Source organism: Halobacillus alkaliphilus (assembly GCF_900113125.1).
Lineage (GTDB): Bacteria > Bacillota > Bacilli > Bacillales > Halobacillaceae > Halobacillus > Halobacillus alkaliphilus.
In genome coordinates, this window is record NZ_FOOG01000016.1 from 18,521 (window position 1) to 70,133 (window position 51,613).

The following is a 51,613-nucleotide window of genomic DNA, read 5'->3' on the forward strand; positions in this document are numbered from 1 at the left end:
TACATCAATTGGGCCGTCTTCCTCTACTTTTTATAAGAGAACTATTAACTATGCGGATCTGGCAAAGATATAGTTTATTCCTTATTCTAATAGTTGCCATAGCGTCTGCCCATGGAAATCTATGTCGAAAACTTTTCATATTCGTCGGTGGAATAAACGAAAAATATCAACAATACTATAATTATTGTTTGGCGAATTTAACTTCAGGAGGTCAAAAGGATGAATGTTGCTGTTAGGAAGTCAAGGTGTTGGGTGTATGCTGCGGTTATTTTTTCATTAGTGGCTGCTTTTGTCTTCACCCCTTTTTCAAAAGCAGAAGCTACGATTAACTATGGAGAGGAAGTGTCTGCCGTAGCGGAGAGGTACGCTGGGTCTCCGTTCAAATGGGGAGGCACGACGCCTAAAGGATTTGATGCAAGCGGATTTACTCAATACATCTATTCCTATTCTGCTGCTAAAAAGAAAATTGCCCGCACAAGTGCTGATCAATACAAGCAAGGAAAAGTGGTTAAGAAGCAATCTGATTTAAAGTTTGGAGATCTCGTATTCTTTGATACAGCTGGAAAAGGCAAAGTTTCATTTGTTGGAATATACACGGGGTCCGGTGAGTTTATTGCTGCTACCTCTCACGGAGTCAGAACACAAAAGCTTTCCAGCTCTTATTGGAAAACCAAATATGTGGGTGCAAAGAGTCACTTTTAGTTAATAAAACCGGGGACTTCCCAAATAGGAAGTCCCTGGTTACATAATGATTCAGTCCAATGTAAAATTTCCAGAACTCGTTTCCACTACGATTTGATACTTCTGATCTCCTTTATAGCCTTTCACCTCATGATCTGATCTTCTCTCATAATCAATTCCATCCAGTTGAATGCGCTCTTCTCCTGAACTTGATTGATAGCTCAGCATAAACGATGGAGGTTCTTCTTCAAATGAAAAAGTAACATCCCCGCTCGACGTAGTAGCCGTTAGATTTCCAGCGAGACGCTTATGCGATATATCCACTTTGCCCGAGGAAGAATCAGCCTTCATTTCATTAACAAGTAATCCGTATCCTTCTATATCTCCGCTGCTCGTTGCCAATTCGACTACAGCGTCTGGCCCTTTAATGTCTGTCATCATGACATCACCACTGGAAGAATGGATGTTCAGCTTTTCCTCCATTTGCAGATTGGATACTTCTATATCTCCGGAACTTGAGGAAGCAATCAGGTGACTGACTTGTAGATCCCTAAGGCTGACTTCAGATGAAGAGGTATTAATTTTTACAGATTCCAGTTTCTGCTCGGGTACTTCCACGAGCAATTTCAAGTCGTCGCCCCGGATAAAACCAAAAGAAAGGCCGAGCCCATGATTTTTTTCAAGCTTTATTTTTAACTCGCCGTTGGTCTCTTTCGCTTCATAGGAATACTGCTTCCACTTTCGGGCATATCCGCTGAGTGTCACTTGAATTTCATCGCTTTCCCCTTTTATAAATTGAACATCAGCCGATGAAGTATTTACATGGACTTCTCGAATGTCACTTGCCGTAAAGGCTTCTTCCTTATGTACCTGCCGCTTTTCAACTTTTAACGATTTTGTAGCTTGAACTGAAATCAACGTTCCTCCTCCCAGAATTAAAGCAAACACGACGATCCATACTGCTTTTTTCATAATCTTTCTCCTCTCCCGATAAAAATTAAGAAATGGCAGCGGATGAGAAAAAGATTTGATTCCTTATACTCTGTGCAAGATCAATTTTTTAATAATCAAAATTTTTTATTATAGTAAAAATATACCTTATTCTTCTATACAAAGATACATAGACCAAATTAAAATTCAACGCCTACATAAAAAACAGCCTCCTTCCATTTAAGAAGGCTGACTGTTTATTAGAAGTTTACTTTAATTTTCACGAGGTCTTGAATACTGCCATCTTTAGCACTTCGACTGTAGACCCATAACTCTCCAGAAGATGATGTAGGCTGTCGGTCAAAAGGAACGGTACTACTGAAAAATCCATACGCTGGAGCGCCTTTATCAGTCATAGCGAAGCGTTCGTTAGACACCACTACGCCATTACGATCCCTCAATTGAAAAGTAACAACCGCCTCAAATACTCTTGCATATCCTTCTACCTTATCCCCGCTGTTAAAGCTGGAGTCAGGCAGGGGACGGGTCACAAAGATATTCCTTGAAGTCGGGATCGGGATGATTAGGTGATAATCCGGCCAGATGACATCTCTTTGGAAACCAGGTCGATCGGCATTGGCTTCTTCGATTTCCGCAACACTTACCCCGAACCGTCTTGCAATGGAATACAATGTATCACCGCTGACAATTCTATAAGTGAACGCTGGAACAACCAGGCTCTGTCCTACACTAATCAAGTTGGGATTCGAAATATTGTTCACTCCCGCAAGAAGATCAACATAAGTGTTAAACGTTTGAGCAATAGCCATCAGGGTGTCCCCGTTCGTCACGATATGTGAGATGATCGGATTAGATGTTGAGGTGGGGATGGCTAAAACATCGTCAGGGAAAATTAATCCTCGATCTGTCACAGGCGGATAAAGATGGTTAGCCCTTTCAATTGCGTCTACCGCACTGCCAAAACGACTGGCAATTGCATAGAGTGTATCGCCAGATTTGACCGTATAGATCAGCCCTTTTTTTGAAATAACAGGCATTTTACACCTCCTCTCTTTATAACCTATGGAAAAATATAGAATTGAGAACGGCATATTTCATACAAGTCTTCAAATTGAATGAGGTGCAAATGACGTACAGGATTTGGGGAAGCTATCATATAAGAAATAGTTGTTTTTCTGCCTTACATGAAGCGTTTTTAATCCATCAACATGCAGAAAATTTTGGTACACTATAGAAAATAGCAGTGGAGGGATGACCGATGAAGAAATGGGCATTTGTTTCAGATTTTGATGGTACGATTTCAAATAAAGACTTTTACTGGGTAATCATTGAGAAATACTATCCGGAAGGCAGAGACCTTTTTAAGAAGTGGAAAGCAGGTCAGATAAAGGACATCGAATTTTTACGTTCGATTTTTACATCTATCAATCAGCATGAGGAGCAGATCATCGAGGATATTATCAATATCCCTATTGATGAGTATGTGCCGGACTTTATTAAGCACGTGCAGAAGAATGGCGGAGACTTCTACATTTTAAGTGCCGGGACCGATTATTACATTCATCACATTTTAAAAGAATACAACATTCAGAATGTGACTGTTTATTCTAATGAGGGGTATTATGAGGACCAAAATGTTCATTTAAACATTGATCCTTCCCACCGGCATCATTCGGAACGCTACGGCATCGACAAATCCAAAGTGATTCAGGAGCTGAAACAGGAATACGAAACCGTTCATTTTGCCGGCGACAGCGAGCCCGATTCCCATCCGGCGGTCTATGCCGATGCCACCTTTGCTAAAGATGCTCTGCAGGAGATTCTAAGCGAAAAAAATATTGCTTTCACTCCTGTGACAACATTTAAAGACATCCAGGCTGATTTAGAGAAAAAAGGGTTTTTGTCTTATGACTAATCCTATTACAAATATCCCGATTCCAGCTATTCTGGAAATTAAGAGCGGCATTATTTACAATCTTCAGGAGATTTTTGACCGCCATGGATTTGAAAATATCCTGATGCTGTTTGATTCATTCACGATGGATCAATGGGAGGCAAACATCAAAGATTCTCTTTCAACTATCAAGCTGGATACAGTCCTTATACAGCCTCATGCCGAGGTTCATGATCTGATTAAGCAGGCTTTTTCTTTACAAATGTATGATGCGATCGTCGCGGTGGGTGGAGGGGCCGTGATTGATTGCGGGAAATATATGGCCTTTTCCCGCCAAACTCCTTTTATTAGTATTCCAACGTCAGCCTCAAACGATGGATTCGCAAGCAGTAACTGTTCGCTGCTGATTGAAGGGAAGAAAACAACAGTTCCAGCCAAAGTTCCCTATGGCATCATTGCGGATCTTAATATCATTCAAAACGCACCTACCCCGTTTATCTTAGCTGGTGTTGGTGACTTAATGTCCAATATTACTGCCCTTTACGACTGGGAATTCGAAGATCGTAAAGGTGTAAGCCGGGTAAATGCTTTTGCATCAATGCTCAGTAAAAAAGCGGTGAACAGCTTCGTTCGCACTCCTATGCACGACATCCAGGATCCTACTTTTTTAAAAGAGCTGGTCAGTTCGTTAACGATGGGCGGAGTGGCCACCATTATCAGTGGAAACAGCGCCCCCATCAGCGGATCGGAACATCTGATTTCCCATGCGCTCGATCAGTACGCTGAACGTCCTCACATGCACGGCATCCAGGTGGGGATAGCGACTTATATTATGGCCAACGTACAGGAACATCGTGCCGAACGGATGCAAAAAGTGTTTACACGGACAGGCTTTTTTGAATATATAAAAACGCTGGAGATAAAGAAAGCGGATTTTAAAATGGCCATTGAAAAAAGTCCAGAAATCAAGCCGCACCGCTATACTTATTTACATGAAAAGAAATTTCAGCGTAAAGCATTGGATTTTCTGGATCAGGACCCGATTCTTCAAGAAATATTACGATAGTTACGCAGGAAAACACCTTTTTAGAGAATAGCTCTGACGTTTGATGCAAACATTAGAGATATGAAAAAGGAGGATACTGCTCATGAATAAAGAACGCGCGAAAGAAATTTTCCACTCCCCCGAAATGATTGCGGTTACCCATGAGGACAGACCGATTTACATTGAGGAAGTCATTGAAAGAAGTGAAACCGCAAGAATCCACCCCGTGGATCAGCCCAATATTTTCCAGGAAGTTCCTTTATACGAACTGAAGGAAACGGAAGCACAGCATTAAAAAAGAAGCCGCATCCAGGATTTCGTCTTAGATGCGGCTTCTTTTGTATGTATTCCATCTGTTCCTATAGATAATGATACTTTTCTTCTTTTAATCCGGACCTCTTTTTCCAATTTCGTACGAGGGTTATCAAACGATACAACCCATACATTCCTAAAAATATTCCAAAACAGAAGATCTCTAAATTGACGTAGTACCACACCCCTTCCCCAAGCGCATCAAGCGGGGTACTTACATCGGGCGTCCCTGCCAGAAACAAGTAGTTCGTTCCGATTCTCCGGTTAAGAAAAAAGATAAAAGCAGCATAAAGATTCAAATAACCGAACATCACCAGAAGCGACCGGAACGTGATACGTGCAGAACTGACCAGAATTAAAAATATGCCGGTCCAGGCTAAAGCCATATGGTGCAGGAAAAATTTCATAAATCGAAAATGCGGAAACGAGTAAAATACCTCCGGCGTTAATAATGTTACAACCGGCGGAATAATCCCAATAAAATATACGAGCTGTATGACTCTGTGCCGATAAAAAAGCAGAGCGCCCATTCCAAGGAAAGATGCAATTCCGCACAAGTGAAGCGGTGCATGATCTTCCATATTCCAGTTGTTGTTTACAAGTCCCCATATCGTCTGCCCAATTTCGCACCCCAGCAGTAGAACAAACAAACTCCACCTTACGGATTGCTGAAGCTTATTATTTTTTTGTAAAGTACGGTGAAAAATCAGCAGTAAAGCAATTCCCGAAAAAAGAATAGTAAGCATAATCAGATGACTCGGTGACAAAAATTCGAATCTGTCTTGTATTTGAATATTAAACCATTCAGGCATCCCATCCTCCTTCCAATTTTCTGGTTAGGAAATACGTTCCTCAACTTTAGTACGGTTGTCCGGTTAAATGGTTTCAGATAAATAGTAAAGGGTATCTTAAGTAATAAGTAAAACGACCCAAGGAGAAAATCCTATGAATCAAGATTTACTATTACTTTCTAAGATTACATCCAGAGATAAGAAAGCCCTAAGCGATCTATACGACAGATATGTCCACTACCTTTATAATTTGATTCATAGATACATAACAGAAGCCCATCGAATCGAAAAAGTCCTAAGCCAGGTATTTGATTCATAGATACATAACAGAAGCCCATCGAATCGAAAAAGTCCTAAGCCAGGTATTTGATTCCATATGGAAATGCCCTCAATCGTTTGCAAACAGTAAACCATTTTCAAAAACACTAACCATCTTCTGCCTGAAGATCATTCATACGGAAGATGCTCGTGGTTCTTTAACTAACTAAGCTCGAAAGTTACTATTGCCAAGTTTTTTTGACGCTTCTGCCCCACTCTATTAAAATAGTAGAGAACACAAGGAAAGGGGCGTCCCTATGCCGGAGTTAACCTATAAGGATCAAAAGATTCATTATGATTTACATACCAAACCTACGATTTATTACGTAAAAATTTATATGGATGAATTGAATGGAGCTCAAGTTACCGCTCCCGAGAAAAGAAAACCTGAATTAATCGAAGCCTTTCTTAAGAAAAAAGCCGCCTGGATGAAAGAAACGTGGGAAACGCATCACACCGAGCTTTACCATGTGGATCGCCTTTCAGTGGAAACAGGCCAGAAGATTAATTATTTAGGGCGCTCTTATCAATTAATCCTAAATGAAGGCCATGACTATGCTTTCTCCTTCAATAAAGGGAAATTCCTTTTTACTTACCCTGGGGATGAAAAAGATGAGCAAATCAATAAGCAGCTGATTGCTTTAGCGAAAGAGTGGTTAAGGGAGAAGTCTGAGAAAAAATTCTCCGACCTTCATTCGAGATCAATCTCCGCTGAGGAAGATGCCGCGCGCTTAGGTAAGAAAGACCAGGATGAGATCATATTGAATTGGCGTTTGATTCAACAGACCAAAGAATTCATTCAAGAAAAGATCGAGAAGCTCATCGAGGAAGAAACGTGTTAACTACAAATATACTTGACTTTTTTCGCAGCTTGCAGAGTAACCATTTATTCTGCAGGCTTTTTTTATGGTTAGATTATGTCTTATTTTTTTCATAGCGTCTTCCAAAATCTTCACGTAAAAAAATAGAGAGGCGCACCTCTCTATTTTTGTCTTACTAACCTCATACTGTTTAAAATAACGAGCAAAGCCGCTCCTGTATCACTTAAAACTGCCATCCATAAGGTCAGGAAACCCGGGAAGATTAAAAGCAGTGCTGCGAATTTTGTGATTAAGGAGAACCAGACATTCTGTTTAATAATCTTTAAGGAACGCCGGCTTAACTTGATGGTATAGGGGAGTTTTTCTAAATTATCGGCCATTAGTACAATATCGGCCGTTTCCATGGCTGTATCTGTCCCTGCGCCTCCCATGGCAATACCGAGATCCGCCGTCGCAAGGGCCGGTGCATCGTTAATACCATCTCCGACCATCGCCACACTTTTTCCTTCAGCCTGAAGCTTTTTAACAGCCGTTACTTTTTCTTCAGGCATCAAATCTGAAATGTAGCGGTCCACTCCTGCTGACTCGGCAACCTTTTTAGCCGTACCCTCATTATCTCCTGTCAGCATTACCATTTCCTTTAGCCCCGTGCTTTTCAGTTTCTGAATAGAGTCAAGAGTAATCTCTCGAATGGTGTCCGATACACCTATCACACCTAATATTTCCGTGCGCGTGCCGACGATGACGATTGATCCCCCGTCTCCCTGGATGGAATGAATTTGGTCACGAATTATATCCACTGAGATGGCCAGATCTTCAAATAGTTTAGGGTTACCAGCGAAGTAATCGACACCATCCATTGTGGCTTTTGCGCCTTTTCCTGCAATGGCGTTGTAATTCAAGCCGTCTTTAACACCAATTTCTCTTTCACCTGCATAATCCGTAATCGCTTTTGCAATGGGATGTGTCGAATGAGCTTCAATTGTATGAGCGATACGGATCAGTTCATCAGACTGGTCGTTCAGCGCAAATACTTGAGATACTCTCGGTTTACCTTCTGTTAATGTCCCGGTTTTATCAAAAGCAATTGCTTGAACAGCTCCCGCTTTTTCAAGGAAGGTGCCTCCCTTAATTAACACCCCGTTCTTGGCTGCATTTCCGATAGCGGAAACAATGGCAACGGGTGTAGAAATAACGAGCGCACATGGACACGCAACTACCAGCAAGGCAAGACCTTTATATACCCACTCCCCAAAACTGCCGAAGCCGGCAAGAGGCGGGAGCACCATCACAAGCAGCGCGAGACTGAATACAATCGGTGTGTACACTCTGGCGAAACGATCTACGAAGGCTTGAGTTGGAGCTTTTTTCTCCTGGGCTTCTTCGACGAGATGAATAATCCCGGCAATCGTTGTATCTTCCACCAGCTTTGTTACGCGGATTTTAAGAGAACCGTGCTCATTAATCGTGCCCGCATATACCGAATCTCCCTCCTGCTTGTCGACAGGTAGAGACTCTCCTGTAATCGGAGCCTGATTAATGCTGGAAGCACCTGCAACGACTTCCCCATCAAGGGGCAGCTTCTCTCCTGGTTTAACGAGAATTCTGTCCTGAATGGAGATACTCTCAACAGGTTTCCTTACCCACTCGTTTCCTACTTTCACAGTAGCTTCAGACGGGGCAAGATTAATCAGACTTCGGATCGAATCCCTTGTTCGCTCAATGGATCTATTTTGCAGAGTGTTACCAAGAGCAAACAGCCAGACAACCATCGCTCCTTCAAACCACTCCCCGATAAGGGCAGCACCTATAGCGGCAGATGCCATGAGAACGTTCATATCCAATGAGCGGCTTCTGATGGAATAAAAAGCACTTCTAGCCGGCTTATATCCTCCAATTCCGATGGAAGCTGCATAGAGCAGTGTGATCAGTAAAGCTGGAAGATTCGTAAAGGAACCTATAAAACCTAAGGCCAGTAGTAGCCCTGAAACAGTAGTTCTTGTATCAGTCGGCTTCTTCCCTGCCTCATGATCTTCTGTTCTTTTTGAGGTTTCCAGAGAAGCTGTAAACCCTGACTTATCCACTTCCTGAATGATTTCTTCTGATGAAGTATTATGATCAATCTGCATCTTGCCCGTAGAAAAATTCACCGTGACTTTGTTTACCTTCGGCTGACTGCCAAGATGTTTTTCAATCGTTTTGGCACAGGAACCACAATCCATTCCTTCAATAAGATAGGTTTGAGTGTTCTTCTTATCCTGAACCCTTTCCGCTTCAAAACCTAGTTTCCGTACAAGACTGGGTACTTCGTGTAAGGCTTTCTCATCTTTTGCTTCAACCTTCAGCTTCCCTGTTCCATAGTGAACTTCTACGGTTTGAAAACCCCCCTGCTGCCCCAGACTTTTTTCGATAGTGGCGGCACAGGAAGGACAGTCCATTCCAGAAACGTTAAAAACGGTGACCCCGGAGGAACCCGAAAGGGGTGTCTCTCCTGTATGTGTTTCCTTCCTCTCCTCTACAGAGGTATTATTAATGCAGCAGCTGGACGTTTCAGATGCTGCTTCCTCATTAGCTGCACCCAATTCTTTGCTGCAGCACGTTGAAGTTTCCGCTGATTGAACTGCTTCATCACTTTCTTTGCTGCAGCACGAGGCTGTTCCTGCATCTTCCATTACTCCATCACTTTCTCTACTGCAACAGGATGATGTTTCCGTTGACTTAACAGCTGTTCCGCTTTGTACATTTACAGGCGTAGTATTCTCGTTCGAACAGCAGCTGCTTTCATGATGTTTTTCTATATGGCTCATATACCTGCCTCCGTCCTTCTTGATCCTTTATCCTTACTGCTTATTTTTCATGGGCATGTATCATTGCAATATTCACAAGCTGGTGCACATGTTCATCGGCTAACGAATAAAAGACCAGCTTCCCTTCTTTCCGATATTTGGCTAGCCCCATATTTCGTAGTAAACGCAAATGGTGAGATGCGGTAGCATTTGTTGAACGAATAATATTGGCTACATCGCAGACACACAATTCTTCTTCTAGCGTTAACGCGTAAGCAATTTTTAACCGCGTTGAATCGGATAATGCTTTGAATATAAGTTCGACTCCCAATACATCATCCATTTTAGGTTGAACGCGTTCAACGAGTTCCTCATCGTAACAAAACGTATCGCACGTATCTTTCTCAACTTTCTTCACTATTTTTTCACTCACAACTTTCACCTTCATTCTAATAATTGTTTGAATGTTTGTTTATAGTGTATGCTCCATACAGGTATATAGTCAATCTTATTATTCAAATAATTATTTGAATGTTAAAATGATTACATACACGAAGAAGCTGATAGCCGATATTCTTAACAATTTAACAGGCATTAAAATAGCTTGCAGAAAACCAGATGGTTTCCAGCAAGCTATAATCGCTTCAAATATAAATCTATGCATACGTTTCCGCCCTTAACGCATTCGCTGCATCCATAAACTCAGTTGATGGACTTCAGCCACTTCTTTATACGTTACGTAGCCATTCACTACATTCAGCCCTTTTAACAACGCTTCATTTTCAAGACACGCTCGCTCATGGCCCTTATTTGCAATATGGATAGCGTAAGGAATCGTAACATTCGTCAGCGCCACTGTTGAAGTCCGGGGGACGGCCCCCGGCATATTGCCTACCGCATAGTGGAGTACTCCATGCTTTATATAAATTGGGTGATCATGTGTGGTTACGTGGTCGACCGTCTCGACGATGCCTCCCTGATCAACGGCTACATCCACGATTACAGAGCCCTGCCTCATCGCTTGCACCATCTTTTCTGTGACAAGGCGGGGCGCCTTTGCACCTGGAAGCAAAACGGCTCCGATGACCAGGTCAGCTTCCTGAACCGCTTCCTTTATGTTTAATGGATTGGATATTAACGTATTAATCGAAGAACCGAACAAATCATCCAGCTGACGGAGCCGCTCTGGGCTTAAGTCAATCATGGTTACATCTGCCCCTAAGCCGACTGCAATTTTGGCAGCGTTGGTACCTACGACACCACCGCCAATAATCGTCACCTTACCTCTTCTTACTCCCGGCACACTACCAAGCAGAATGCCTTTACCACTGTTTGGCTTCTCTAAATACTGAGTGCCTTTTTGCGTGGCCATGCGTCCAGCCACTTCACTCATGGGAGTCAGCAATGGAAGAGTCCCATCGGTTGCTTGCACGGTTTCATAAGCAATCGCTATGACCTTTTTCTCGGCCAGGGTTCGAGTGAGTTTATCATCAGCCGCCAGGTGAAGAAAAGTAAATAGGATCAACCCTTCATAAAAGTAGTGATACTCTTCTGAGATTGGTTCTTTTACCTTCATCACCATTGGAGCCGCCCAGACTTCAGCCGCTGAATCTACAATAGTTGCGCCTGCTTGAGCATAATCATGATCCGTAAAACCTGAGCCTTCCCCAGCCCCTTTTTCCAACAAAACTTCATGGCCTTCCTTCATCAGATTCGCAGCTCCAGCAGGGGTCATGGCCACCCGATTTTCATGATTCTTTATTTCTTTTGGAATCCCAATCTTCATCCATTCTCTCTCCTTCTCTCTCTAAAGCTGATGGAGTGCATCGACCAAGGTGTTGAGCAACAATTGCATGTCTTCTTCCTCGATGGTGAGCGGGGGCGACAGAGTGAGAACATTATTGTACCCGGCCACCGTCATCCCGTTCTTACCTATTAAAATGCCCTGGTCTTTGCAATAGCCAATCACCTGATTGACTTTGCTCACTTTGAGCGGCTCTTTCGTATCTTTATCTTCCACGAGTTCTATTCCTATCAAAAGACCTTTGCCACGTATATCTCCCACATACTTATGATTCCCAAGACGGTGACTGAGTTCATTTCTCGCTGCTTCTCCAAGAGCCCTGGATCGGTCGAAGAGATTTTCTTTCTCCATAATCTCAATATTTTTAAGTGCAACCGCACAAGCTGCCGGATGACCGCCGAAGGTATTGATATGACGGAAAAAGTCATACGGTTCGCTGCCGCAAAAAGCTTCATAAACCTCTCTTTTAACAGCGGTTGCCGAAAGAGGCAGGTAGGCACTGGTAATTCCTTTAGCCATCGTGATGATATCAGGTTTGACACCATAATTCATAAATCCAAACGGCTTGCCTGTCCGGCCAAACCCGCAAATAACTTCATCTACAATCATGAGAGCACCGTGCCGTTCACAAACAGCTTTTACTTCTTTCATATATTGCTCTGGCGGCACAATGACACCTCCGCCTGTAATAATAGGCTCCATAATGACCCCGGCGATCGATTCACTATGCTCCCACGTCATCACCCGGTCGATATCCTGTGCTCCCCACTGATCCTTCTCACTATGGTCATTCCGATATTCATCTGGCGGTGCTACATGCAGAAAGCCCGGACCCAATGGCTCATATTTATACTTACGCTGAGCCTGCCCCGTCGCAGCGAGAGAGCTGGTAGAGTTTCCATGATATGACCGGTACCTGGATATAAATTTGGTTCGGTAATAATCCCCTTTTTGCTGATGGTACTGCCGGACCATTTTAAAGGCCGCTTCATTCGCTTCCGACCCGCTGTTAGAAAAGAAAATTACATAATCATCACCTAAGAGCTGATTAATTTTCTCTCCTAATTGAATCGCGGGTTCATGACTCTGTGTCATCGGCATATAAGATAATTCTTTCATTTGATCAAAAGCAGCCAGAGCTAATTCCTCTCTTCCATATCCAATATTGACACACCACAAGCCCGACATAGCGTCGAGAAATCGGTTCCCTTCTACATCCGTAATCCAGGATCCTTTCGCACTTTTGGCTACCATTGTATCTTCAGGTTTATAAGGTTTCATTGAATGCCATACATACTTTTCGTCTTTTGCGAGCAGATCGCTCTTCACATCAGCTTTTGTCAACGGAGGAACCCCCTTGAATTAGAAATATAAGGTAATATTTTGAATTATCTTAATTATCCAACATATAGAAACAACTTTCATTAGACATTGTGTCAAATGGTTAAAACGATCCTTTCACACAATGACTACACTGCGAACTGAACCGAGTTTCTTCTATTATATACAGGCTTCACCCTTCTCCTCTTTGGTTCTACATCCATAAAAAAACACTTATTCCATGTAAGAATAAGTGCACACCGTCTATGGGCGTGTCTAAAAGAATTAGTCAACTGTAAATGGTTTTTTGATATTCATTTGCAAGCAGCGCAAACTCAAGGACCTGTCTTTTTTCCGATTCCATGAAGTCGGATCCTAACAGTTTTTCCAGTTTCTCAAGCCTGTGGTACAGAGTTTGACGCACGACAAAAACTCTATCCGCTGTTTCTTTTTTTGATCCATTGCAGGATAAATAAACCCTTAACGTTTCTAATAAGTTCGCATTGTGCTTCTGATCATATTGAATGATCGGCTCTAAATACTCCTCCACCAGTCCGTTCAAGTTGCTATGTTTATGTACGAGAGAGATCAGCCGATACATGTGCATGTCTTCATAAAAATATTTAAAGTGGCCGGCCGGCATTTTATTCTGAATCGACAAGGTTTCCTGAGCTGTTTGGAAGCTCTCGTGCAGGAGGTTTAGTTCTCTGACAAATTTACCTCCGGCTATTTGGAACGAATCAATGCTGGAATCATTGAGCAGACTGATTTTCTTCAATCGCTCAATTCCTCGTTTAATTCTAATCTTCCAATCTTCTTCCCCTTTTTTATTAAGCAGAATAAACGTTAATAAGTGACGCTTTTCGACGGCAAAAACGAAATATCCATTCTGATCGAAGATGTTATGAATTAGCATATTTAAGTAAGCGAGGTCTAAATTGTTATCACGGCCATCGGCCATTTTTAATTTTACCGTCAGGACAACGGCTCCTGAAACCGGCTGATGGATTTTGTAAAAGGATAAATGATCTTTAATCTCTTCAGGACTATGTTCGCCTTGGAGCCATTCAAGAAGCCATTCGGTTTCCCTGGCTTTTCGTTTTTCCTCTGTATAAAGTTCCCGCAATAAATACTGAGCTAAAGCCGTTGCTGTACGATCCAGTAGAAGGGATTCAAATTCGGTAAATTCCCGGCAGCTCGAGATTAAATAAATGGTCGCAAACTCCCTTTCAAACACTTGCACGGTCTGTTTGACCAGTTGCTTCGATGAGGAATCATGAATACGAGCTAGCATCGACTCCCTCTCTTTTTCTCTCATAGCTGGAATCGTAACGACCCTGTGATCCTTTGCGATATAAATTAACTGGCAGTTCACATATTGCTGTAAGTTTTTTAGAATTTCAAAATAGTTATCAATCTTTAACAGTCGCTTATTTAGACGTTGAGAATAATCTTCTAAATTGGTTATTAATTCATACTGCTGATTAATTAAGTGCGCATGAATGTCCTGAGTAATGTCCACGAATGAAACTTCTTCTTCAAAAATCATAATCGGAAAGTCGTGCTTGTCAGCAAGCTGGATCGCTTCTTCCGATATGTGATCAATGAAGCTTCCCAGTTCTATGCAGATTCCTGCTACGTTCCGCTGAATCATTTGTTCCAATAAATCAAGAAACAGACTTTCATCATCTTTCCACCCAAACCCCGTGGCTAACACTAATTCCCCGCCCTTCAAATTTCTGCGGACTTCGATCGTTTCAAAAACGTGAACCCACTTAACCTGGCGGTCCATCCCCTTGTGACCAGCTACGACTTTCGCTGAAGCAAAAAGCTTTCGAGCCAATATGTTCTCTAGTGACATGCGATACTTCATAGAAATACCCCTCTTCAAACGTACTACAAAGCATCGGAAAAATCTAACTAATTGTGAGAAAATTTAACAAATATAAGAGGATGAGCCTAAGCTCATCCTCTCCCAGTCCTTCTATTGAACTTCTTTTTGACGTTGCTGCTGAACTAAAATAGTAGAAAAGTATTTACGAGCGTCCGGGTGTAGAATATGCAGCCGCTCTTTCTTACTCTTATCCGGGTTGTTCCCCTGATACTCAAATTCTACAAATGCACCGCTCAAATTCTCCGTCACACCTTTAATGGTGTAACCCTTTTCTAATAAAAAGTCTATTTTTTCGCGTTCGATTTCAAACTCCTGATAAGTTGACATCATTCTCCTCCTCGTTAGGCATCGGCTTTAGCTGGGGTTGCCTCTGTTCCTGTTTTCCGCCCAATTTTCTCTTCCACAAAGTCTTCCCCGATATTCCAGTCACGTCCGACCGTTATGCCCAGGTATTCTTCATCACTTGGATTATCAATCTCTGCCTGCGGATGTTTTTTGAAATACCAGTGTTTAGCAAGCAAGTAATAAAGAAGAGCACCGACTCCAAACCCTACAAAGAAGGAATAGGTACTGAACGTGTAAGCGGCGACGCTGCCTATTGCCCAGGAAATGACCCCCGCCCAGTTGATCCCTCCATCGTAGCGGTACTGCCCTCCACTCTTATATAAATCGTGAACATTCATTCTTCGTTTTCTCAACAGATAATAATCGGCGAATATAATTCCGACAATCACGGATAAGATAGCCGCAGCGATGAGTAAGACCGGAATCAGCAGATTGAATATACTCCATGGCTGAATGACGGTTCCAATCAGACCGGCAATAAACACACCTGCCCAGAAAGGAAGCTTAGGTCCGCCGACATTAGAGAAAATGGTCGCCGCCGGCACGATATTGGCGGAGACATTGGTAGACCACTGCGCCAGCACAATCATCAAGAGCAGAATACCCAGGACTAGTCCGCTGGCCGATTCCTGAAGAGCGACAACCGGATCAAAGTTCGATACTGCAATATACGATACTGCACCCAGGACGACAATGAAGGTCTGTGTCAGCGGCAGACCAACCAGGCTTCCAACCAGGGCTCCCTTGTTTCGTTTCACCCAATTTCTTTCATGCTTGGGCGCTTTAATAAACCGGGAAATGGAAGAAATATCGGCCGCGAGCGTCGCCCAGTATCCCATATTACTCACGACGACTACGACAAATGCTGTGAAGGCTGCTCCACCTGTAACAGGGCTCTCCACCCATCCCCAGATATCTTTGTTCTGAGCTGAAGCTTCACCGGCCAGATTAAAATACATCCAGACACCGATTAGAATAATAATCGGAGCTGCCAGATCGGCGAATTTCTCGACGGCTTTAATCCCAAGCGCTGTATTAAATAATTGGAATAAGGCAAAAAGGACGTAACAGACAAACCAGTTATCAAAGCCCGTTAAGATATTTAAGATTCCATTAATAGCTGTAGAGCCAAAAAACGTATTGATCCCAAACCACATCGATGCAGCCAGCCCTCTGACTACAGAAGGGAAGTGGGTTCCTAGTGTTCCGAACGGAGCTCTCATGTAGACGGGAAAGGAAATGCCGTGTTCAATACCGATATCGGCGGTCAGCGTGATTGCAAACCCTATTAACAGAGTCCCAAGCAGCGTTCCGAGTACCACCCAGATGAGGGAAATGGATTGGACGCCTGCTCCGCCAATGGCAAAGGCAGCTAACACTACAGCCATCCCGATCCACATAAACGTAAATCCGAGGGTGCCGATTTTCTTCTCGTGGTGAGGAATAGGCATGAGGTCTGGAGACTTTAAATGATTATCTTTTTTATCCATAGATATGGAATCCTCCTATTTTGATACATGGGAATTGTAAAACAGCCACCCAGCTTTTAATAGATAACACTATTAAACTTGGCAGTTGATTTTTCAGAAGCTTATTAAACAATCGGACCGTGTGTGTAAGACTCAGTTTCGAGATGTTTGATTATGCTGAAGGTCCTGCGGGGGACGATTCGCTTTCCGTGGCCCTGCACGACGCAGGGTCGTTCGACGTTGCCACAGGACGTGGCGATCTTAGTCGAACATCCCATGTGGTAAGCTTCCTCAGGCTCCGCCTTCCGGGATCTTACCGATCATGTTCATCCCACAGGAGTCTTCATCGTCCCCCTCCGGACCTTGCCTGAAATGAGAGGCTCGAAACATTGGTAAAAATCACTTGGATAGGAAATATAAAATTCATCCATAGGTTCCTGTTTTCTCTAGTTTTTGTTAGAAATGGCCTGCCTGATACCACTGGTTTTAGAAAGACTCAAGTCCACCAGCTGTACTTCTAAAGAAGGGTCCGTTCGCATAATTATAGTTGGGTTGGTGGGGAAATGATGAGACTCCCGTGGGAAAAGGAACTAGGGGAGATCCCACAGGGAGTGAACAATGACCGAGGAAGCTCCCCGTTCCCCACAGGAAAGCGAATTATTTCCCCACCAGCCCTAGTCCTTTCTAGATAACGGACCCTCACCACCTCATACAGAACCTAATAGCTCAAAAGCCGGGCAACCTGGTTCTTGTTATCCGTTAGGCAGGACTAGTTTTGATAGAGTTCTTCATGGGACTGTTTGAGTTCACCGAAACGGGCACGCTTCAGGTAGTTACCGGACCCAACTTTCCCGACAAATTCCTTATCACGGATGACGAACTCGCCCCGCGAAAGCACGCTGACCGGCTGACCGGTTACTTTTATTCCTTCAAAAGGATTGTAATCAGCGGCCATGTGACTTGTCTCAACCGATATGGTGCGCTCGATATTCGGATCAAAGATGACGAGATCTGCATCTGCTCCCACACTGATCGTTCCTTTCTGCGGAAAGATACCGAATGTCTTCGCAATGCGTGTGGAAATAATGTCCACAAACTGGTTTAGACTGATTCTGCCTTTTTTCACACCTTCAGAGAATAGCAGGCTGACCCGGTCTTCGATAATGGGGCCGCCGTTTGGAATCTTCGTAAAGTCACCTTTCCCTAAATCCTTCTGTCCTTTAAAATCAAACGAGCACTGATCGGATCCTAACGTCTGCAGTTCACCTGTCTTCAGAGCATTCCAGAGAACGTCCTGGTGCTTCTTCTCCCGCAGCGGAGGAGACCATACGTATTTGGCTCCTTCAAAATTTGGTTTTTCTAAGTAGCTTTGGTCGAGCACTAAGTACTGAGGACACGTTTCTCCTATTACCTGATAGCCTTTCTTCCTTGCTTTCGATATTTCTTCAACCGCGTTTTCACACGATACATGCACCACGTAAAGCTGTGAATCGGCAAGTCCGGTTAGTTGAGCAGCACGACCAGTTGCCTCTCCTTCGGCTTCAGGAGGACGGGTTAATGCATGATAGATCGGGTCGGTCTGTCCTTTTTCAAGGGCTTTTTTAACTAAGTGATCGATCACATCGCCGTTTTCGGCATGCACCATCACGAGAGCGCCAAGTCTTTTTGCTTCTTCCAGTGTGCGGAATAAGGTCTCGTCATCGGCCTGGAAGACGTTTTTGTAAGCCATAAATACTTTAAAAGAGGTAATTCCCTCATCCTCAATGACGCTTGGAAGCTGCTCCAGTACGCTGTCATTCATTTCACTAATCATCAAATGGAAGCTATAATCAATGACGGATTTATCGCGTGATTTCGCGTGCCATTGATCGATCGAATCCTGAAGCGGCTTCCCTTTATTCGTCAGGCAAAAATCGATCACGGTCGTTGTTCCGCCATGGGCTGCAGCAATCGTGCCTGTTTCAAAATCATCCTTACTGACCGTGCCGCCAAATGGCATTTCTAAATGGGTATGAGGATCAACCCCGCCTGGAAAGACGTAGTTGCCTTTCGCATCGATAATTTCAGCTGAAGAATCGGACAGATCCTGTCCAATCAGTACAATTTTTTCATTTTCTACCATAATGTCAGCTTTATACGTTTCTGCGGCTGTGACAATGATTCCATTCTTAATAATTTTCTTCATCATAACCCTCCATACTATTATTTGATCAAGTCCACTTCACAGGACGAAGCTGCGCCAATCGCTGCCTGCCTTTCATTCCAGGTCATCGGCGGTTTGCCATTCGCATAGTCCACCATATCGATCGCACCATCCACCGGGCAGACGATGGAACATAAATTACAGCCGACACAGTCTTCCTCACGCACCTTGAGGATGTCATTACCGTTGTCATCTTTCAGCATGTCAATACACTGGTGAGAAGTGTCTTCACAGGCTATATGGCATTTATTACAGTTGATGCACACATCATTATTGATTTTGGCAACAATCTGGTGGTTCAAATCCAAGTTGCCCCAATCGGAGTACTTTTCTACGGATTTACCTACAAGATCCATCACCGAATCGATGCCTTTTTCATCCAGATAGTTGTTTAACCCATCTTTCATATCCTCGACAATACTAAAACCATGGTGCATCGCGGCTGTGCAAACCTGCACGCCTGTCGCTCCCATAAGCATAAATTCAACGGCTTCCCGCCAGCTTGAAACCCCGCCCATACCGGAAATAGGAACATTGATTTTCGGATGACGTGCACACTCCGCTACCATATTAAGTGCAATCGGCTTCACGGCCGGACCGCAGTAGCCGCCATGAGCCCCTTTACCAGCAACGTTTGGAATCGTATCCCACGTATCAATATCTACTCCGGCCAGACTGTTAATGGTATTGATCATACTGACCGCATCAGCCCCGCCATTCACAGCTGCCTGAGCAGTAAAAGTAATATCCGTAATATTCGGTGTAAGCTTTACAATGACCGGGGTTTCAGCCACTTCTTTGGCCCACATCGTTTGTTTTTCCACGAGCTCAGGCACTTGGCCGGATGCAGCACCCATCCCCCGTTCTGCCATTCCATGCGGACATCCGAAGTTCAGCTCCAGACCGTCCACGCCGACTTCCTCTACACGCTTCACGATTTCATGCCATTTCTCCTGTGTTGGTTCGACCATTAAAGAAGCAATGATTGCATGATTGGGAAATCTTTTTTTAGTTTCATAGATTTCTCGTAAATTCACTTCAAGCGGTCGATCGGTAATCAATTCGATATTGTTGAATCCAGCTACTTTCTGACCATTAAAACCGACGGCGGCGAAGCGTGAAGTAACGTTCAGGATCGGCTCTCCTAACGTTTTCCAAACCGCTCCACCCCACCCGGCTTCGAATGCACGCTGCACCTGGTACCCGGAGTTGGTTGGAGGTGCTGAAGCCAGCCAAAAGGGGTTCGGAGATTTTATTCCTGCAAGATTTAAACTTAAATCAGCCATATCATTACGCCTCCTGAATAGTAGTTTTACATCGCGGCTGTTGGTGCGGGAGCTAACTGTTTATGAATGGCCATAGCGACTTCTTTGCCTTGCTGGGCGGCTGTCACCACCATGGCTTCCCCTTGTCCTTTTGCAAAAATCACATCTCCTGCAGCGAAAACCTTAGAATTGGATGTTTGCAGGGATTCAGGGTCAACTTTGACGACACCGCCTTCATGATCCAGACCAAAGCCCTCAATTAAATCTGAATAGCGTGTCTGTCCAATCGCTTTAATAACCGCATCGGCTTCCATGACAAATTCAGAACCTTCAACTGGTGCCGCTCTTCTTCGTCCATCCGCGTCTGGTTCGCCCAGCGCCATTTTCACACATTTCAGGTGCGTCACCTGGTTCGTCTCATCCCCGATGATCTCGATTGGCTGCGTCAGCCAGTTGAATTCCACGTTATCCTGTTTAGCAAAATCGTATTCAAAATCATAAGCGGTCATTTCTTTAACCGTGCGGCGGTAAACAATCTTCACATCCGCCGCTCCTTTTCGAGCTGCACAGGTGGCCGCATCAATCGCCGTGTTACCTGCACCAATAACCACAACGTTTTTACCGAGCAGTTCCTCTGTTACCGGGCCTGATTTTGTACTTTTCACAAATTCAATGGCGTCATGAACGCCGTTTAAGTCTTCCCCTTCAATTCCAAGCATTGGAACGTTTCCCATACCGATAGTCAGTACAATGGAGTCATATTGTTCGGATAGTTCCTGAAAAGTGACATCGGTTCCGACTCTTGTGTTTGTCCGGATTTCTACGTCCATTTGTCTGACCTGATCGACTTCCCAGCGGGAAATATCCTGCGGCAGCCGGAACGACACGATACCGTATGTATCCAGCCCTCCAGCCTCAGCCTCCGCTTCAAAAATCGTAACCTCGTAGCCAAAACGAGCAAGTTCCCGGGCTGCCGATAAACCAGCTGGGCCTCCTCCAACAACTGCCACCTTCATACCATTCTTTTCCCCCGGTTTGAATAACAGCTGTTCGTTCTTGATGGCCCAGTCGGTCGCAAACCGCTGCAGATCACCAATTAAAATGGGCTCCGTGGAGTGATTTAATACACACGCTCCTTCACAAAGCTCCTCCGTCGGGCAGACGCGGGCACACGTAGCACCGACAGGATTCGATGACATGATGGTCGTTGCCGATCCCTTTAGATTTCCAGAAGCAATCTTTTTGATAAACTTCGGAATATCAATGCTTGTGGGACATGCCTTAATACAAGGAGCATCATAGCAGTACAAGCAGCGATTGGCTTCTTCCATGGCCTCCTGATTGTTGAGACCTTCGTGAACTTCCTCGAAGTTTGATTTCAAGTTCTCCAGAGATATTCCTTTGCTTTTTAACTGAGTCAATGCAATGAACCTCCTTTAATAGATACTTGCCAAACGATTCAGATGCATGGTTATACGAAAGAAGTTCTACATAGGGAAAAGAGATCGATTTTCCTTTTTTCTATGCAGAACTTCTTCCACGATTCTGGAATTCTATGTTATGGCAGAAGCTCCCCCATCTTCTCGTACGTCTCGGGACGACGATCCCGGTAAAACTGCCACGTATCACGGACTTCCCGGATAAACTTCTTATTCATTTCACCAATAATGACTTCATCCTGATCGCGGCTCCCGGTAGCAACGAACTCTCCTCTCGGATCCACAAGGTAGGACTGACCATAAAATTCTCCCATATTCCATGGACCTTCATAACCGACACGGTTAATAGCTCCTAAATAATAGCCATTTGCTACCGCATGAGCCGGCTGCTCAAGCTTCCATAAATATTCGGACAGACCAGCCACAGTAGCGGAAGGATTAAATACAACTTCTGCCCCGTTTAAGCCAAGCACTCGTGCCCCTTCAGGGAAATGACGATCATAGCAGATATAAACACCGACTTTAGCAAAGGCCGTATCAAACACGGGATACCCGAGATTACCAGGCTTGAAGTAATACTTCTCCCAGAATCCATATCCCTTGTCCCCTACGCCCACCTGTGGAATATGATGTTTACGGTATTTACCTAAATAAGATCCATCTGCATCAATGACAGCGGCTGTATTATAGTACGTCGCAATCCCTTCTCTTTCATAGATGGGAAGAACAATAACGACTCCAAGTTCTTTGGCAAGCTCCTGAAATTGAACCGTGGTCGGACCATTTGGAATTTCTTCAGCTGCATCGTACCACTTTGAGTTTTGTTCCGAGCAGAAATAAGGACCATAGAAAATTTCCTGCAGGCAAATGATTTGCGCTCCTTTTTCTGCCGCTTCCCGGACCAGTTTAATATGTTTTTCGATCGATGCCTGTTTATGAACTTCGACAGGTTCATTTCCATCCACATCGTGAGAAGCTTGTATTAACCCAATTTGGACTTTATCGGACACATAAATTCCTCCTTATGTAATAAGATCCCTAATTTTTTAAAATGGCTTCCAGCCGTGTAAACCTTCATCGTTACGATTCCGTGCTTCTTCACCTCCCCAGAGATTATTTTAAATTTTCTTTATTTGCTGAATATTTTGTAATTTATATACACTTTACCTTAAGTTTATAAATTTGCCATTATACATACTGTAAAATGTTAATTTGGAACGACTGTGCGTTTTGTAAAAATAAAGGGTTGGTATGTAAGCACGAATGAAAGGATTAATTAGAACAGCAGGGTGTCTAATGGAAAGAATTGAAAAAAGCGGAAGCCTTTAAGTCTTCCGCTTTTTCAGTCCATTAATACCAGCGCTGCGTCAGCATTTTCCGCTTCGTATAAAAATTCAATCCGTCTTTCCCGTTGGCATGCAGATCTCCATAAAATGATTTTTTATTACCGGAGAAAGGAAAGAAAGCCATAGGGGCAGGAACGTTCACATTGACGCCAAGCATGCCCGCGTCCATCTCTTCTCTGAACTGCTGCACAGCCTTGCCGCTTGAGGTATAGATTACAGCGCCATTCGCAAATTCGGACTTATTGGCCGTTTCGATGGCTTCATCTAAAGTATCCGCACGTACAATACTTAGAACCGGTGCGAAGATTTCATCTTTCCAAATCTTCATATCTTCGGTTACGTAGTCGAAAATCGTCGCCCCGAGAAAATAGCCCGATTCATTTTCACGGAGTTCTACCCGGCCGTCGCGCACAAGCTTCGCGTTTTCTTCTTCTCCGGCTTCAATATAACCGAGCACTCGGTCTCTATGGGACTCACGGATTAACGGCCCTAAGTTCGTTTCTTCCGCCAGCCCATCTCCTACGTTCAACTGATCAGCCGCCTCTTTCAGTTTGGCAACTAGTGGATCCGCAATCTCGCCGACTGCTACTACTACGGAACATGCCATACAGCGCTCCCCGGCGCTCCCGAAAGCTGCATTAACAATGCCCTCGACAGACTTATCGAGGTTGCAGTCCGGCAATACGATGGAGTGATTCTTGGCACCGGCAAGGGCCTGTACACGTTTTCCATGGTTCGCCGCGGTTTTATATACATATTCTGCTACGGGCTGAGATCCGACGAAAGATATCGCATCAATCTCTTCATGTTCAAGGAGACCATTCACTACATCATGCGCACCATTCACCAGGTTCAGTACACCTTTTGGCAAACCGGCTTCATGCATAAGCTCCACTAACATCTTCGCAAGAATCGGTGTCCGCTCGGAAGGCTTCAGTACAAAGGTATTGCCGCACACCAGCGCAAGTGGAAACATCCATAAAGGTACCATCATCGGGAAGTTAAAAGGCGTGATCCCTCCGACTACACCGACCGGATAGCGGTACATCCCGGAATCAATGCCTTCCGCAATATCCGGCAGCACGTCCCCCATCATTAAACTCGGTGCTCCGGCGGCGAATTCTACACATTCGATTCCCCTTTGGACTTCCCCTGTCGCATCTTTTTTCGTTTTTCCGTTCTCCTGGGTCAGCACTTTGGCTAATTCATCACGATTTTCTGTGAGAAGCTGCTGGTATTTGAACATAATCCGTGCTCGCTTAGGAACAGGTGTCTTCTTCCAGTCTTTAAATGCCTGTCTTGCCGATTGTACGGCTTTATTTACGTCCTCTTTCGATGAAATAGGAACACTTGCGATGATTTCTCCTGTAGCGGGGTTAGGCACATTCTCCACTTGCCCGCTTTCAGACGAAACCCATTCTCCATTAATAAAATTCTGAATGACCACCTGATTCGACTTCGAGAAAGTTGTCTCCATCTTTTCACCTCAATTGGTAGATTCTGTTCTTTTTGCTCAGATTCATTATAAATTCAGAAAATTCCAACATCAATGGACGAAATGTCAAATGAATATCTCTTCAAATTGACACTATGACGGTCTCTGCGATCTGGGTGGGAATGAGAAAGCAGCAAGCTTCACTTAAAACAGAGCATACAAAAAACCGTCCAATCAACTATCAATCGGACGGTTTATTATTCTTTTTTTGGAAGACTCTGTTTTGGATGCTTTTCTGAAAAATTGATGGCTGGGAAATCAAATCTTCGCTCTTTCATCCCTATCGATTAAATGCTTTGATTGGGCTGTGCTCTGACTTGATTGGGCCGTGCTCTACTTCAATTTGGCCGTCACCCTCCTCAATTGGGCCGTCGCCCTCCTCAATCGGGCCGTGCTCCACCTTAATCGGGCCGTGCTCTTCCTTAATTGGGCCGTCACCCTCCTCAATTGGGCCGTCGCCCTCCTCCATTGGGCCGTGCTCCACCTCAATTGGGCCGTGCTCCACCTCAATTGGGCCGTACTCCACCTTAATTGGGCCGTGCTCCACCTCAATTGGGCCGTACTCCACCTTAATTGGGCCGTCACCCATCGATCCTGGCCCTACAATAGTGTCGTAATTTATATTTAAATAAACAGAAGCAAACTCAATGCCATAACTGCCATACCCGCTACCACTCCATAGATGGATAAATGAGCTTCGCCGTATCGGCGGGAAGCTGGAAGTAGTTCATCCAGTGAAATAAACACCATGATTCCGGCAACTCCAGCGAATAAGACTCCGAACATTACATCATTCAAGAATGGCATTAGGACTAAATACGCAAGCAAAGCGCCGACCGGTTCGGATAGGCCACTAAGAAAAGAAAGTTTGAAAGCTTTTTTCTTATCTCCTGTCGCAAAATAGACGGGGACGGAAACAGCGATCCCCTCCGGTATGTTATGAATAGCGATCGCAGCTGCAATTGCGATCCCGAGGCTGGGATCATTTAAGGCCGCTGTGAAAGTGGCGATCCCTTCTGGAAAGTTGTGTATCGCAATCGCGAGTGCCGTGAACGTTCCCATTTTTAGTAGATGAGATTGATCGACCGCTGGCTCGGAAGCCGACATATCTTCCACTTTTTTCACTTCATGCGGATTTCCTGCTTTTGGAATCAATCTATCAATAACTGCAATGACTACCATTCCACCGAAGAAACCGGCAACCGTGACCCATTTACCTGGCACTTCTCCCATGGCATTTACAAGCGAATCCTGTGCTTTGAAGAAAATCTCGACCATGGATACATAAATCATTACACCTGCTGAGAAACCAAGTGCCAATGAAAGAAATCTAGTATTTGTAGTCTTTGTAAAGAAAGCTAGTACGCTTCCGATACCAGTGGCTAACCCGGCAAGCAGGGTTAATCCAAAAGCTAATAATAAATTTTCTATTTGCCTCTCCCTTTCTTCTCTGTCTAATCTAGAATCATTGTAAATCAAGTTTTTCCTTAATGCAACTTTTTTAGTTGTAGTAATATTTTATGTGCCTATTAAAAAAATGATACTAAAATTCTTCTCATGTACCCTATTCGCCTATCCAGAACTGGTTCCATAAAATGAAAAAGAAGCACAGCCCCCTGGGACTGTGCTTCTTTCTTACGTTTACTCTGGTTTTGAATTTGTGATGCAGAAAGACAGGATGGATCCGGCGAGCGCCATAATGGTCGCAGCCCAGAAGGCTGTATTTACGCCTTCAATCTGTCCACTGGTTTCGTCATGGCGGTTACGAGGATCGCTGATCGAGCCGGCAATCTGCCTCATTGTGCTCCCCATGGCCGTTCCTGCGGAATCATTTTTAAACTTAACTGGTCCAAGCCTGCCGTTTGTACAGGTATCATAACCATCGATACTCCGGAACATTCGGATTCCGTAAACCACCGCTAAGAAAGTAAAAGAAGTGGCCGTTGATAACTGGCTAAAAAAATGGTTACAAGCGAAAGACCGACGACAGACAGCGGGCACCTACTTTATCAAGAGTGGGAAGCTAGTGTGTAAACCAACCTGCTCTATATAAAAAGCCCAGAATAAAAGTCACCCATAGTTTACATAATTTTTTTATTGTTCATATTAATCATTATGAATAATATTGAAACTTCACCTCTACCCGCGCCGAGGTCTTTAGTTCTCCCGGCTCAATTGGAGCAGCACCACTGCTTACCATATCGGCTTGAGCAAATGAGCGTGGAACCGCTCTTCCTCCATCTTTTTCTACGATCTGGATCGGGGTTTGATCCAGCTTAAGATTCATCGTGTTAGCCATTGTCTGAGCACTTGCTAAAGCGTTCCCAAGGGCAATTTGCAAAGCTTTTTGATAAGCAGCTTGAGGCCGCTTAAGCGTGAATTGAATACTGGTAATCCGGTTCGCTCCCTGCGATACAGCCGTATCGATAATATAACCGGTTTGATCTACGTCTTCGATTGTCACAGCAAGAATATGACTTACTTCATATCCCCTGAATACTTGCTTCCCGTCAATATACTCATACTGAGGCGTTACGGAATACTCAGCCGTCTGGATATTCTCCTGAGGAACCCCTGCTTGAATAAGCGCATTGGTAATCTTCTGGATCGTCGAACTGTTTAACCCTTGAGCCTTCCTAATGTCCGTATCCTGATTAACGAACCCAATTTGTACACTGGCTGCGTCCGGCCGAGTGAGTACCTGGCCCGTGCCGTGAACCGTAATGGTACGTCCTTCCTGATGATCCCGCACCAGTCCCTGGTAAGAAAGACTGTTCATGTATGGAGTCCACCTTTCCCTAACATTGTTTACTATTATTCCATGTGGGAAGCCATGAAATTATTCCCTGCGCAAGAAGAATCGTGAGAGGAGCACGGCCAGAACATAGGGATGCTGCATAGACTAAAAGTATCTCACAAGCGAGAGGAGTGATTGTATGAGTAATCGTCCCAACAACAATCAGCCAAAAAGAAAACCTTCACGTCCTTCCTGTTGCGGAAAGAAAAGAAGAGGCACGTCCAAATAACATTTTTGAGAGTCGCAACGGTGGGATGCGGCTCTTCCATTTGACCGAGAAAAACCAATACTTTTTGTTACATAAATGTAATACAAATGTCTCATGATTTATCTTGTATATACATCCATCCAACTGCTATACTCCATACAGTAAAACTTTTGGAAGGGGATAATCGTCATGAAGAAATCCTGGATTCTACTTTTTTCTATTGCTTTTTACACCTTAGGAATCTTAAGTTTCAGCCCTCATTCCCAATCAACCATTGCTGCCGAAGAACTGGACAAGCCAGCTGAAACAGCGCAGGAAGTTAATAAGAAATCCTCCGAAATCAATAAAAAATCTACTACTCATAAACGATTTGAACAAGAAGAAAAGAAACAATCCGAATCAAAAGCTAAAGAAGATAAATCTAAATCCGAAGTAAAACGCACCGTGACCGTAGAGGCTACCGCTTACACAGCCTTTTGTGACGGGTGCAGCGGCAAAACGTCTACAGGAATTGATCTCCGCGAAAATCCGGACAAAAAAGTGATTGCCGTAGATCCAGACGTGATTCCCCTTGGTTCTAAAGTGAGAGTGCCTGGATACGGCGTAGCCATTGCCGGCGATATCGGGGCTGACATCGAAGGACGCCGCATCGATGTCTTCCTTCCTGAAAAAGACGAAGCGTTCGATTTTGGACGCCGGGACGTGCAGGTCGAAATCCTTCACTCCTAGTTAGCAGCTCCGAAAAGCTTATAGTGAATAAGTAACAACCCCCTGGTTAGCAAACCAGGGGGTTCATCTTTCTTACTTTTTCTATCCTCTCGAAATAGTACCATTCACTTGAATGAACTGCCTTTGTAGGGTCGCTGATTCTTCACTTACTTTTACAAATAAAAGTCCAGCTCCATTTCTAATGAAGCTGGGCTTTTATCCTTATTCTCTGGAAAAATCAGTTCGGTCGGCACCTTCTTCTAAATAGAAGCCTTCGACAGCATTCGTATGCAGCACGACTCCGTCCTCAAGGAACCACCAGGAACCGCGGTCCAATTGTTTCACAATAAATTCAGAAGCCTCTCTCTGATCCATGGCCTCACTTAAATCCAAATCATGTGTGATTACCCGTTTACTATCGAGTAAAAAGACTACCTGCCATTCTTTCTTACTTGCCATCGTACCACTCCTTTTATGTAAGATATTTATTCTTTACCCTCCCCGACTCTGCTTTAATCCTGAAATACGCAAAAGAAGCCGCTCCTTTAAAGGACGCGGCTTTATTATGTACTTACGCTGGGGGAGGTGCGCCAGATGTTCGCCAGGAAGTTCTTCGACTTGATTTAATGGATCCAAGGAAAAACCAACGACTGAAAGTTAGGTAAGCGACAGGTATAAGACATCCCTCCAAATATAATTTTTGATCAGTTGTCCTGTCTTCGCTCATAGTGTACCACTTGTCCAAAACTGAAAGTGTTAAGTCTTCGTTAAGACTGTATTTCTTTTCTATTTATCACATTTTATGCACAACGATTTACATTTAGAAGGACAATCCCTTACAATAATGAAAGTTAAAAAACAAAGTAAACAAATAGGAATTAGGAGGTTTTAACTTATGGCTCAAGCTGTTTCTCAAACCAGCTACGAAAATCGGCAGTCTTCCACCGCTTTTGGCGAACTGGAACCTGTTCAAAAACCGTTCGTTTGGCTGGGTGTTCTTATATCTGCACTGCTATTCATCACGATTGTTCAAGTTACCACCTGGACGCAAGGTGTTCTTTTCATTATAGGTCTAGCCTTTGGTTTAGCCTTGTTATACGCTCGTTTTGGTTTCACTTCTGCCTTTAGACGATTAATTTCCGTTGGAAACGTGCAGGGGCTTCAGGCTCACATGCTCATGCTCGCCGTTGCTACCACGCTGTTTGCCATCATTTTAGCAACCGGCTTCAGCTTTACAGGTGTTGCACCGCAAGGATACGTCTTTCCAGCCGGGTTAAGCGTCGTCGCTGGTTCCTTCATGTTCGGAATTGGCATGCAAATGGGTTCCGGCTGCGCATCTGGTACACTCTATACAGTTGGCGGCGGTAAATCTTCCATGGTTATAACGCTTCTTGGATTTATCGGTGGATCTGTACTCGGCGCCTATCACATTGGCTTCTGGCGCGATCTTCCGTCCCTGCCGGCCATTTCACTTGCAGAAAGCACAGGCTTAGGCTACTTCGGCGGCTGGGTTCTGCAGATTCTTATTTTCCTTGGCATCTACGGAGCCACCGTTAAATTTGCTCGTAAAAAAAATCCACCGCAAATGAAGCCGCTGACGACAACCAGTGGTTGGAAAAAGCTTTGGAGAGGCGCATGGCCGCTCCTTGTCGCTGCCGTTATTCTCGGTATCTTGAACGCGATCACCCTCTCTGTGCGTGGCAATCCTTGGGGCATTACTTCCGCATTCGCGCTATGGGGATCTAAGTTTCTTCAGATCTTCGGCGTGGACGTCGCGAGCTGGACGTACTGGCAGGGAGGTACGGAAGCGCTGAATAAAACCGTACTGGCGGATTCCACCAGCGTGATGAACTTCGGTATTATTCTAGGCGCATTCATTGCTGCTTCCTTCCAGGGGAACTTCAAGCCAGGAAAAATCAAGCCCGGCGTCGCAGCCGCTTCTATAATAGGCGGCGGCTTGATGGGATACGGAGCGCGTCTCGCCTTTGGCTGTAACATCGGCGCTTATTTCGGCGGCATCGCCTCCTTCAGTCTCCACGGCTGGGTTTGGATGATTATGGCGCTTGCCGGCACGTATCTCGCATTGTTTATCCGCCCGTTGTTTGGCTTGAAGAATCCTAGTCCGAAAGATTCCATGTGCTGATCTTACTAAACGGCGCAGAGCTTTGAAATAAGCTCTGTGCCGTTTTTTTGTATATACGAGATGGATATTTTAGCTATGCTGCAGCATTCGACATACTTTATATCCTACTTCAGTACTCATTTGAACTGGTGGATTGGGCCATTCGTGCATTCAATTGAGCCGTCCGCGCACTCAATTGAGCCGTCTGCACACTCGATTGAGCCGTCCGGGCACCCGATTGCGCCGTCCGCTCATTCAATTGAGCCGTCCGGGCATTCAATCGGGCCGTCCGCTCACTCAATTGAGCCGTCCGCGCACTCGATTGGGCCGTCTGCGCACTCGATTGGGCCGTCCGCGCACTCGATTGCGCCGTCCGCTCATTCAATTGAGCCGTCCGGGCATTCAATCGGGCCGTCCGCTCACTCAATTGAGCCGTCCGCGCACTCGATTGGGCCGTCTGCGCACTCGATTGGGCCGTCTGCGCACTCGATTGAGCCGTCCGGGCATTCAATTGAGCCGTCCGCAAATTCAATCGGGCCGTCCGTGCATTCAATTGAGCCGTCTGCACACTCGATTGAGCCGTCCGGGCACACGATTGGGCCGTCCGCTCATTCAATTGCGCCGTCCGCTCACTCAATTGCGCCGTCCGCTCACTCGATTGGGCCGTCCGGGCACCCGATTGCGCCGTCCGCTCATTCAATTGAGCCGTCCGTGTACTCAATTGAACCGTCTGCGCACTCGATTGGGCCGTCCGGGCATTCAATCTCGCTTCAGTGGCACAAAAAAAGACCTTGCCTCTATCGCAAAGTCCTTCCTACAATCATGTGAGTGATTTCTTTTCAGCTTTTAGTGTTTCGACTTCTTCTTTTAAAGACTCCAGTTCGTCCAGTAATTTTACAACCATCTCATCACTTTTCCGGAGTTCTTCTCCTAATGATTCGATCGCTTCTTCGTCCCAGATAAAAGGATTTCCATAGGAAGGAGTGATAGGCAGGTTTTCATAAACTTTTCCCTCTTCCTCGTCTGTCGGTTGAAAGTAAATGACTACTTCACAGCCGGCATCACCTTTGGCAATCCGTTTTCTCAAATTGACTTTTCCATAACCCATCCGTCGCGCAGCGATGCCTCCAAAGACACTCGAAGTCATGGCGCATAGGTGAGGAGCGTCTTTGACAACATCCCCAAAAGGACACCCTGTCGCTTTAACTATCACCTTGTCCGGGTGTACTTCCGCGATTTGGAAATGGCCGCCGATAGAATTTTTTATATCTACAATAACTTCGGCGTAGCGTTCTACGGACCACCGTTCACTTTTCTCGCTATAGAATGACTCGATCCATTCCCCTGTTCGAACACCTAATTTCCGTATATATTCTTCTGCATGTCTGCCGACAGTGCGTTCATGTAAATGAGCATATTGAGTGATAAGTTTGGATAGGAATAATGTTCCGCTTAGTGACGATGTCATGATGTTTCCCCTCCCTTTTAGACTTATTATATACCTTTCTATTTCTAAATGAAAAAGTTTAATAATGTAGTTGAATGAGATAATACTTATTTAAAAATTTTCTGCTTAATCTTGAGGATGAAGATGCTTTTCCTCATTAATCTTTTTATATATCAAACTATTCTTTCTGTTCGTTTATTTCAGTTATTTTACAATACATATTCTTAAGGATCAATTCAAAAGCAATTATTACAAATATTTTACATGACCCTATTAAAGGTACTCCTTTACAACTGCTGCTCGTTTATCAGTTCTTTCATTAATTACGGCTCGATTTAATCTATATAGTGTGAAACGGGACTTATATCATACGAATATTAAATGCAATCTACATAAAGGTTTGGTAAGACCGCTCCATACCATTATTTTATATAAAAAAAGCGCCCGAGCATGTATTCACTCGGGCGACACTATCACTTCAATATTTTCGCTGTAAACTTACGGCTTCGAGGGCCATCAAATTCACAGAAATACAGCCCCTGCCATGTGCCGAGAACAAGATTTCCGTCCTCAATAATCAGCGTCTGGGAGTGGCCGACTGTACTTGTTTTCATGTGCGCAGCTGTATTCCCTTCAGCATGACGATCTTCTGCCATATCCCACGGGTAAACTTCCCTGAAGCGGCGCAGCATATCCGTTTTTACATCAGGATCGGCATTTTCATTTACCGTTAAGCCGGCTGTCGTATGCTTCGATGACACGATGACGACACCATCGGTTATCCCTTCCTCTTTGATCCATTGTTCAACTTTAGACGTAACATCAATCATCTGGTCATGGTTGTCAGTTTTCACATCAAACGTTTTGATCATTAAGAGTCACCACCTATTTGTGAAGCTGCATAAGCTTCTAGTTTTTCATATTTCGTCTGTTCTTCGGTAAAATCTTTCCTATTTTCCACGTGAAAAGTACGTGTATTCCAGTCGAGCTGCACCACGGCTTCATATACATTCGTTGCATTCCCTCTTAGCTGAATGGAGAAACTTTCCTTTTCTTTCTCTACCACACAGTTTACAAGTCCGCCTTTGTTGATAACTATAATCGGTTCGCTTGTTGCATTCGGTCCATGAATGGTGGAAACAAGAGAAGAAGCAGACATAGCCGTTCCGCACGCATTGGTCAGACCAACCCCACGTTCATACGTCTGGACGAAGACTTTATTTTTTTCTAAGAGCTTCATAAAGCTGACGTTCACTCCATTAGGGAATACTTCAGGTAACTGGTTCGCTTTTTCCCCTACCTCGGCAAGTTCTTCTTGGTTAATGTCTTCCACAATGGCAACGATATGAGGATTCGGTACGCTTACAGCCGTGAAGGTCAAATGCTCGGGCAGGCCTGGAATAGTCGTTTTCGAAGCTGGCTCGGCATCCACGCGGACCGGAAGCGAAGCAGGCTCAAACGATACCGGTTCAATGGCGACCGAAAATGTATCAATCCCTGGAAAAATTTCTTCCACCTGGCTGACAGCAAGCACTGCTTTTTCTGTCTCAACCGCAATATGGGTCTTCCCCTCTTTTTCGAGCATATGCCTCGCCACGCAGCGCAGGCCATTGCCGCACATTTCCGCTTCCGTGCCATCCGAATTAAACATACGCATTCTTGCTTCCGCTTTGTCACTGTTCATTACGAATAGGATGCCATCAGAACCAATCCCATCGTTCCGATCACATAATAAAATGGAAAGGTCCTCTCTTTCTTGTTCGGTAAACGTGTAACCGTGCGTTAGCTCATCAATCAAAATAAAGTCATTACCAGAACCATGGCATTTAATAAACTGAATATCCAAAAACGTATCCCCCTGAAATCTAATTTTCTATTATCATAGCATATGTACATGGGGATGATGAATGAATGAGCTTCCTGCAGAACCCAGTTTGTATCTCTAACAAGTTTACAAAAATCAACGCTCCTTCCTATCGGGCGTATTGCCTGCGTTTCACTACTCTTTTTAAGTGGAAGATGAAGTAAGGATAGTAAAGAAAGGATGATAGCATGACGGAACATATGAATGCCGTGGGATTATATCAGCATTTACCCATTTCTGAAGATAATAGCCTCATCGATGTCACCGTAGACAAGCCCGAGGCTTCGGGCCATGATATTCTCGTAAAAATCAAAGCCGTTTCTGTAAATCCTGTAGATACAAAAGTACGGGCCAACGGAGAAGATGAAGATGAGCCGAAAATTCTTGGTTATGATGCAGCAGGCGTAGTAGAGAGCGTTGGTGAAGACGTCACTTCTTTTGAGCCTGGTGATGAAGTCTATTACGCTGGCGTGATCAGTCGTCCAGGTACGAACAGCGACTATCACCTTGTAGACGAACGTATCGCTGCCAGGAAACCGCAGACTCTGTCCTTCAGGGAAGCAGCCGCTTTGCCTTTAACAGGCCTGACCGCGTGGGAAGCTCTATACGAAAGATTGGGCGTCTCAACAGATCAAGACAAAAATAAAGGAAAATCCATCCTTATTATTGGAGCAGCAGGCGGCGTAGGTTCCATTGCCACCCAGCTCGCCAATGACGCAGGCCTCACCGTTATCGGCACGGCTTCAAGAGAAGAGACCGTAAACTGGGCGAAAGATCACGGCGCTCATTACACTCTTAACCATCGCAAGCCGCTCCCACAGCAGCTTCGAGAGTTAGAAATCGAGGAAGTCGATTATATTTTCTGTTTAAGCTCTACAGCTGAACACTGGGACAACATGACAGAAGCCATAGCACCACAAGGGAAAATCTGTAGCATTGTAGAAACGGAGGACTCATTGGACCTTACCGCATTGCAGCAAAAAAGCGCTGCCTTTGTCTGGGAATTCATGTTCACCCGCCCTCTTTTCGAGACGGAAGACATGCAGGAACAGCAGCGAATCTTAACCAGAATCGCTGAAAAAATAGATAATAACTCCGTCCGAACCACTTTGACAGAAACACTGACCGGCCTGAATGCCGAGCAGCTGCGAGAAGCTCATCGAAAAGTGGAAAGCGGAAAAATGATCGGGAAAATTGTCGTAGAGGCAGAATAGCAAAATGAAACTTAAAAAGACAGGCTTGAGCACGCTCGCTCAGGTCTGTCTTTTTTTACTCTAACCACATTCCCCGCCACTATTTCTCTCCCTATATTTGAATGTGGTCAACAAGTAATCAGAAAAGCAATATAAAACCTTTTCTGTTATGCTTCATTTGCAGGATTTTTTGATAATATTGGAAAAGGTGGCGGATCATGTGAAAAAAATAATCATAGGCACTGCCTGCATAATGAGCACTGGCCTACTTGCTGGCACGATCTATTTTGAAAAGTCGTCGAACATCCCATTACCTGCTGCCCCGCCTCCCGTGCAGGAACAGGCGCTACAATCGTCTCCCCAGCCCGAATCGCTGGAGCCGATTTACGAACAGGAGCCGATAGGGTATTCCTTCCAAAACGATCAGCTGCAGATTACATATGATCGCGGAGAAAGTTGGACGGAGGTTCCTATTGAAAAAGAAAAGTTATTTCAAGGAGAGTATGGCGGAAGCGAGCAGGAGCTTATTCCTAACAGCTATATTCTGAATGAGAACCGTACGGCATTCCTGTACACGGAAGATAACGGTCAAAACGGCAAAAGAGTTCAACTGCTCTATTCGTTAAATCAAGGAGCCACATGGCAAGACGCAATGGTACAGGAAGAGTATGCCCCGCTGCGTTTTAGAAAAGTTGACTTTACCAATGAATCCTTTGGCTATGTCATTATTTCAGGTGATCGTACCATGTCACAGGAATGGACTACTGTGTACACGACAAGCGATGGTGGTGAAAACTGGAGGGAGACGGCCCGTCCGGATACGACCCGTTTAATTTTTGATGGAGGTTTTGTCGATAAGAATACAGGATTTCTCTCCTATGGAACGATCAATCCTGAGGAACCTGACCTATATGTTACGCAGGATGGCGGGGATTCATGGAATAAATCAAACGTGCTCGTTCCTGAGAAGTACGAGAAACACTTTGTAATGGCTGAAGTTCCGTTTAAAGAAGAAGATCACCTCGCTGTCCTTATTAAACAAGGTCCGAACGGCGATTATCAGGGCGGTCGCGTGAAAGGGAAATTCATATCTCACGACCAGGGCAGCACATGGGAGTTTTCTAAGGAGGTCGATCCGAATGAAACGAGCGAATAAAAAGGGAAAGAAAATCATCGGCTGGCTGCTTTTCCTAGCAGCCATTGGATTGTGCTGCGTCCAGGGAGTCTACTTCCTCCTTGAGAACAACTATTCCGTGGAGTACATAGATAACCGGCTTTTTTACGTCATCAATCTGTTGATTATCGTTTTTATGACGCTTACTATCTTTCTCCTTTTGACGATTGAGAAAAAGTGGAAGATCATAATCTCAAGCTTCGCTGCAGCTCTTATCCTTCTGCAGGCGGGCTTAATGATTAACCACAGTTATGAAACGAAACAAGTAATCAGCTTCTCACCAGAACTCAACCATCAATTAGTCATTAAAGAGGACAGCGACACTAGTCAGGCAGCCTATTATCGAACACGCTATGGGCTTTTTGTCCGCCCTAAGGAAGATCTGCCTTACCAGACCAGTGGGGATTATAAGGTGAAATGGCTGGAGAAAGATATCGCTGCCGTAACCTACGAGGCTACCGATCGCACCCTTCATCAATATATTGGCACCTATGGAGCGCGTGATGGCGGAATCTCTTACTCGTACGTTGCCTCTATGACTCGCGGCCAGTGGAAAGGGGAAACGGCTCAGGTGACGAACAGCTCAGAAGGCATAGTCATCGAACACAAAGGAGAAACGGAACATTATACTCATGAAAATATGGTTCAATTTGGAACACTGGCATTAGTATTAATGGAAAACAACGAAGCGAAATGGACCATTGCATTAAATGAAAATTTCGAAAGTAACTCGAACGCCCCCGAACCGCCGGCGGGTGAAATCACTTTATATAAAGCTACCATGGAAAAGAATGACCCTATATCCCTTGAGTATATATCTGCTACGGATTAAATCAGCAGTATAATTGGCTTGAGCCCACCTTTCACCTTATATCATAAAGAGCCGGTGAAGACCCGAAAAACTGGCTTTTTATGATGTATAAAGGGGCTTAGTGTAAAGTAGTAATGAATATACATGTCGATCATAACTTATCATTTATTTTTTCATCCTTTTAAAACCTCCGACAGCTAGGAAGATTACAAACCCTAATAAGCCACGAAGCTATCCCTCTAGTTTCACCTCCTCAGTAGCTAGCTAACTTATTTAGGTAGCACACGCTGAGAAGTTTCAAATTGATCTGTTTTAAAGAAAGAAAAAGAGGTGAAACCCTATTTGGTCTTGCCTCTCATAAGAGTATAATTTCTTGCGTCCATTAACTCTAGACCCTCAGCGAGCCACGAAAGCCTCTGGCAGCGTAGTATGATTCTGCCCCATTGTGATAGACGAAGACGTGATCATAACGACGATCGCAAAAAAGTGCTCCCCCGCGCTCTCTAATAGCAGACGGAGTTTGTACCCAGCTCGATGTTTTCTTATCAAACTCGCCGATTCTCTGTAACCCTCTATATTCTTCCTCTGTTAAGATCTCAATCCCCATGGAAGCGGCCATATCGATCGCACTGTTTTCAGGCTTGAATTTTTTTCTTGCCTCCAGCGCCTCACGATCGTAACAAACGCTTCGGCGGCCTTTAGGACTTTCCGCTGCACAGTCCATAAAAATGTATGTGTCCTCTTTTTCATCATACCTCACTACATCAGGTTCACCGCCTGTTCTTTCCATCTCATTCAGCGACCACAATTTTTCAGGATCAGCCTCAAGTTTCACCTGAACAGCATTCCATTCAAACCCTTCATGACGGTGCATGTTATGTTCAAAACGATCCTTCAATACCTTTAATAATTCTTCACTTTGATCCTTGGATACCGTCTTTTTATTACTCTTTGTCATGGTTATGCCTCCTGAAATTTTTAGGCCCATCCAAACATAGTTTAAGATGAACTTCTTACTTTCATCCATTATCTAGAAAAAAGGAAAGTAAGCCACTCTTGTTGGAATCTGTTTTTAGGATTCACGCTCACTCCAGCGAACTTTTTTACTTTTTTAAAGAGGAATTACTTTTTGTTAGGCGAATAAATGAGTAGGAAATACGAGTGCTTGAAAATAGCAGGAGGGATTCTATGAGAGTATTAGTTCTTGGAGCAAGCGGAGCTACCGGTAAACAAGTCGTCATGCAATTGATTAAAAGACAAATCAATACGCGCATTCTCATCCGGGAGACAGCCGTTCTTTCTCATGAGATACAAGACCATTCACTAGTGGAAACCGTGAAGGGCAATATCAACGAATTAACTGACTCTGATATGAGCGCTCTTTTACACGATTGTACAATCATTATCTCCTGCCTTGGTCACAATGTTTCCTTCAAAGGGATGTTTGGCAACCCTCGCTATTTGGTATTTGATACGATAAAGAGGATTACAGAGACAATCAAAAAAGATCCTGCTAAAAATATGAAACTTATACTTATGAGTACAACCGCTTATACGAACCCTTTATCCGGAGAGAAGAATTCAATAGCAGAAAAAATCATTTTTTCATTTCTCACGCTTTTACTTCCACCCCATCGGGACAATGTCAAAGCTGCCAATCATCTGGTTATCACGACAGGCCAAGAGGACAAAAATATCAATTGGATTGCCGTGCGCCCCGACTCTTTAATTAATGAGATGGAAAAGAGTTCCTATGAAATTTATGAATCCAAGATTAGAGGTCCCCTATTCAATGCCGGGAAAACCAGCAGGATTAACGTGAGTCATTTTATGGTGGAACTAGTTGCAGATGATTCTAAATGGAACCAATGGCAATACAAAACGCCGGTGATTTACAATAAAGACGGCCCTTAAAATTAATCCTGCATTTCTGTTAAGCTATTACACCTTCTCAACTTTTGATGTTTCTAGCAGAAATGTTATTATTTAGTCCTTGCCCACTAATCCCTCTACACACTATATGACTACTTTTCCATCACAGCAAAATAATGATCTTCATTATCCGCAAAATTAAATACTCTACCCGATGGCATATTTACAATTTCACCCACGGTTATTCCTTTGTTTTGCAAATCTTGATGTAGGTGTTCAAAATCATCAGAGTAGAACATTAAAGAAGGTGTATCAAGGTTTACTCCTGGAGACATGTTAGCCACGACCTCTTTGTTATGAAGAACAATAGTCGTTTCAGCCCCTTTTTTTGGGGCTATTTCTATCCATCTCATTCCGCCATCGTTGTTTTCTTCTGAAGTCACAATAAACCCTAATTTCTCTGTCCAAAAGTTCACTGCTTCATCCTGGTTATCAACATATAACATAATTTGACCCACTTTAGTGAACACTCTACTCCACTCCCTTTAAAGTTATACTCTATTATTCTCTATCCAGTAAGTGAATCCCTCCTCCTCTAAACGTCTCGAATAAAATAACTCCACACTCTCTAATTATTCAAGATTTATTCTCATTCATTAAACTCAGAAACTGAAACTATAGACACGATTCCAAGAAAAAGCTCGTCCCTCATACTCTAATCAAAAGCTTGTTGCTATCCAAATGATTAATAAAGCAAATATTATAGCAGCTCCTGTATGAACCCAGTTTCCCTTAAGTTTGCCTTTTACATTAGCAAAATCTTTAAGAATAATAGCTCCCCAACCTCCAGCGACTAATAGAACAATGATTATGGTTATTACGATATCATTCATTCGAGACCTCCATTTTCTTTTTTAAGTCTATTACCTTGATAGTAAATTTAAAAACTATCCAAGTGCTAAGAAAAAGACGATTGCTTTTGTTAAGCAATCGCCGCCATTTGTGTAAGACTCGAATTCAAATTTACTCTTTTGATAGCATTTTTCTAATTATTCTTATTTGACCTCTATGATTGATTTCATCTTCAAAAACATGAAACCAAATAAAGTAGTTATTAGAGGAATAATTGTCCCATAGCCTGTTTTCGTATAACCAATCATCAGTCAACGTCGCAAATTTCTGAAGTGTTCTATGTCTAATTTCTTCAAGTTTGGTGATATAAAAATCCAGTGAATATCCATTAATGTATTTTCTTCCTTTTTCTCCAAGACTGTAAGGAGATCCCCATTCCAACATTTCCTGTTCATTTGGACTTCGGCCTTCGAAAATTTCTATTTGAAATCCTTTCTCTACAGCAGCTATATGGAATAAAAGGGCTCCAATACTATTACCCTCCTTACCTGGTAAAAAATCCAATTCAGAGGTTGTTAGGCCTGATATAGCTTCTAACGTTGTTTTTCTCACATAGTTCATTTGTGACACTAGGTGACCTATTTGTGGAGTGAATCCTTTTAACGGCTCTATTTTTACTTCCAATTGAAACACTTCCTTTCCATCGACTAAACCATCATACTATGTTCAATACTTCTTGAGTAATAATTTCTGCAATCTCAAATTTAGGTAGTGTCCCGTCTACAATTAGGTCAGAATTTGGTTTTGTCGTATCTAACATAGTAAGATAACCTCGCCTCCCTCCAGCTAAGTAGTTATCTAAATCCAGTAATATCTCCTCAGCAGAACCACTCTTAAAATCTCTATGGATTCTGCGTGCCATTGCAATATCCAATGGAGTATCAATAAACACTGCAAAATCAATGAGACTACTTGTTTGACTATGTAAATAGGCAAATGGAAAATCTACTATTATGTAGTCTCGACGTTCAGTAATTAACTGATTTATGTCTCTAATAAGTGGTGATAAGTCCCAATCATCAGGATTACAGCCATTATCAATCCATTTAGTTATGTCTTTAGGACCATCAAAATCATAATCATCAAAATATATCGTTTTACTATTTGGTAATTTCCTTTTTACACAAGAAGCTATTGTCGTTTTTCCACCGCCTGAAACCGCAGCAATAGCAATAATCATTGGTGACTTTCTTTTCATTAAACTCCTCCAATATTTCAGTTTCTCTATAATTATTTAAATTAGGCCGAGTATCCTACGAGGAATCGTCCTCTTTTAAAAAAACGATTTTAAGACATTCTAATTATATAACTAACCTGATCAAGGAATTAATTTATGAATTATAAACCCAGTTAAGTAATATCCACCCTTTGCTCTCTCCTGCTTCTAAAGAAAAGAAATCCTCCTGATCCGGCAATCAAACCAACAAGAATCACCCAATACACCCATAATGCGTTCGTAAGACTAAATACATAAACTAGCAGAAAAGAAGAAATCAATAGTATTAACAGTATGGCCGCCGGAATCTGCAGCCCAACCAAAACCATATAACTGGATACCATTCGGGAGATCATGGCACTAATGACAGCTGTGCAAAAGGCAAGCGTGTAGATGATCGCCACCGTCACCCCTATGTATTCCAAAAACGTGAAATCATACCAGCTCAACAATGGCCATCCAAAACTAAAGGAGCTGAGTTCACTCGACCAGAACATACTCGTATCATTTTTTGAATAGAGAAGGAAAAAGACGCCGAGATACATCGTTGTCAGTAAAAAGGTAGTCATCAAACCGGCTGAAAATTTTGACCAGAACAACCCTCTTCCCATTTTAGAGGTATATTGCAGCTGAAGTAATCCTTTTTTCTGATCTGGAAGATACAAACGACCGATCACTATAAAAATGACGATCACAATTAAGATTCCTGTGTATTGAATGAGGTTTTTGTAGTTTTCGTATATTTGAAAGGGGAGGATGGACTGAAGATCCGTCTCCTTGTAAATCTGCTCTGCCTTTTTTTGGGCAGAAGAGTATTTGGTATCCTTTATGTTCCACTGTCCTCTGCGATTGTAATGAGACTGTACTGTTTTAAAACCTTGTATTTCCCAAAAAACATCAATGTCTTTATCAAACATAATTTCCGCATGAAGTTTATCTATCTTTTCATGAACATCTATACCATTCTCAGCTTCATTATAAAGTTTTCGATATTCTTCATAAGAAGTAACTCCAAGTTCCTGAGCAGTATCATTGTTCTGCAAATAAACTCCAGCTTCTTCCTTCGCAGCTTCCAACTTTTTTTGAAAGTCTTTGAATTCTGTTTCATCCATTTCGTGTCCATAATCCTCGATCATTTCTGCATAGATTTGCTGCATGTCGAGAGCAGGTCTGCCATTGGGAAAGTATTCAATATGAAAACTGAGAAAAAATTCATAAAAAAACAGACTGATAAGCAGAACTGCCAGCAATACCTTGGGATTCCAAAGTTTTTTAAATTCGTGTAAAAATACAGACATCCTAACCCTCCTCATGAAATTGCCTGGTATTTAAAGCGGTGCAGACGGAATAGGCTAAGTCCACCAAGACCGATGCCCCAGCTCAAAATGGTCATTAGCTCATAGTAAGAAAACATTGTCATCGGATTGTTCACAGTAAACCAGGCATGAGGATTCAGCATGAGAATGAATGGACTGAACTGAGCAGCAAAAATAAGAGGACTATGCCCCGGCACCAATCCCGGAATCCAAAGAAACAGACCGAGTACAACCGCAAATGCTAAATAGACAAGGTAGCTATTTTTCAACCATATCGACAATAACCAGCTTATAGCACTAAAAATCAGTTGGACCGCTATAACTAAAGCTACAAACAAGCCTACATATTCTATAAAAGACAGATTCCACCAGGATATGTAAGGCACTGGGGTCTCCCTCATGAAATAGTTACTGAAGGAAGAGTGCCACAATTGACTGTAATCAAATAGAATGAAATAGACAAGAAGCGTCAACCCGGTAAGCCCACCTGCAAAAATACCAGCCGAACATAATGATGCGGCAAGTTTATCTCTCATCAATTTCCGCCCACGCTTAGTAGAGAAAACGACGAGATCGGTTCTTTGCTCAAACTCATAGGTGCTTACATAAGCGGACAGTAAAACTACAAGTGCCATCACTTCAAAGAGAAGGATGAGACCTATCTCTTTAAACAGGAAAGTGTGCATCTTAAAGGTAAGACCATGAAAAAAGAAAGCGAGGTGCTCATCATTAGCTGCCACTTCTTGTTTCCGCCCCTCAATTTTTTTGAATTGAGAGCGTACCGTGTCAGCAGCTCCTCCACTTAGCCCGTGCTGTTGTATGACGGATGAACTGAATGTAGTAAAATCGAGTTCTCTATAAAAAGCGTCCGCCTGGCTGCCAGTCTGACTGTATAAATGCAGAATCTGAAGCTGTTCATAACGCTTCTGAGGAATACTTTCTTTCCAAGGGGCGTCCGAATCATTGAGAGCTTCATTCAGCGACTGATACCTTTCCCCCTCAACATGGGAGTTGCTCCACACCAAACCCTCTTGAAGATCACTTTCCATGGAGTGTAACGTTTCTTCCGTGGCCTTCTCTCCGTATGTACCTACAATATCTGATAGAACATTCACACTCCCGCGAGATGGAATATGGTCAGCCATAAGTAAAACATTAATACTGGTGAAAAAAAGGAGAAGACCAAGTAACAAGGGAGATTGAAATACCTTTTTCATTTCGTATTTGATCATACAATGCCACCAGTCAAATCGGTTTCTTCCTCGAATATATAGAGGAAGACATCCTCAAGCGTTGGACTCACGGTTGTCCACCCTTGATCCCTATCTCCTTTCTCCACAGCAAAGCGCATCATCATCTTACCCTCTTCCTGCTTTTCAGCAAGAACGGAGTAATCCGCCCGGAATTGCTCCACTTCTTCAAACGGAATCTTTGTTTCGAAAAGTTTTCCTTCAAGAAGGAGACACAGGTCTTCCTGCCTCTTCTTATAAAGAACCTGCTTATTCTTAATCATAACGATTTCATTGGCAATCGATTCCACATCCGATACGATATGGGTCGATAAAATAATGGTCCGCTCACGAGCCAGATTAGATAATATCTTTCTGAAGCGAGCTCTTTCTTTAGGATCCAGGCCGGCTGTCGGCTCATCAAGAATGAGAACCTGCGGGTCATTTAATAGTGCTTGACAGATCCCGACTCGCTGAATCATACCACCAGAGAATTTTTTCATTTTCTTATTTGCTACATCCTTGAGTCCAACAAGAGCAAGCAGCTCAGGGATTTTCTCTTTAGCTTCGCTTTTGGTTAATCCTTTAAGGGAAGCTAGATAAATAAGATATTTTTCTGGTGAATAATTTTTATAATAGCCGAATTCCTGCGGGAGATAGCCTAGGATATCACGATATTTCTCATCCAAATCGATGATGTTTTCACCATTGTAGGTGATTTCTCCTTTAGTTGGGAAAATTAAAGTGACGAGCATTTTGATTAAAGTAGTTTTCCCAGCGCCGTTGGGGGCAAGCAGACCATAAATACCCCGGTCAAACTGTAGATCTATCCCTTCTAAAGCAGTAAATTGCCTAAAGTTTTTAGTAACACGGTGTACCTCTAGCATAAGTGGCCTCCTCCGGCTTTCGTTTTGTGAAGAAATCTTACGGTTTGCTGCAGATATAAAAATGCCGCTCCAACTGCAATCACTAAATAAATATAAAACGGAATCTGCAGGAGGAACAGATCATATTTACTTCCTAAAACTCCTGCCAAAAACACATTGCCGACAATCCATCCTCCGATCACAACTACAGGAGACCATACATGCTCTGATGAATGTTGAATATATAGATAAGCGGTAGAGCAAAGGAAAAGGGCAGCCACAGACAAAAGAAACGCAAACCATACATCAAACTCAAAAGGTACCGTCATTGCGAAGATAACCAATCCGTTAACCATTAGACTGATAAAACTGAAAAGGAGCATTCGAACGGTAGCTATGATTCTCAGATTGTATTTACACGTCATTTCTACTTCAAAAGTCGGCTCTTGTTTTTTCCGTATAAAAAAGAAATAAACAAGGACACCGTATATAAACGGTGCGCCAGTGAAAGAGATTACATACATATTGACTTCCCGCCATGGGAGCCAGCCGGATGTGACGGTTAAAAACCCCAGCAAGGAAATGACAGCCATGATAAGTATAAATAACATTTCAGTCGCATCCCGGAAAATATGTTTCATCCCCACTTCTCTGACTATTCGGGAAATGCTTACGAAAAAAGACGGGGTCGTCTCTAACCCCTGTGATGTTATACACTTTACTTCTCTATCCAATTCTGACTCATTTGGATATGGAATTCTCTCTTGTTTGTCATTCATTCCAGTATTCCTCCTTTAACGCCTTCTTCACGAACTTTAGCGTCCGGTAATATTTTGTTTTGATTGTCGATAATGTAAGCCCTGTCTCCGCACTAATATCAGGAAACGTTCTCTCGCCCAAGAGTTTCATTCGGACGATACGCTCTTCTTCAGGTGCACAGCTTTCCAACAATTTAAGCGCTCTCTCAGCTTCAGCACGAGTAGCAAGTCTTTCGGTGAAGTCAGACTTATCCTCTATCTGCTCCTCTTCAGCCGAAACACCCTGGGTCGCCTCTTTAAACTGCTTTGAACGATAATGATCAATCACCCGGGATTTCGCCACCATGTACAGCCAGGTGCGAAACGAAGATCGGCCATCATAACGATAAAGGCTTTTTAACATACTAATGAAGATTTCCTGAGTGACATCTTTCGCCGTCTCTTTGTCATACATTTGTTTATAAACGTAGGCGAAAATTTCTTTATAATAGGCTTCTATGAGCTGATTAGCGCTATGTTTATTTCCGTGTTTTTGTACCGCCTTGATCCACCGTTTCTCTCTGTTCATGTGATTCTCCTCATGCTTTCTGCTCTGTATCTATTTATATATTCGTACGAGGTCTGAAAAAAGTTTTAAGTTTTTGTTTCTTCCCCAACAAATTATCTAAATAAAAGTGCCTGAGCCTCCTTTTTAACATGTTAAAAAGGAGGCTCAGGCATTAATTGAAATAATTCCGTACTACGTCGGTTTATGTAATAAGAACGAGTACCCTTTTAAGAAATTCCGCCCTCTACTTTTAGATTCAATATCAAGATATATAAAAATTTTTTTAGAATATGCAACAATTGTTTAGATGTTATACTCTTCCATACAAAATCAAATCTAAGAAGGTAAAATTAACATTTGGCTAGGTACATAGTAATTATTTTCCTCTCGATTCTATTAACGGCATGTACATCCGATACAGCAGCAGCTATTTCAAACTTAAAACCTCAAAAAGGAAAAGATTATTCAATCACTACCTTGCTAAAAGGCAAATCCTTTAGATACCGAACACCACAATAAAACTTTCGATGCCCCACATTCTGTTAGCATAAGTTCTTTAACTGTTTATCTTATGGATGAATCTCATTCTTACAATCACGACTATGAAAAAATTCTTGATATTGATTCTTACCCTTTAAAAAACCACTCTTCCAGTCGAGTTAGAAGATTTATTTCGTATAATGAGACCTATACGCATCAGTGCTTCCATTTCCTTAAGACTTGATTTCAAGATAATTAAAGCTGGCTTCTACCTTATATCAGGTTCACGATATAAGAAAAGCACATTGTCCCATTATCTCTTTTAAGAAACATTAGTCTACTCAAACAGTTAGGTAAAGTTATTGATTAATTGGAAACCATAAAGGATTCCATTTATAATTCCCCCTTGTATTAATGAGATAACAAGCAAATTCTTAGAAGCTTTTTTGTGCTTACTAAAATATTCATTCACTATTAAGTTAATGAAAAATAAGATTGCAACCAAGAATAAAAAATAAATAATATTCCACATAACGATTCTCACCTCAAATGCTAATAAAATCGGTATATTACTGACTTAAATAATAACAACCATAATTATTTCAGAGACAATTTGGTTATCAATATCGCTTTAATAGATATTGAACAACCGTTAGCAATTCACAAAGACTTGAATTCTAGATAACTTAACGACAAGACAGAATGAATAATGCCAACTTATGTATCCTTCCTATTTATGTAAATACCTATTAATACTTGCACCAATACATAAAGTGATACAGTAATTGCTGCTACTAGAAATACGTTATAATCCTCTAACACTACTGTTACAAAAAATAAAGCGAGGACTAAATAAATAACCGCAAATCTTTGCTGATATTTTCCTTTTTTAGATAACTTATCTGGTTTTTTCAATTATTTCGTTCCTTCCCTAGAGTTAATAATAAGTCGATGTAATAAACAAATATTTAATAGCTCCCTTTCTTTGAGAACTCGAATTCGAGATGTATTGTGTGAATTTATAATATAAAGCATTAATTTATGTATGATTAAATATTTCTTAAAGTTCATTATTGCTTTTCCGAAAGACTTTACTTAGTATATTTACAATTACTACCCCTATTACCCCACCGAGACTCGTCCCAATAAATGTAACCCACTCTATCCCTTCCTCTGTCCATACACTAATGGCTAAATGGATAATAAGCAGACTAACTACAAAATAAATTAAATATTTTAATGTATCTTTAATTGATATCTCCTCCGATAAACTTTTTCAGCCAACTGCTCCGACACTTCATAAGCTAACCTTCGTGACACCTGTACTTATGTATGAACGACGAGTAATATATTAAACAAAAACGCTCCGATACGTTAACATTCAAATTCTAAATAATTTTCAGCGAATTTTTCCTCCTCCATGGAGTTTGACATTGTATTCCCATCTCCTTATTACAACTCAGACATTCTATATCACTTAACCATCCTTCTCCGTTAGAAAAAACACGATTGTGCATTTTGAACAATTGCCTTCTTTACCGGAAGGAAGACTCTAAATCGATACATTTTTTCATTCAGAAGCATTCTATTAGTTTTTAGTTAAATCCCATTCCCTGCGCAATATTCCCATTTTTACAGCATCAAAATAATTGCCATTTACTTTCCTGGCTTCTCTAATTCGTGCCTCTTCTTTCATCCCTAACTTCTCAGCAACTTTAATCATTCTTCTATTTCCTGACCAAGTAGACATTCCCAAGCGATGTAAATCCGTATTTTGGAAAATATGGTCAATCCAAAGCTCATAGGCCTCACTTCCGTAGCCACCATTCCAATAATTCTTATCATAGATAACGATACCTGTATCTAACCAATCCGTATTTTTATCTACCCAATAAGAGCCAACGTAACCAATCGTTTTACCATCTACTAATATAGCTAGAGAAGCAGGCATGTCAGGGTAAATTTCATGTGCCCAATGACTTATGTATTCAGCTTTCGATATTTTTTCTTCAGTTATGTATGGTCCATTCCATTTTTTAGCTTCCTGCTCCTTGTCCTCATATTTCCAGAAATATAACTCATCAATATCTGTATCTGCTGCTTCCTTTAAAAGAACTTTTTTCCCATTAATTTGAACCATTTAAAACCCTCCAAGCGAATTTCTTTTTCTCAACTATTACAGATCGTCCCCAGTTCTATAAGACTCGAATTTGAGACATATTACAATTTTGGGGAAACTATTTTTTTGAGCTCCAAATCCTACTTATTAATTTTACAAGTACCCAACCTGAAACTCCCCCGAAAAATAAAGGAAGTACATGATCAGGACGACTACTAACAATACTTCGCTTAGTATATTCATTTTTCCACCCTTTAACTTCCTAAAAGATTAACAATTCCCTATCACCTAAGTCTCAAAAAGGGTTGGCGAAACCTCCTATTGAATAATTGCCCCCTATTCAACAATATTCGATTTCAAGATATTTTAAAAAGTATTTAGCTAATCAGACGTCCAGCCATAATGCCTTTGCTTCATGCTTAGATAGTTGAAAGTCATCAATAAAGAACTTTTGGAGGTTCCTCTCCGCAGAATTATTCACCCAATTTTTATAGGATTCAATTAACTTATTCATGTCTCCATTACAATATTTTTCAATTAATAAGTTAACGATATTAGTACTTCTCCAATAATCATAAAAAGCAGATGAGTAACCTAACCCGTTTCCACCTCTATATCCAGAATCACCAAAGAGATCGATCGTGTATTCTCCATATTCTGGCTTATATAACTCAATTAAACTACGCTCAACCTCCATAATTTCATTGAATTTGTCCGTTGATAAAATCATTTTTCGTGGAATGTAAAAACACATCCCTTCTTCAAACCACATGTTTTCTTCTTCATCCCAATCTTCAAATTCAGAATGAAAAAAATCAGCATGGTGAGTTAACTCATGCGCTGCAATAACAGCAATATCATCTATCGAAAGATGCTTGTAATACTGTTCAGCCTTTATAAGCCCTCTAGTCGTTGATAAAAAAATGTCCTTCCATGTATCTATCAGCGGGTTAATATGTATTAAGTCTCTTGATGTATATGCTGGGAGAGGGATTGTTGAATAAAGCTCCGTAGCCGATTTCAAATCATGAAAAATGATTCCCCTCGGGGATCCAAAAGTAGTTATGGCTTCAAGCGAAAGTGAGAAATGGTTAAGTTTTTCTAAAAGGAGTAGTCCGTTTCTTTCGATTTCTTCTGCATAAGACATATCTGTAATTGAAACTGCGTATTCCACCCAATCCACCTCAAAATATTAATTAATAGACATCGTTCTTTTCATACCAATTATTTCAAATCAGTCCCAATATCTCAATATATATTATCAGTAAGGGGCATACCTTGTTTAAGGTATGCCCCTTTGCATGAAGACTTGATATCAAGATAATTAACCATTATTTATACATTATCCTTATCACAACACGATATTTTTAAGATATAAAATACCATAGATTAAAGTACCAACAACTAAAATAAATAAGCCAACCATTAAGAACCCGTATGTAAAACCTCTAATCATTGAAATTAAATCTAAAAACATATTTTTTATAGACTTAAATATAAATTGCATCACAAAGCCTCCAACCAGCTATTAATTTGAAACATTCATTATTAAATACGGGTTATCCCAAATCAAGTGTTTCACACAACTATTGGTAAGAATATATAAGCTGAATACCAATAAACGGTATTCAGCTTATGTCCCCTTTTCTATAAGATTCGAACCCGAGATACTTTTGAATTAAATTCCATGCTTAATTGACATTTTTCACTTTATCTGGACTCTTCTTACTTTTTCTTCATTTAAGAATTCACATCTGGATCAAATAAATCTATCTCCTCTTTATTTGATCCCTTAATATCTTGCCATTCAATAACCATATAAATATCACTAATGTTTTCAAGCGAAATAGATTTCCCCTCTTCATCAATAAAAGTTCCACCTTCAGTTGCACCTGTGGAAGTTTGAGTTATATCTGATTCACTTCCCTGGATGGACTTTCCCTGAATGACCCTATCTTCATTATCTATAACAGCATGAACCCTAACACTAAAAAAATCAGTATTAAACTCTGCTTTATTTTTTATAGTTAGATTTCCATTTCCCGCTTTTAATATATCTGGTTTAATCAAAATATCATAGGAGTTAACTTCCCAATTTTCGCTTTCCCCAGATAATGATAAGTGAAAATTATTTCCCGTGCTTTTCTCATTATTATCACAACCAGAGAGAAAAGAAATAACTACTATTATACTTAACGATATTATCAATGCTTTTTTATGTATCACAACTACCTCACCTCTGGATGCCATTTCATTTAACACCATTCACCGATAAACTTACTGGCTAGGGGAACCTTTTTGTGGAACAATTACCCCCATTCCTTGAACTTGATTTTAAGAAGATACTTCAAGTTACATTAGTATATGGGTATAACCCATGATGTTCAGAACTACTCCCATCAGAGAAAATGCGATCCCCATATAAGAAGTCCACCGATTTTCATCTCTTCTTTCATCAAAGGTTTCAAGTGTTACCAAACCAAAAATCAATGTAACTAATGGAATAATTATAATTTGAGGGCCAAATGCAAAGCCAGCACCTCCCAAGATTAGTGCCGCCATTCCGAACATATTCTCCGAAGGATATTTTTCCAGTTCTTTTATTTCTTCTTCTGTCAAATCTTCATTATCTGAAAATAACCTTCTTAACTTACCGTCATTCTTATTAAATTTTCGCCCCACTATGGAGCCCAATCTAATAAAACCAATCGTACAAAGTGAAATAATACTATTAAAAATAATATCTTGTTCTCTTCCTAACGTAATTCCTACTCCTGCTATTTCGCTATCCTCCATTACCACGGAATAAATAGTTCCAATAGCCACACTAATTATTACTATTAAAATGAAACTTAATTTTTTAAACCTAAAGCTGAGTAATAAGCTTATTATAAATACCAATATCGATCCCAAATATCACATCTCCTCCTCTTTAAGAGTTCAATTAAGCTCAATAATAATTGTTTACTTGATGACATGATTTCAAATTATTAATTACAATAAGACAAACACCCCTATTATTGAAGCTAAGATACCACCAAGTCGATCCGCAATTAATGCAAGATCACTAGGGTGAGACTCACGTAATTTCCAACCTATTTCTAGATACCAAGCTGCATAGGGAAATATCGTCATGAATAAACCTACTAAAATGATTACTATACCTAATGGATTCCCCCATGAGTTATTAGGGGATATGGTAGTATCCTGATTTAATTGTTTATATTTATCAATTGCCTCTTCTCCCAAATCCATCTCTTCCATTGTTAAGTTTCCAGAGCCACCGCCATGTCCCGTATTTCCTGTTTGTTCATAATAATATTTATGACCATTTTCGAACTCAACTTCATACCTGTAACGATCAGCACCGCCTTCAAAGAAAACCTTCACTATCTCTCCATTAGATAATTCAATTTCTGTTGGGGCCTCTGCTGTTACATTACTGTTAACTGAAAAGGATATACATATCAGTGAACTACCCTCCACTTACCACCCTTACGGGTCGCTTGAAGTGGGGGCTTCTTGGGTAATCGCCACTTTTGTTAGCTGACGAAATAGACCAAGCTAACCCTCTTGTTCCAAGAGTTTATATTCATCAGAGCAGTGCTAATAGCCGAATTCCTTCTTTTTTGATGTTGAGAGCCGAATTGTAATCTCTATCGAGATTCACCCCGCACGAACAAGTGTATGTCCGAATATTCATAGGCATCGGCTTTGTATTTCCACAATGCGAACAAGTTTGTGTAGATGGGTACCATTTATCAATCTTGATCAAATGCTTTCCTTGTTCGTTCA

At 42.3% G+C, this 51,613-nt stretch carries 54 protein-coding genes; 12 read left to right on the forward strand and 42 right to left on the reverse strand.

Features of this window, described 5'->3' with window-relative positions:
* The first annotated feature begins 219 nt into the window (after positions 1–219).
* Positions 220–702, forward strand: a complete 483-nt coding sequence (locus BMZ06_RS10325; protein WP_089751963.1) for a C40 family peptidase — start codon at positions 220–222, stop codon at positions 700–702.
* A 51-nt stretch (positions 703–753) separates the two neighbouring features.
* Here the strand turns inward: BMZ06_RS10325 and BMZ06_RS10330 are convergent, their stop codons facing one another.
* Positions 754–1,653, reverse strand: coding sequence for a DUF4097 family beta strand repeat-containing protein (locus tag BMZ06_RS10330; protein ID WP_089751964.1), 900 nt, complete (start codon positions 1,651–1,653; stop codon positions 754–756).
* Positions 1,654–1,871: 218 nt separating this feature from the next.
* Positions 1,872–2,669, reverse strand: a complete 798-nt coding sequence (locus BMZ06_RS10335; RefSeq protein ID WP_089751965.1) for a LysM peptidoglycan-binding domain-containing protein — start codon at positions 2,667–2,669, stop codon at positions 1,872–1,874.
* Positions 2,670–2,890: 221 nt separating this feature from the next.
* Between BMZ06_RS10335 and BMZ06_RS10340 the strand changes: the two genes are divergently transcribed.
* The 3 genes from BMZ06_RS10340 to BMZ06_RS10350 all read left to right on the forward strand — a co-directional run bounded on the left by BMZ06_RS10340 (position 2,891) and on the right by BMZ06_RS10350 (position 4,866).
* The gene (locus BMZ06_RS10340; protein WP_089751966.1) at positions 2,891–3,547 is read left to right on the forward strand and encodes an MtnX-like HAD-IB family phosphatase; all 657 of its coding nucleotides are present in this window, start codon (positions 2,891–2,893) and stop codon (positions 3,545–3,547) included.
* Positions 3,540–4,592, forward strand: a complete 1,053-nt coding sequence (locus tag BMZ06_RS10345) for an iron-containing alcohol dehydrogenase family protein (RefSeq protein WP_089751967.1) — start codon at positions 3,540–3,542, stop codon at positions 4,590–4,592. Before BMZ06_RS10340 ends, BMZ06_RS10345 begins: the two co-directional genes overlap by 8 nt.
* Positions 4,593–4,674: 82 nt before the next feature.
* On the forward strand, positions 4,675–4,866 hold the full coding sequence (locus BMZ06_RS10350) for an H-type small acid-soluble spore protein (RefSeq protein WP_089751968.1): 192 nt from the start codon (positions 4,675–4,677) through the stop codon (positions 4,864–4,866).
* Positions 4,867–4,930: 64 nt separating this feature from the next.
* Here BMZ06_RS10350 and BMZ06_RS10355 read toward each other — a convergent pair whose 3' ends face one another.
* Positions 4,931–5,695, reverse strand: coding sequence for a YwaF family protein (locus BMZ06_RS10355; RefSeq protein ID WP_089751969.1), 765 nt, complete (start codon positions 5,693–5,695; stop codon positions 4,931–4,933).
* A gap of 133 nt (positions 5,696–5,828) precedes the next feature.
* On the opposite strand from BMZ06_RS10355, the gene BMZ06_RS20705 reads away from it, so the two are divergent.
* Together BMZ06_RS20705 and BMZ06_RS10360 are read left to right on the forward strand one after the other, a co-directional pair.
* The gene (locus BMZ06_RS20705; RefSeq protein ID WP_175477861.1) at positions 5,829–5,993 is read left to right on the forward strand and encodes an RNA polymerase sigma factor; all 165 of its coding nucleotides are present in this window, start codon (positions 5,829–5,831) and stop codon (positions 5,991–5,993) included.
* Between the two features lie 256 nt (positions 5,994–6,249).
* Positions 6,250–6,834, forward strand: coding sequence for a YgjP-like metallopeptidase domain-containing protein (locus BMZ06_RS10360; protein ID WP_089751970.1), 585 nt, complete (start codon positions 6,250–6,252; stop codon positions 6,832–6,834).
* 140 nt (positions 6,835–6,974) lie between these two features.
* Here the strand turns inward: BMZ06_RS10360 and BMZ06_RS10365 are convergent, their stop codons facing one another.
* The 17 genes from BMZ06_RS10365 to BMZ06_RS10440 form a co-directional block, all read right to left on the reverse strand.
* Positions 6,975–9,485, reverse strand: a complete 2,511-nt coding sequence (locus BMZ06_RS10365; RefSeq protein ID WP_245755998.1) for a heavy metal translocating P-type ATPase — start codon at positions 9,483–9,485, stop codon at positions 6,975–6,977.
* A 175-nt stretch (positions 9,486–9,660) separates the two neighbouring features.
* Positions 9,661–10,032 (reverse strand): ArsR/SmtB family transcription factor, encoded by a 372-nt coding sequence (locus BMZ06_RS10370; RefSeq protein ID WP_089751972.1) that lies wholly within the window; start codon positions 10,030–10,032, stop codon positions 9,661–9,663.
* Positions 10,033–10,122: 90 nt separating this feature from the next.
* Positions 10,123–10,263: a hypothetical protein gene (locus BMZ06_RS20710; protein ID WP_175477862.1), complete on the reverse strand. Its 141-nt coding sequence runs from the start codon at positions 10,261–10,263 to the stop codon at positions 10,123–10,125.
* Positions 10,264–10,275: 12 nt separating this feature from the next.
* Entirely contained in the window at positions 10,276–11,385 is a 1,110-nt protein-coding gene (gene ald / locus BMZ06_RS10375) for an alanine dehydrogenase (protein WP_089751973.1), read from the reverse strand.
* A gap of 21 nt (positions 11,386–11,406) precedes the next feature.
* The gene (locus tag BMZ06_RS10380; protein WP_089751974.1) at positions 11,407–12,747 is read right to left on the reverse strand and encodes an aspartate aminotransferase family protein; all 1,341 of its coding nucleotides are present in this window, start codon (positions 12,745–12,747) and stop codon (positions 11,407–11,409) included.
* 265 nt (positions 12,748–13,012) lie between these two features.
* Positions 13,013–14,596: a PucR family transcriptional regulator gene (locus BMZ06_RS10385; RefSeq protein WP_089751975.1), complete on the reverse strand. Its 1,584-nt coding sequence runs from the start codon at positions 14,594–14,596 to the stop codon at positions 13,013–13,015.
* Between the two features lie 111 nt (positions 14,597–14,707).
* The gene (locus tag BMZ06_RS10390) at positions 14,708–14,944 is read right to left on the reverse strand and encodes a hypothetical protein (RefSeq protein WP_089751976.1); all 237 of its coding nucleotides are present in this window, start codon (positions 14,942–14,944) and stop codon (positions 14,708–14,710) included.
* Positions 14,945–14,958: 14 nt separating this feature from the next.
* Positions 14,959–16,452 carry an NCS1 family transporter gene (locus BMZ06_RS10395; protein WP_089751977.1) on the reverse strand — a complete coding sequence of 498 codons (1,494 nt, stop codon included), beginning with the start codon at positions 16,450–16,452 and terminating at the stop codon, positions 14,959–14,961.
* Between the two features lie 748 nt (positions 16,453–17,200).
* Entirely contained in the window at positions 17,201–18,616 is a 1,416-nt protein-coding gene (hydA, locus tag BMZ06_RS10400; RefSeq protein ID WP_089751978.1) for a dihydropyrimidinase, read from the reverse strand.
* Positions 18,617–18,633: 17 nt separating this feature from the next.
* Positions 18,634–19,920: an NAD-dependent dihydropyrimidine dehydrogenase subunit PreA gene (preA, locus tag BMZ06_RS10405; protein WP_089751979.1), complete on the reverse strand. Its 1,287-nt coding sequence runs from the start codon at positions 19,918–19,920 to the stop codon at positions 18,634–18,636.
* 26 nt (positions 19,921–19,946) lie between these two features.
* A complete protein-coding gene (locus BMZ06_RS10410) occupies positions 19,947–21,320 on the reverse strand; it encodes an NAD(P)-dependent oxidoreductase (RefSeq protein WP_089751980.1) in 1,374 nt (457 codons plus the stop codon).
* A 137-nt stretch (positions 21,321–21,457) separates the two neighbouring features.
* Positions 21,458–22,348 (reverse strand): nitrilase-related carbon-nitrogen hydrolase, encoded by an 891-nt coding sequence (locus tag BMZ06_RS10415; RefSeq protein ID WP_089751981.1) that lies wholly within the window; start codon positions 22,346–22,348, stop codon positions 21,458–21,460.
* Positions 22,349–22,688: 340 nt separating this feature from the next.
* The gene (locus tag BMZ06_RS10420; protein ID WP_089751982.1) at positions 22,689–24,161 is read right to left on the reverse strand and encodes a CoA-acylating methylmalonate-semialdehyde dehydrogenase; all 1,473 of its coding nucleotides are present in this window, start codon (positions 24,159–24,161) and stop codon (positions 22,689–22,691) included.
* 298 nt (positions 24,162–24,459) lie between these two features.
* A complete protein-coding gene (locus tag BMZ06_RS20715) occupies positions 24,460–24,648 on the reverse strand; it encodes a hypothetical protein (protein ID WP_175477863.1) in 189 nt (62 codons plus the stop codon).
* A gap of 155 nt (positions 24,649–24,803) precedes the next feature.
* The gene (gene zupT, locus BMZ06_RS10430) at positions 24,804–25,610 is read right to left on the reverse strand and encodes a zinc transporter ZupT (RefSeq protein WP_089752011.1); all 807 of its coding nucleotides are present in this window, start codon (positions 25,608–25,610) and stop codon (positions 24,804–24,806) included.
* A 210-nt stretch (positions 25,611–25,820) separates the two neighbouring features.
* The gene (locus BMZ06_RS10435) at positions 25,821–26,078 is read right to left on the reverse strand and encodes a hypothetical protein (RefSeq protein ID WP_089751984.1); all 258 of its coding nucleotides are present in this window, start codon (positions 26,076–26,078) and stop codon (positions 25,821–25,823) included.
* A 214-nt stretch (positions 26,079–26,292) separates the two neighbouring features.
* The gene (locus BMZ06_RS10440) at positions 26,293–26,958 is read right to left on the reverse strand and encodes an SIMPL domain-containing protein (protein ID WP_089751985.1); all 666 of its coding nucleotides are present in this window, start codon (positions 26,956–26,958) and stop codon (positions 26,293–26,295) included.
* A gap of 415 nt (positions 26,959–27,373) precedes the next feature.
* Between BMZ06_RS10440 and BMZ06_RS21205 the strand changes: the two genes are divergently transcribed.
* Positions 27,374–27,913: a 3D domain-containing protein gene (locus BMZ06_RS21205; RefSeq protein WP_089751986.1), complete on the forward strand. Its 540-nt coding sequence runs from the start codon at positions 27,374–27,376 to the stop codon at positions 27,911–27,913.
* A 201-nt stretch (positions 27,914–28,114) separates the two neighbouring features.
* On the opposite strand, the gene BMZ06_RS10450 is transcribed toward BMZ06_RS21205, so the two are convergent.
* Positions 28,115–28,351, reverse strand: a complete 237-nt coding sequence (locus BMZ06_RS10450; protein ID WP_089751987.1) for a hypothetical protein — start codon at positions 28,349–28,351, stop codon at positions 28,115–28,117.
* A gap of 436 nt (positions 28,352–28,787) precedes the next feature.
* Here BMZ06_RS10450 and BMZ06_RS10455 point away from each other — a divergent pair, with 436 nt between their 5' ends.
* The gene (locus BMZ06_RS10455) at positions 28,788–30,035 is read left to right on the forward strand and encodes a YeeE/YedE family protein (RefSeq protein WP_089751988.1); all 1,248 of its coding nucleotides are present in this window, start codon (positions 28,788–28,790) and stop codon (positions 30,033–30,035) included.
* Between the two features lie 109 nt (positions 30,036–30,144).
* On the opposite strand, the gene BMZ06_RS20720 is transcribed toward BMZ06_RS10455, so the two are convergent.
* The 4 genes from BMZ06_RS20720 to dapF form a co-directional block, all read right to left on the reverse strand.
* A complete protein-coding gene (locus tag BMZ06_RS20720) occupies positions 30,145–30,315 on the reverse strand; it encodes a hypothetical protein (protein ID WP_175477864.1) in 171 nt (56 codons plus the stop codon).
* 519 nt (positions 30,316–30,834) lie between these two features.
* Positions 30,835–31,482, reverse strand: coding sequence for a methanogen output domain 1-containing protein (locus BMZ06_RS10465; protein ID WP_089751990.1), 648 nt, complete (start codon positions 31,480–31,482; stop codon positions 30,835–30,837).
* Between the two features lie 452 nt (positions 31,483–31,934).
* A complete protein-coding gene (locus BMZ06_RS10470; RefSeq protein ID WP_089751991.1) occupies positions 31,935–32,333 on the reverse strand; it encodes a secondary thiamine-phosphate synthase enzyme YjbQ in 399 nt (132 codons plus the stop codon).
* Complete coding sequence (gene dapF, locus BMZ06_RS10475) at positions 32,333–33,307, reverse strand: diaminopimelate epimerase (RefSeq protein ID WP_089751992.1); 975 nt, start codon at positions 33,305–33,307, stop codon at positions 32,333–32,335. Before dapF ends, BMZ06_RS10470 begins: the two co-directional genes overlap by 1 nt.
* 206 nt (positions 33,308–33,513) lie before the next feature.
* Here dapF and BMZ06_RS10480 point away from each other — a divergent pair, with 206 nt between their 5' ends.
* The 3 genes from BMZ06_RS10480 to BMZ06_RS10490 all read left to right on the forward strand — a co-directional run bounded on the left by BMZ06_RS10480 (position 33,514) and on the right by BMZ06_RS10490 (position 36,524).
* Complete coding sequence (locus BMZ06_RS10480) at positions 33,514–34,539, forward strand: zinc-binding alcohol dehydrogenase family protein (RefSeq protein ID WP_089751993.1); 1,026 nt, start codon at positions 33,514–33,516, stop codon at positions 34,537–34,539.
* A gap of 199 nt (positions 34,540–34,738) precedes the next feature.
* Positions 34,739–35,674, forward strand: coding sequence for a WD40/YVTN/BNR-like repeat-containing protein (locus tag BMZ06_RS10485; protein ID WP_089751994.1), 936 nt, complete (start codon positions 34,739–34,741; stop codon positions 35,672–35,674).
* Entirely contained in the window at positions 35,658–36,524 is an 867-nt protein-coding gene (locus BMZ06_RS10490) for a hypothetical protein (RefSeq protein WP_089751995.1), read from the forward strand. Before BMZ06_RS10485 ends, BMZ06_RS10490 begins: the two co-directional genes overlap by 17 nt.
* Before the next feature lie 367 nt (positions 36,525–36,891).
* Here the strand turns inward: BMZ06_RS10490 and BMZ06_RS10495 are convergent, their stop codons facing one another.
* Positions 36,892–37,461, reverse strand: a complete 570-nt coding sequence (locus BMZ06_RS10495) for a DUF4256 domain-containing protein (protein ID WP_089751996.1) — start codon at positions 37,459–37,461, stop codon at positions 36,892–36,894.
* Between the two features lie 230 nt (positions 37,462–37,691).
* Here BMZ06_RS10495 and BMZ06_RS10500 point away from each other — a divergent pair, with 230 nt between their 5' ends.
* Positions 37,692–38,417, forward strand: a complete 726-nt coding sequence (locus BMZ06_RS10500) for an SDR family oxidoreductase (protein ID WP_089751997.1) — start codon at positions 37,692–37,694, stop codon at positions 38,415–38,417.
* A gap of 110 nt (positions 38,418–38,527) precedes the next feature.
* Here the strand turns inward: BMZ06_RS10500 and BMZ06_RS10505 are convergent, their stop codons facing one another.
* From BMZ06_RS10505 to BMZ06_RS10580, 16 genes are all read right to left on the reverse strand, one after another.
* Positions 38,528–38,905, reverse strand: a complete 378-nt coding sequence (locus tag BMZ06_RS10505) for a VOC family protein (RefSeq protein ID WP_089751998.1) — start codon at positions 38,903–38,905, stop codon at positions 38,528–38,530.
* A gap of 189 nt (positions 38,906–39,094) precedes the next feature.
* On the reverse strand, positions 39,095–39,268 hold the full coding sequence (locus BMZ06_RS20725; protein WP_175477865.1) for a hypothetical protein: 174 nt from the start codon (positions 39,266–39,268) through the stop codon (positions 39,095–39,097).
* Between the two features lie 130 nt (positions 39,269–39,398).
* The gene (locus BMZ06_RS10510; protein WP_245755996.1) at positions 39,399–39,911 is read right to left on the reverse strand and encodes a DinB family protein; all 513 of its coding nucleotides are present in this window, start codon (positions 39,909–39,911) and stop codon (positions 39,399–39,401) included.
* 31 nt (positions 39,912–39,942) lie between these two features.
* Positions 39,943–40,485 carry a nucleoside/nucleotide kinase family protein gene (locus tag BMZ06_RS10515; protein WP_089751999.1) on the reverse strand — a complete coding sequence of 181 codons (543 nt, stop codon included), beginning with the start codon at positions 40,483–40,485 and terminating at the stop codon, positions 39,943–39,945.
* Positions 40,486–40,637: 152 nt separating this feature from the next.
* The gene (locus BMZ06_RS10520; RefSeq protein ID WP_089752000.1) at positions 40,638–41,801 is read right to left on the reverse strand and encodes a hypothetical protein; all 1,164 of its coding nucleotides are present in this window, start codon (positions 41,799–41,801) and stop codon (positions 40,638–40,640) included.
* 11 nt (positions 41,802–41,812) lie between these two features.
* On the reverse strand, positions 41,813–43,051 hold the full coding sequence (locus BMZ06_RS10525; RefSeq protein WP_089752001.1) for a hypothetical protein: 1,239 nt from the start codon (positions 43,049–43,051) through the stop codon (positions 41,813–41,815).
* The gene (locus BMZ06_RS10530) at positions 43,048–43,935 is read right to left on the reverse strand and encodes an ABC transporter ATP-binding protein (RefSeq protein WP_089752002.1); all 888 of its coding nucleotides are present in this window, start codon (positions 43,933–43,935) and stop codon (positions 43,048–43,050) included. Before BMZ06_RS10530 ends, BMZ06_RS10525 begins: the two co-directional genes overlap by 4 nt.
* Positions 43,929–44,693, reverse strand: a complete 765-nt coding sequence (locus tag BMZ06_RS10535) for a hypothetical protein (RefSeq protein WP_089752003.1) — start codon at positions 44,691–44,693, stop codon at positions 43,929–43,931. The genes BMZ06_RS10530 and BMZ06_RS10535 overlap by 7 nt, the downstream gene beginning before the upstream one ends.
* Positions 44,686–45,240 (reverse strand): RNA polymerase sigma factor, encoded by a 555-nt coding sequence (locus BMZ06_RS10540; protein WP_089752004.1) that lies wholly within the window; start codon positions 45,238–45,240, stop codon positions 44,686–44,688. Before BMZ06_RS10540 ends, BMZ06_RS10535 begins: the two co-directional genes overlap by 8 nt.
* A gap of 1,176 nt (positions 45,241–46,416) precedes the next feature.
* Positions 46,417–46,614, reverse strand: a complete 198-nt coding sequence (locus BMZ06_RS10550) for a hypothetical protein (protein ID WP_089752006.1) — start codon at positions 46,612–46,614, stop codon at positions 46,417–46,419.
* Positions 46,615–47,287: 673 nt separating this feature from the next.
* Positions 47,288–47,839 (reverse strand): GNAT family N-acetyltransferase, encoded by a 552-nt coding sequence (locus BMZ06_RS10555; RefSeq protein WP_089752007.1) that lies wholly within the window; start codon positions 47,837–47,839, stop codon positions 47,288–47,290.
* 364 nt (positions 47,840–48,203) lie between these two features.
* Positions 48,204–48,992: a hypothetical protein gene (locus tag BMZ06_RS10560; RefSeq protein ID WP_175477866.1), complete on the reverse strand. Its 789-nt coding sequence runs from the start codon at positions 48,990–48,992 to the stop codon at positions 48,204–48,206.
* 566 nt (positions 48,993–49,558) lie between these two features.
* Positions 49,559–50,068 (reverse strand): hypothetical protein, encoded by a 510-nt coding sequence (locus BMZ06_RS10565; protein WP_245755997.1) that lies wholly within the window; start codon positions 50,066–50,068, stop codon positions 49,559–49,561.
* Between the two features lie 102 nt (positions 50,069–50,170).
* Entirely contained in the window at positions 50,171–50,731 is a 561-nt protein-coding gene (locus tag BMZ06_RS10570) for a hypothetical protein (protein WP_089752008.1), read from the reverse strand.
* An 81-nt stretch (positions 50,732–50,812) separates the two neighbouring features.
* The gene (locus BMZ06_RS10575) at positions 50,813–51,304 is read right to left on the reverse strand and encodes a DUF6199 family natural product biosynthesis protein (RefSeq protein ID WP_089752009.1); all 492 of its coding nucleotides are present in this window, start codon (positions 51,302–51,304) and stop codon (positions 50,813–50,815) included.
* A gap of 109 nt (positions 51,305–51,413) precedes the next feature.
* On the reverse strand, positions 51,414–51,613 hold a 200-nt coding region (locus BMZ06_RS10580), incomplete at its 5' end, for a zinc ribbon domain-containing protein (protein ID WP_139205820.1).

Bases quoted from the DNA above. Each gene is read 5' to 3' on its own strand.
- BMZ06_RS10325 (WP_089751963.1), top strand. From the start codon at position 220: ATGAATGTTGCTGTTAGGAAGTCAAGGTGTTGGGTGTATGCTGCGGTT.
- BMZ06_RS10330 (WP_089751964.1), bottom strand. From the start codon at position 1,653: ATGAAAAAAGCAGTATGGATCGTCGTGTTTGCTTTAATTCTGGGAGGA.
- BMZ06_RS10335 (WP_089751965.1), bottom strand. From the start codon at position 2,669: ATGCCTGTTATTTCAAAAAAAGGGCTGATCTATACGGTCAAATCTGGC.
- BMZ06_RS10340 (WP_089751966.1), top strand. From the start codon at position 2,891: ATGAAGAAATGGGCATTTGTTTCAGATTTTGATGGTACGATTTCAAAT.
- BMZ06_RS10345 (WP_089751967.1), top strand. From the start codon at position 3,540: ATGACTAATCCTATTACAAATATCCCGATTCCAGCTATTCTGGAAATT.
- BMZ06_RS10350 (WP_089751968.1), top strand. From the start codon at position 4,675: ATGAATAAAGAACGCGCGAAAGAAATTTTCCACTCCCCCGAAATGATT.
- BMZ06_RS10355 (WP_089751969.1), bottom strand. From the start codon at position 5,695: ATGCCTGAATGGTTTAATATTCAAATACAAGACAGATTCGAATTTTTG.
- BMZ06_RS20705 (WP_175477861.1), top strand. From the start codon at position 5,829: ATGAATCAAGATTTACTATTACTTTCTAAGATTACATCCAGAGATAAG.
- BMZ06_RS10360 (WP_089751970.1), top strand. From the start codon at position 6,250: ATGCCGGAGTTAACCTATAAGGATCAAAAGATTCATTATGATTTACAT.
- BMZ06_RS10365 (WP_245755998.1), bottom strand. From the start codon at position 9,485: ATGGAAGATGCAGGAACAGCCTCGTGCTGCAGCAAAGAAAGTGATGAA.
- BMZ06_RS20710 (WP_175477862.1), bottom strand. From the start codon at position 10,263: ATGCATAGATTTATATTTGAAGCGATTATAGCTTGCTGGAAACCATCT.
- ald (WP_089751973.1), bottom strand. From the start codon at position 11,385: ATGAAGATTGGGATTCCAAAAGAAATAAAGAATCATGAAAATCGGGTG.
- BMZ06_RS10385 (WP_089751975.1), bottom strand. From the start codon at position 14,596: ATGAAGTATCGCATGTCACTAGAGAACATATTGGCTCGAAAGCTTTTT.
- BMZ06_RS10390 (WP_089751976.1), bottom strand. From the start codon at position 14,944: ATGTCAACTTATCAGGAGTTTGAAATCGAACGCGAAAAAATAGACTTT.
- BMZ06_RS10395 (WP_089751977.1), bottom strand. From the start codon at position 16,452: ATGGATAAAAAAGATAATCATTTAAAGTCTCCAGACCTCATGCCTATT.
- hydA (WP_089751978.1), bottom strand. From the start codon at position 18,616: ATGAAGAAAATTATTAAGAATGGAATCATTGTCACAGCCGCAGAAACG.
- preA (WP_089751979.1), bottom strand. From the start codon at position 19,920: ATGGCTGATTTAAGTTTAAATCTTGCAGGAATAAAATCTCCGAACCCC.
- BMZ06_RS10420 (WP_089751982.1), bottom strand. From the start codon at position 24,161: ATGGAGACAACTTTCTCGAAGTCGAATCAGGTGGTCATTCAGAATTTT.
- BMZ06_RS20715 (WP_175477863.1), bottom strand. From the start codon at position 24,648: ATGGAGGAGGGCGACGGCCCAATTGAGGAGGGTGACGGCCCAATTAAG.
- BMZ06_RS10435 (WP_089751984.1), bottom strand. From the start codon at position 26,078: ATGTTCCGGAGTATCGATGGTTATGATACCTGTACAAACGGCAGGCTT.
- BMZ06_RS10440 (WP_089751985.1), bottom strand. From the start codon at position 26,958: ATGAACAGTCTTTCTTACCAGGGACTGGTGCGGGATCATCAGGAAGGA.
- BMZ06_RS21205 (WP_089751986.1), top strand. From the start codon at position 27,374: ATGAAGAAATCCTGGATTCTACTTTTTTCTATTGCTTTTTACACCTTA.
- BMZ06_RS10450 (WP_089751987.1), bottom strand. From the start codon at position 28,351: ATGGCAAGTAAGAAAGAATGGCAGGTAGTCTTTTTACTCGATAGTAAA.
- BMZ06_RS10455 (WP_089751988.1), top strand. From the start codon at position 28,788: ATGGCTCAAGCTGTTTCTCAAACCAGCTACGAAAATCGGCAGTCTTCC.
- BMZ06_RS10465 (WP_089751990.1), bottom strand. From the start codon at position 31,482: ATGACATCGTCACTAAGCGGAACATTATTCCTATCCAAACTTATCACT.
- BMZ06_RS10470 (WP_089751991.1), bottom strand. From the start codon at position 32,333: ATGATCAAAACGTTTGATGTGAAAACTGACAACCATGACCAGATGATT.
- BMZ06_RS10480 (WP_089751993.1), top strand. From the start codon at position 33,514: ATGACGGAACATATGAATGCCGTGGGATTATATCAGCATTTACCCATT.
- BMZ06_RS10490 (WP_089751995.1), top strand. From the start codon at position 35,658: ATGAAACGAGCGAATAAAAAGGGAAAGAAAATCATCGGCTGGCTGCTT.
- BMZ06_RS10495 (WP_089751996.1), bottom strand. From the start codon at position 37,461: ATGACAAAGAGTAATAAAAAGACGGTATCCAAGGATCAAAGTGAAGAA.
- BMZ06_RS10500 (WP_089751997.1), top strand. From the start codon at position 37,692: ATGAGAGTATTAGTTCTTGGAGCAAGCGGAGCTACCGGTAAACAAGTC.
- BMZ06_RS20725 (WP_175477865.1), bottom strand. From the start codon at position 39,268: ATGAATGATATCGTAATAACCATAATCATTGTTCTATTAGTCGCTGGA.
- BMZ06_RS10515 (WP_089751999.1), bottom strand. From the start codon at position 40,485: ATGAAAAGAAAGTCACCAATGATTATTGCTATTGCTGCGGTTTCAGGC.
- BMZ06_RS10520 (WP_089752000.1), bottom strand. From the start codon at position 41,801: ATGTCTGTATTTTTACACGAATTTAAAAAACTTTGGAATCCCAAGGTA.
- BMZ06_RS10525 (WP_089752001.1), bottom strand. From the start codon at position 43,051: ATGATCAAATACGAAATGAAAAAGGTATTTCAATCTCCCTTGTTACTT.
- BMZ06_RS10530 (WP_089752002.1), bottom strand. From the start codon at position 43,935: ATGCTAGAGGTACACCGTGTTACTAAAAACTTTAGGCAATTTACTGCT.
- BMZ06_RS10535 (WP_089752003.1), bottom strand. From the start codon at position 44,693: ATGAATGACAAACAAGAGAGAATTCCATATCCAAATGAGTCAGAATTG.
- BMZ06_RS10540 (WP_089752004.1), bottom strand. From the start codon at position 45,240: ATGAACAGAGAGAAACGGTGGATCAAGGCGGTACAAAAACACGGAAAT.
- BMZ06_RS10555 (WP_089752007.1), bottom strand. From the start codon at position 47,839: ATGGTTCAAATTAATGGGAAAAAAGTTCTTTTAAAGGAAGCAGCAGAT.
- BMZ06_RS10565 (WP_245755997.1), bottom strand. From the start codon at position 50,068: ATGGCATCCAGAGGTGAGGTAGTTGTGATACATAAAAAAGCATTGATA.